General features: G+C 60.9%; 53 protein-coding genes and 1 pseudogene (2 of these 54 running past the window's edge). 29 read left to right on the plus strand and 25 right to left on the minus strand.

Translation table 11 applies throughout. The features are described 5' to 3' along the window. Together J4D99_RS01650 and J4D99_RS01655 are read left to right on the plus strand one after the other, a co-directional pair. A protein-coding gene (locus J4D99_RS01650) for a DUF1501 domain-containing protein (protein ID WP_208129949.1) crosses the window boundary here: on the plus strand, nt 1-138 show its 3' end. The gene continues 1,440 nt to the left of window position 1, outside the view; the window shows 138 of its 1,578 coding nt (coding positions 1,441-1,578); its start codon lies off the left edge, out of view; it ends in the stop codon at nt 136-138. Nucleotides 139-260: 122 nt separating this feature from the next. After that, nucleotides 261-497: a hypothetical protein gene (locus tag J4D99_RS01655; RefSeq protein ID WP_208129950.1), complete on the plus strand. Its 237-nt coding sequence runs from the start codon at nt 261-263 to the stop codon at nt 495-497. Nucleotides 498-579: 82 nt separating this feature from the next. On the opposite strand, the gene J4D99_RS01660 is transcribed toward J4D99_RS01655, so the two are convergent. Continuing rightward, nucleotides 580-1,461 carry a septal ring lytic transglycosylase RlpA family protein gene (locus J4D99_RS01660; protein WP_208129951.1) on the minus strand — a complete coding sequence of 294 codons (882 nt, stop codon included), beginning with the start codon at nt 1,459-1,461 and terminating at the stop codon, nt 580-582. A gap of 430 nt (nt 1,462-1,891) precedes the next feature. Between J4D99_RS01660 and J4D99_RS01665 the strand changes: the two genes are divergently transcribed. Further along, the gene (locus tag J4D99_RS01665; RefSeq protein WP_208129952.1) at nt 1,892-2,806 is read left to right on the plus strand and encodes a DUF72 domain-containing protein; all 915 of its coding nucleotides are present in this window, start codon (nt 1,892-1,894) and stop codon (nt 2,804-2,806) included. Between the two features lie 103 nt (nt 2,807-2,909). On the opposite strand, the gene J4D99_RS01670 is transcribed toward J4D99_RS01665, so the two are convergent. Further along, nucleotides 2,910-3,596, minus strand: a complete 687-nt coding sequence (locus J4D99_RS01670; protein ID WP_208129953.1) for a DUF1345 domain-containing protein — start codon at nt 3,594-3,596, stop codon at nt 2,910-2,912. 95 nt (nt 3,597-3,691) lie between these two features. On the opposite strand from J4D99_RS01670, the gene J4D99_RS01675 reads away from it, so the two are divergent. From J4D99_RS01675 to J4D99_RS01690, 4 genes are all read left to right on the plus strand, one after another. Then, a complete protein-coding gene (locus J4D99_RS01675; protein WP_208129954.1) occupies nt 3,692-5,188 on the plus strand; it encodes a nicotinate phosphoribosyltransferase in 1,497 nt (498 codons plus the stop codon). 55 nt (nt 5,189-5,243) lie between these two features. Beyond that, a complete protein-coding gene (locus J4D99_RS01680) occupies nt 5,244-5,777 on the plus strand; it encodes an Xre family toxin-antitoxin system antitoxin (RefSeq protein WP_236018454.1) in 534 nt (177 codons plus the stop codon). 68 nt (nt 5,778-5,845) lie between these two features. Then, the gene (locus tag J4D99_RS01685) at nt 5,846-6,325 is read left to right on the plus strand and encodes an RES family NAD+ phosphorylase (RefSeq protein ID WP_208129955.1); all 480 of its coding nucleotides are present in this window, start codon (nt 5,846-5,848) and stop codon (nt 6,323-6,325) included. A gap of 96 nt (nt 6,326-6,421) precedes the next feature. Then, nucleotides 6,422-6,925, plus strand: a complete 504-nt coding sequence (locus J4D99_RS01690) for a hypothetical protein (RefSeq protein ID WP_208129956.1) — start codon at nt 6,422-6,424, stop codon at nt 6,923-6,925. Between the two features lie 24 nt (nt 6,926-6,949). Here the strand turns inward: J4D99_RS01690 and J4D99_RS01695 are convergent, their stop codons facing one another. The 11 genes from J4D99_RS01695 to pyrF all read right to left on the minus strand — a co-directional run bounded on the left by J4D99_RS01695 (nt 6,950) and on the right by pyrF (nt 18,879). Beyond that, a complete protein-coding gene (locus J4D99_RS01695) occupies nt 6,950-8,047 on the minus strand; it encodes an AIR synthase-related protein (protein ID WP_208129957.1) in 1,098 nt (365 codons plus the stop codon). 179 nt (nt 8,048-8,226) lie between these two features. After that, a complete protein-coding gene (purF, locus tag J4D99_RS01700) occupies nt 8,227-9,723 on the minus strand; it encodes an amidophosphoribosyltransferase (RefSeq protein ID WP_208129958.1) in 1,497 nt (498 codons plus the stop codon). Between the two features lie 81 nt (nt 9,724-9,804). After that, complete coding sequence (locus J4D99_RS01705; protein ID WP_208129959.1) at nt 9,805-10,041, minus strand: hypothetical protein; 237 nt, start codon at nt 10,039-10,041, stop codon at nt 9,805-9,807. 10 nt (nt 10,042-10,051) lie between these two features. Continuing rightward, nucleotides 10,052-10,642 carry a phosphoribosylglycinamide formyltransferase gene (purN, locus tag J4D99_RS01710; RefSeq protein ID WP_208129960.1) on the minus strand — a complete coding sequence of 197 codons (591 nt, stop codon included), beginning with the start codon at nt 10,640-10,642 and terminating at the stop codon, nt 10,052-10,054. After that, complete coding sequence (purD, locus tag J4D99_RS01715; protein WP_208129961.1) at nt 10,643-11,935, minus strand: phosphoribosylamine--glycine ligase; 1,293 nt, start codon at nt 11,933-11,935, stop codon at nt 10,643-10,645. Between the two features lie 18 nt (nt 11,936-11,953). Beyond that, entirely contained in the window at nt 11,954-12,337 is a 384-nt protein-coding gene (locus J4D99_RS01720) for a nuclear transport factor 2 family protein (RefSeq protein ID WP_208129962.1), read from the minus strand. Between the two features lie 34 nt (nt 12,338-12,371). Beyond that, entirely contained in the window at nt 12,372-13,289 is a 918-nt protein-coding gene (locus J4D99_RS01725; protein ID WP_208129963.1) for a phosphoribosylaminoimidazolesuccinocarboxamide synthase, read from the minus strand. A gap of 10 nt (nt 13,290-13,299) precedes the next feature. Beyond that, on the minus strand, nt 13,300-14,181 hold the full coding sequence (locus J4D99_RS01730) for a phosphoribosylformylglycinamidine synthase subunit PurQ (protein ID WP_208129964.1): 882 nt from the start codon (nt 14,179-14,181) through the stop codon (nt 13,300-13,302). A gap of 21 nt (nt 14,182-14,202) precedes the next feature. After that, the gene (locus tag J4D99_RS01735) at nt 14,203-17,271 is read right to left on the minus strand and encodes a phosphoribosylformylglycinamidine synthase subunit PurL (protein ID WP_309509607.1); all 3,069 of its coding nucleotides are present in this window, start codon (nt 17,269-17,271) and stop codon (nt 14,203-14,205) included. A gap of 101 nt (nt 17,272-17,372) precedes the next feature. Then, the gene (gene pyrE, locus J4D99_RS01740) at nt 17,373-17,996 is read right to left on the minus strand and encodes an orotate phosphoribosyltransferase (protein ID WP_208129965.1); all 624 of its coding nucleotides are present in this window, start codon (nt 17,994-17,996) and stop codon (nt 17,373-17,375) included. 127 nt (nt 17,997-18,123) lie between these two features. Continuing rightward, entirely contained in the window at nt 18,124-18,879 is a 756-nt protein-coding gene (gene pyrF, locus J4D99_RS01745; RefSeq protein WP_208129966.1) for an orotidine-5'-phosphate decarboxylase, read from the minus strand. A 137-nt stretch (nt 18,880-19,016) separates the two neighbouring features. Here pyrF and J4D99_RS01750 point away from each other — a divergent pair, with 137 nt between their 5' ends. After that, entirely contained in the window at nt 19,017-19,325 is a 309-nt protein-coding gene (locus tag J4D99_RS01750; protein ID WP_208129967.1) for a hypothetical protein, read from the plus strand. A gap of 292 nt (nt 19,326-19,617) precedes the next feature. Here the strand turns inward: J4D99_RS01750 and J4D99_RS01755 are convergent, their stop codons facing one another. Continuing rightward, entirely contained in the window at nt 19,618-20,403 is a 786-nt protein-coding gene (locus J4D99_RS01755) for a S1/P1 nuclease (RefSeq protein ID WP_208129968.1), read from the minus strand. Between the two features lie 250 nt (nt 20,404-20,653). Here J4D99_RS01755 and J4D99_RS01760 point away from each other — a divergent pair, with 250 nt between their 5' ends. Continuing rightward, nucleotides 20,654-21,379 carry an NADPH-dependent F420 reductase gene (locus J4D99_RS01760; protein WP_208129969.1) on the plus strand — a complete coding sequence of 242 codons (726 nt, stop codon included), beginning with the start codon at nt 20,654-20,656 and terminating at the stop codon, nt 21,377-21,379. 116 nt (nt 21,380-21,495) lie between these two features. On the opposite strand, the gene J4D99_RS01765 is transcribed toward J4D99_RS01760, so the two are convergent. The 3 genes from J4D99_RS01765 to J4D99_RS01775 all read right to left on the minus strand — a co-directional run bounded on the left by J4D99_RS01765 (nt 21,496) and on the right by J4D99_RS01775 (nt 26,534). After that, nucleotides 21,496-22,911 (minus strand): carbohydrate porin, encoded by a 1,416-nt coding sequence (locus tag J4D99_RS01765; protein WP_208129970.1) that lies wholly within the window; start codon nt 22,909-22,911, stop codon nt 21,496-21,498. Between the two features lie 101 nt (nt 22,912-23,012). Further along, on the minus strand, nt 23,013-24,404 hold the full coding sequence (gene mgtE, locus J4D99_RS01770) for a magnesium transporter (protein ID WP_208129971.1): 1,392 nt from the start codon (nt 24,402-24,404) through the stop codon (nt 23,013-23,015). A gap of 84 nt (nt 24,405-24,488) precedes the next feature. Continuing rightward, complete coding sequence (locus tag J4D99_RS01775; RefSeq protein ID WP_208129972.1) at nt 24,489-26,534, minus strand: M13 family metallopeptidase; 2,046 nt, start codon at nt 26,532-26,534, stop codon at nt 24,489-24,491. Nucleotides 26,535-26,657: 123 nt separating this feature from the next. Here J4D99_RS01775 and J4D99_RS01780 point away from each other — a divergent pair, with 123 nt between their 5' ends. From J4D99_RS01780 to J4D99_RS01790, 3 genes are all read left to right on the plus strand, one after another. Beyond that, the gene (locus tag J4D99_RS01780) at nt 26,658-27,143 is read left to right on the plus strand and encodes a hypothetical protein (protein ID WP_208129973.1); all 486 of its coding nucleotides are present in this window, start codon (nt 26,658-26,660) and stop codon (nt 27,141-27,143) included. A 28-nt stretch (nt 27,144-27,171) separates the two neighbouring features. After that, entirely contained in the window at nt 27,172-27,429 is a 258-nt protein-coding gene (locus J4D99_RS01785) for a hypothetical protein (protein WP_208129974.1), read from the plus strand. Nucleotides 27,430-27,566: 137 nt separating this feature from the next. Then, nucleotides 27,567-28,061 carry a GNAT family N-acetyltransferase gene (locus J4D99_RS01790; RefSeq protein ID WP_208129975.1) on the plus strand — a complete coding sequence of 165 codons (495 nt, stop codon included), beginning with the start codon at nt 27,567-27,569 and terminating at the stop codon, nt 28,059-28,061. 72 nt (nt 28,062-28,133) lie between these two features. On the opposite strand, the gene J4D99_RS01795 is transcribed toward J4D99_RS01790, so the two are convergent. Continuing rightward, nucleotides 28,134-30,233 (minus strand): T9SS type A sorting domain-containing protein, encoded by a 2,100-nt coding sequence (locus J4D99_RS01795; protein WP_208129976.1) that lies wholly within the window; start codon nt 30,231-30,233, stop codon nt 28,134-28,136. Nucleotides 30,234-30,395: 162 nt separating this feature from the next. Here J4D99_RS01795 and J4D99_RS01800 point away from each other — a divergent pair, with 162 nt between their 5' ends. The 4 genes from J4D99_RS01800 (at nt 30,396) to J4D99_RS01815 (ending at nt 32,349) form a co-directional block, all read left to right on the plus strand. Beyond that, entirely contained in the window at nt 30,396-30,794 is a 399-nt protein-coding gene (locus J4D99_RS01800; RefSeq protein WP_208129977.1) for a carboxypeptidase-like regulatory domain-containing protein, read from the plus strand. Between the two features lie 11 nt (nt 30,795-30,805). Then, nucleotides 30,806-31,090, plus strand: a complete 285-nt coding sequence (locus tag J4D99_RS01805; RefSeq protein ID WP_208129978.1) for a hypothetical protein — start codon at nt 30,806-30,808, stop codon at nt 31,088-31,090. 209 nt (nt 31,091-31,299) lie between these two features. Then, complete coding sequence (locus J4D99_RS01810; protein ID WP_208129979.1) at nt 31,300-31,833, plus strand: inorganic diphosphatase; 534 nt, start codon at nt 31,300-31,302, stop codon at nt 31,831-31,833. 12 nt (nt 31,834-31,845) lie between these two features. Continuing rightward, the gene (locus J4D99_RS01815; RefSeq protein ID WP_208129980.1) at nt 31,846-32,349 is read left to right on the plus strand and encodes a DUF421 domain-containing protein; all 504 of its coding nucleotides are present in this window, start codon (nt 31,846-31,848) and stop codon (nt 32,347-32,349) included. 85 nt (nt 32,350-32,434) lie between these two features. On the opposite strand, the gene ettA is transcribed toward J4D99_RS01815, so the two are convergent. Next, nucleotides 32,435-34,102, minus strand: a complete 1,668-nt coding sequence (ettA, locus tag J4D99_RS01820) for an energy-dependent translational throttle protein EttA (protein ID WP_208129981.1) — start codon at nt 34,100-34,102, stop codon at nt 32,435-32,437. A 293-nt stretch (nt 34,103-34,395) separates the two neighbouring features. Between ettA and J4D99_RS01825 the strand changes: the two genes are divergently transcribed. The 3 genes and pseudogenes from J4D99_RS01825 to J4D99_RS01835 all read left to right on the plus strand — a co-directional run. Further along, nucleotides 34,396-35,715 carry a DUF349 domain-containing protein gene (locus J4D99_RS01825; RefSeq protein WP_208129982.1) on the plus strand — a complete coding sequence of 440 codons (1,320 nt, stop codon included), beginning with the start codon at nt 34,396-34,398 and terminating at the stop codon, nt 35,713-35,715. 78 nt (nt 35,716-35,793) lie between these two features. Further along, nucleotides 35,794-36,015: a DUF2795 domain-containing protein gene (locus J4D99_RS01830; RefSeq protein ID WP_068339058.1), complete on the plus strand. Its 222-nt coding sequence runs from the start codon at nt 35,794-35,796 to the stop codon at nt 36,013-36,015. 164 nt (nt 36,016-36,179) lie between these two features. Then, a pseudogene (locus tag J4D99_RS01835) lies at nt 36,180-36,812 on the plus strand (ABC transporter ATP-binding protein); the annotation flags it as partial. 54 nt (nt 36,813-36,866) lie between these two features. On the opposite strand, the gene J4D99_RS01840 reads toward J4D99_RS01835, so the two are convergent. Next, nucleotides 36,867-38,066 carry a lycopene cyclase family protein gene (locus J4D99_RS01840; RefSeq protein ID WP_208129983.1) on the minus strand — a complete coding sequence of 400 codons (1,200 nt, stop codon included), beginning with the start codon at nt 38,064-38,066 and terminating at the stop codon, nt 36,867-36,869. A 135-nt stretch (nt 38,067-38,201) separates the two neighbouring features. On the opposite strand from J4D99_RS01840, the gene J4D99_RS01845 reads away from it, so the two are divergent. The 3 genes from J4D99_RS01845 to J4D99_RS01855 all read left to right on the plus strand — a co-directional run bounded on the left by J4D99_RS01845 (nt 38,202) and on the right by J4D99_RS01855 (nt 42,841). Beyond that, nucleotides 38,202-40,295, plus strand: coding sequence for an OmpA family protein (locus J4D99_RS01845; RefSeq protein ID WP_208129984.1), 2,094 nt, complete (start codon nt 38,202-38,204; stop codon nt 40,293-40,295). 154 nt (nt 40,296-40,449) lie between these two features. Beyond that, complete coding sequence (locus tag J4D99_RS01850) at nt 40,450-41,502, plus strand: PorP/SprF family type IX secretion system membrane protein (RefSeq protein WP_255554907.1); 1,053 nt, start codon at nt 40,450-40,452, stop codon at nt 41,500-41,502. A 67-nt stretch (nt 41,503-41,569) separates the two neighbouring features. Further along, complete coding sequence (locus J4D99_RS01855; RefSeq protein ID WP_208129986.1) at nt 41,570-42,841, plus strand: SUMF1/EgtB/PvdO family nonheme iron enzyme; 1,272 nt, start codon at nt 41,570-41,572, stop codon at nt 42,839-42,841. Nucleotides 42,842-42,951: 110 nt separating this feature from the next. Here J4D99_RS01855 and J4D99_RS01860 read toward each other — a convergent pair whose 3' ends face one another. Continuing rightward, complete coding sequence (locus J4D99_RS01860) at nt 42,952-43,728, minus strand: ComF family protein (RefSeq protein WP_236018456.1); 777 nt, start codon at nt 43,726-43,728, stop codon at nt 42,952-42,954. Nucleotides 43,729-43,746: 18 nt separating this feature from the next. On the opposite strand from J4D99_RS01860, the gene J4D99_RS01865 reads away from it, so the two are divergent. From J4D99_RS01865 to J4D99_RS01875, 3 genes are read left to right on the plus strand one after another with little or no spacing between them, the layout of a single operon-like run. Then, nucleotides 43,747-44,145, plus strand: coding sequence for a carboxymuconolactone decarboxylase family protein (locus J4D99_RS01865; protein ID WP_208129987.1), 399 nt, complete (start codon nt 43,747-43,749; stop codon nt 44,143-44,145). Then, nucleotides 44,135-44,512 (plus strand): hypothetical protein, encoded by a 378-nt coding sequence (locus tag J4D99_RS01870; RefSeq protein WP_208129988.1) that lies wholly within the window; start codon nt 44,135-44,137, stop codon nt 44,510-44,512. Before J4D99_RS01865 ends, J4D99_RS01870 begins: the two co-directional genes overlap by 11 nt. A 16-nt stretch (nt 44,513-44,528) precedes the next feature. Then, nucleotides 44,529-45,302, plus strand: a complete 774-nt coding sequence (locus tag J4D99_RS01875; protein ID WP_208129989.1) for an exodeoxyribonuclease III — start codon at nt 44,529-44,531, stop codon at nt 45,300-45,302. Between the two features lie 87 nt (nt 45,303-45,389). Here J4D99_RS01875 and J4D99_RS01880 read toward each other — a convergent pair whose 3' ends face one another. Continuing rightward, nucleotides 45,390-47,237 (minus strand): T9SS type A sorting domain-containing protein, encoded by a 1,848-nt coding sequence (locus J4D99_RS01880; protein WP_208129990.1) that lies wholly within the window; start codon nt 47,235-47,237, stop codon nt 45,390-45,392. A gap of 627 nt (nt 47,238-47,864) precedes the next feature. Here J4D99_RS01880 and J4D99_RS01885 point away from each other — a divergent pair. Then, a complete protein-coding gene (locus tag J4D99_RS01885) occupies nt 47,865-49,244 on the plus strand; it encodes a sigma-54 interaction domain-containing protein (RefSeq protein ID WP_208129991.1) in 1,380 nt (459 codons plus the stop codon). A 362-nt stretch (nt 49,245-49,606) separates the two neighbouring features. On the opposite strand, the gene J4D99_RS01890 is transcribed toward J4D99_RS01885, so the two are convergent. Then, nucleotides 49,607-49,987, minus strand: a complete 381-nt coding sequence (locus tag J4D99_RS01890) for a T9SS type A sorting domain-containing protein (RefSeq protein WP_208129992.1) — start codon at nt 49,985-49,987, stop codon at nt 49,607-49,609. A 155-nt stretch (nt 49,988-50,142) separates the two neighbouring features. On the opposite strand from J4D99_RS01890, the gene J4D99_RS01895 reads away from it, so the two are divergent. Next, entirely contained in the window at nt 50,143-51,273 is a 1,131-nt protein-coding gene (locus tag J4D99_RS01895; protein ID WP_208129993.1) for an NAD(P)/FAD-dependent oxidoreductase, read from the plus strand. Between the two features lie 160 nt (nt 51,274-51,433). Then, nucleotides 51,434-52,546, plus strand: coding sequence for a type III polyketide synthase (locus tag J4D99_RS01900; RefSeq protein WP_208129994.1), 1,113 nt, complete (start codon nt 51,434-51,436; stop codon nt 52,544-52,546). A gap of 23 nt (nt 52,547-52,569) precedes the next feature. Here the strand turns inward: J4D99_RS01900 and J4D99_RS01905 are convergent, their stop codons facing one another. Further along, on the minus strand, nt 52,570-53,280 hold the full coding sequence (locus tag J4D99_RS01905) for a methyltransferase domain-containing protein (protein ID WP_236018457.1): 711 nt from the start codon (nt 53,278-53,280) through the stop codon (nt 52,570-52,572). Between the two features lie 122 nt (nt 53,281-53,402). Here J4D99_RS01905 and J4D99_RS01910 point away from each other — a divergent pair, with 122 nt between their 5' ends. After that, the gene (locus tag J4D99_RS01910) at nt 53,403-54,305 is read left to right on the plus strand and encodes a virginiamycin B lyase family protein (protein WP_208129995.1); all 903 of its coding nucleotides are present in this window, start codon (nt 53,403-53,405) and stop codon (nt 54,303-54,305) included. 15 nt (nt 54,306-54,320) lie between these two features. On the opposite strand, the gene J4D99_RS01915 is transcribed toward J4D99_RS01910, so the two are convergent. Beyond that, nucleotides 54,321-55,188: the 3' portion of an NAD(P)-dependent oxidoreductase gene (locus J4D99_RS01915; protein WP_208129996.1), read on the minus strand. It continues 347 nt past the right edge of the window; only the last 868 of its 1,215 coding nucleotides appear in the window; its start codon lies off the right edge, out of view; the stop codon is at nt 54,321-54,323.

Raw genomic sequence — 55,188 nt, forward strand, 5'->3', positions numbered from 1 at the left:
CCCGTGGAGGGCCGCCCCCTGGGGCTGGGTACGCAGCGCGTGCCGCTGGCGGTGGGCAGCCTGGCCCCCGGCGCCTATCACTGCGTGGTGCGCGAGGGCAGCCGCAGCAGCTCACTGGTGCTGGTAGTAGCCGAGTAACCCCAAAATTGGCCACCGAAAAGTAAGCTGTGCAGGAACGCGCGCCGGCCTTTTGCGTAGAAGCTCCCCGAGGGCTGGCTCGCTAGCCCCACTTGCCAATTCACCCCCTACCTGCTTTTCCCATGGCTGACCAGCTTCAACAAATCGAAAAAATCCTGCCCGAAGACATCGCCCGCACTTTTGAAGCAGCGGTAAACGTATTCCAAGGTAAATCTGAGCACATGGACGACCTGCTCAAAAACGGCGGCACCCTCCTGCGCAAGGCTTCTAAAAACTTCACACCGACCCAGCTTATCCTGAGCGTAGCGGCCATTGCGGTAGTAGCCATTGTGGTGATTAACCGGGCTTCCGAAGAATAAGCGCCTTACCGCTTAAACACAGAAAAACGCCACCTCATACCCGAGGTGGCGTTTTTCTTATAGCAATTACTTACGAGCAGAGCTACTTGAGTGAAGTGGCAACGGCCAGCACAGGCTTGTCGGGGTCGGCGGCAGCCTGGCCGGTGGGCACCTGGCACACCAGGCCGGCAATGCCCCACAGCTGCAGGTTGCGGCGCACGGTTTCGGCGGCCAGCCAGCTGGCCAGCTGGCCCACCACTACGCGGTTGGCGGCGCGGCCGTCGACCGTCACGGTCAGTACTTCGGCAGGCAGTGCCGGGTCGATAGTGAGGATGCGAGCCTGCATAGCGCGCGCATGCTGGGCGTCGATAAACGTGCCGGCCTGCACTACAAATTGCGGCGCCTTTGCGGCAGTAGCCGGGCTAGCCGGCATAGCAGCCAGGGCTACGCTGACAGCGGGCACCTCGGGCAGCAGATAAGCCGTGAAGGGCGCTTCGGGGTTGGGGTCGCCGGCGCGCAGCGCTGCCAGGTTTTCGGGAGTATCGGCTATGCCTAGCGGCGTGGTGCTGTCTACCACCTCGGCCACTACCGTGGCGGCGCCGGCATCGACGATGCCTAGCGGGCGGGCCGCTACTTCGGCCAGGTCAATAATACGCTCGTGGCGGAACGGGCCGCGGTCAGTGACGCGCACGACTACTGTAGCGCCATTGGTCAGGTTGGTAACGCGCAGACGGGTGCCGAAGGGCAGCGTCTTGTGCGCGCAGGTGTACTCGTGGCGGTTGAAGCGCTCGCCGCTGGTGGTGCGGCGCCCCTGAAAGCGCCGGCCATACCAGGAGGCGCGGCCGCGCAGCAGCGTAGCGTAGCCTTCGCGGGCCATCGGAATAATGGTCGGCAACATCCGTGGAATGTGGATGTGGCGACGTAAATGCTTGTGGTGCAGCTTATGCACCCGGCTGGCACGGGTTGAGCGGGCAGTAGCGGGCATTACCAGCCCTAGTCCCAGCACCAACCCCAAAAGGCAGTAAAGCAGAAAAGCGGTAAGAAAAGAAGTGTGTCGCGTAAGCGGCATGCGCTTTAGTAAATGGTGAACCTGCCGAATGTAAGCCCAGCCTTGCTAAAAACGGTATCTCACTTTTACTAAATCTCTTACCCAGTCAAAATAATTGCACTTTGTTTATAAAACTTGTATTTAACAAGCTCAGCATCTAGCTCATCAATTCGCAATTGTGTTTAGTTAAGGCAGTTTATCGGTAGTTTTTGCACTTTTATTATGCAATGATGAAAATGCGATTATCCGGCGGGTGTAAAATTTTGGCTTAAAGCTTTAGTTTAAGTGCAGAGGCCGTTTGCATCATTGCTAAATTGATTGTACATTCCCGCGCACCAGCGCTAGCCAAAAGCCTTACCTTTGCCGCATGGATTTTGGCCGCCTGCCCGACCTGCGCTACGTTGATTTTCGCCTACCCCCCGACCACCCTGATACTGCTCAGGTACTTAGCCGTGCCCAGCCTGCCTCGCCAGCGCCGCCCCGCCTCTACGTAGGCTGTCCCATCTGGACCAATAAAGAATGGCTAGGCTCCTACTTCCCGCTGGGCGCTAAGGAGGCCGATTTTCTAAAGTATTATGCCCAGCAGTTCAACTCCATTGAGCTGAACACTACGCACTACCGCATTCCGGACGCTCCTACCGTGCGGCGCTGGCGCGAGCTGGTGGGGCCAGGCTTTAAGTTTTGCCCCAAGCTGCCGCGCAGCATCAGCCACGAGCGCGAGCTGTATAATACCGATGCGCTGACGCTGAGCTTCACGCGCGCCGTGCAAGAGCTGGGCGACAACCTGGGCACGTGCTTTTTGCAGCTGCCGCCGCACTTCGGGCCCGAGCTGCTGCCGCGCCTCGAGCGCTTCCTGCTCGACTGGCCCGCCGAAGTGCCCCTAGCCGTGGAGCTGCGCCACCCGCGCTGGTTCTCGGACAAGGAGCTAGCTTCCAGCGTATTTGCCACGCTGGAAGCCCTGAACAAAACGCTTGTCATCACCGATGTGGCTGGCCGGCGCGATGTGCTGGCTCAGCGCCTCACTACGCCCGTAGCCTTCTTGCGCCTCAACGGCCACGGCCTGGTGCAGAGCGACTACCAGCGCGCCGATGCCTGGGCGGCCCGCCTGGCCGAGTGGTACGCGCAAGGCCTGCACACGGCCTATGTCTTTATTCACCAAAAAGATGTGCGCCACGCGCCCCTTTGGGCGCAGCACTTCCTGGCGAGGGTGCAAGAGCTGACGGGCCTAGCTGTGCCGCCGCCGCGGCTTATTCCGCAGCAGGTGCAGGGAAGCTTGTTTTAGTCATTGAGCAGTTAGCAAGCATCCGTTAACAGTACCGTTCTGGAGATGGGTTATCTCACATGGAACAAGACTGTTAACGGATACTTACCAACTGTTAAATGACTTACAGTATGCCGGCTACGCCGTTGATAACCAGCGCTACCAGGGCCGTATTGAAGGCAAACGAAATGAGGCCGTGCAGCAGGGCTAGCCGGCGCTGCGGCCGGCCGCTGATGCTGATGTCGGCGGTCTGGGCCGTCATGCCAACGATGAAGGAAAAGTAGGCAATATCGAGGTAGTTGGGCTCTTTCTCACCGCCCGGAAAGTCGAGGCCGCCCGCGTCGGAGCCATCGGGTTTGGCATCGTAATACTGATGGGCGTATCGGAGGGTAAAGACCGTGTGCACCAGCAGCCACGCCACTAGCACGGCCACGGTACTCAGCGCAATGTGGCGGGCCAGCATAGCCGGCGGCAGGCCGTGGCTGGTGCCCAGCAACAGCACCACGGCTAGCAGGCTGGCGCCCGCTGCTATCAGCACGAAAAAGAAGCTTAGCAGCCGGCTTAAGTCTTCGGAGGCAGCCACGGCCCGAATGCGGTTGGCATCGGCCGTGTACATTCCCAGCCAGATGAGCGAGAGCGCCGTAACCCCGAAGGCATCCCAGCCAATGATGAGCCGCACTAGGAGATGATAGTGGGTGGGGCTGAGTGCCCAGGCCACCCCGCCCACCAGCAGTCCGGCCGCCAGGCGCAGGGTAGCCGGCAAGTGAGCGAGCCGTTGCCACCAAGCCCGCGAAGCAGTAGAATCTTTCACGCCCCCAAGGTAGCACTGCTCCCCGGCGCGCCGCATGAACGCGCAAGCACTACCGCTGGGCCTGTGTTCAGTTTTTCATTGTTTGCTTTGCCGGTATGAACGACGCGCCCCTCTCTGGCCTGTACCAGCCTTCGCTAGCCCTGCTCACCGACCTCTACCAGCTCACCATGGCCTACGGCTACTGGAAGCAAGGCTTGCACGAGCGCGAGGCGGTGTTTCACCTTTACTTCCGCAAGGCGCCCTTCAACGGCGGCTATGCGGTGGCAGCGGGCCTAGCGCTGGCCGTCGACTATCTCGAAACGCTGCATTTTTCGGACGATGACATCGCCTACCTGGCCAGCCTGCAAGGCAGCAAAGGCAGCCAGCTTTTCCCCGATGAGTTTCTGGCTTATCTGCGAGACTTAAAATTTACCTGCGATGTGGATGCCGTGGCCGAGGGCACGGTGGTCTTTGGCAATGAGCCGCTCGTGCGGGTGCAGGGCCCGCTGCTGCAAGCCCAGCTGGTCGAAACGGCCCTGCTCACGCTCGTCAATTTCCAAACCCTCATCGCCACCAAGGCGGCCCGCGTGCGCGACGCCGCCGGCCCCGACGATGCCGTGCTGGAGTTTGGCCTGCGCCGCGCCCAGGGGCCCGATGGCGGCCTAGGGGCCAGCCGGGCGGCCTACCTCGGCGGGGCCGACGCCACCAGCAACGTGCTGGCCGGCCAGCGCTACGGCATTCCGGTGCGCGGCACCCACGCCCACAGCTGGGTCATGACGTTTGAGAGTGAAGTGGAAGCCTTTCGCGCCTACGCCGACGCCTTCCCCGACGACTCAGTATTCCTGGTCGATACCTACGATACCCTCGATGGCGTGCGTCACGCCATCGAAGTAGCCCTGGAAATGCGGAAGAATGGCCACGAGCTGGGCGGCATTCGCCTCGATTCGGGCGACCTGGCCTACCTCTCCAAAGAAGCCCGCAAGCTGCTCGACGCGGCCGGCCTGGAGAACGTGCGCATCGTGGCTAGCAATGACTTAGAGGAAAATCTTATCCAGAACCTCAAGCAGCAGGGCGCCCGCATCGATACCTGGGGCGTGGGCACCCAGCTCGTGACGGCCTACAACCAGGCGGCCCTCGGCGGCGTGTACAAGCTAGCCGCCCTGCGCACCGAAGATGGCCAGGGCTGGGACTTCACCATCAAGCTCTCCGAGCAGCAGGCCAAAACCAGCATCCCCGGCATCTTGCAGGTGCGCCGCTACCTGGGCGAGGCTAGCCAGCCCCGCGCCGACATGATTTACAACGTGGCCGCCGCCCAGCCGCTGCCCGCCGCCCCCACCATCGTAGACCCCGCCGACCTCACCCGCCGCCGCCCCGTGCACCCCGGTGCCTCTTTCCGCGACCTGCTAGCCCCGGTGCTGCGCCAGGGCCGCCTCGTGCAGCCTCTGCCCACCCTAGCCGAAAGCCGCGCCCACGCCCGCCAGGAGGTGGCTAGCCTCGACCCCAGCATCCGCCGCTACCTCAACCCGCATGTGTACCCGGTGGGCCTGGAGCAGGGGCTGCACGAGTTCCGCACGCAGCTGATGCTGGCGAAGCGGCCGGTGCGGCCGGCGTAAACTATCTTCTAGTGGTCAGCGTTGTATTGCCAATTGGCAACTACTTTAGCGCCAATTGACAAAAACTATGCAGCACATTGGCGGAACTTCTGCATCAATAGGCGGCCATGCTGGCTCGCAGCCAGATAATCGCATCGCCGCTACCCCAGCAGTGCGCGAGACGGTCACGTCGATACCTATAGCAACTGCTACCGGCGTGCGCTTTGTGGAACAGGTACGCACCGGGTGGCCGCTGGAGGCTGGGCAACAGCATGTGCGGCAACTAGCGGCCAAGCTGGATATGACGCTGCACGAAATGGCGCTGGTTCTGGCAACGGCTGAGCGGACTTTTGCCCGGCAACTCAGTGCCAAGCCCTCTGAGAAAACGCTGGCCTTTACCAAAGCCCAAGCTGAGCGGTTGTTGCTGTTACAAGCCCTGACTAACCACGGGGTAGAGGTATTTGAAGACCAGGGCAAATTTAACCGCTGGCTGCGCCGGCCGCTGCACTTGCTGCAACAGCAGTCTCCTTTGCAGCTGCTGGATACCGTAACCGGCTTTCGGGTAGTAGACCAATTACTGGGGCGTATAGCGTATGGCGTGTATAGTTAGACAGCTAGCAGCATCTAACAAACGGCTGAAAACGACCACCTACCTTTGAGTCGAACCCACTCTGCTTAATGCCGCAGCACGTTTACCGCATTCAAACGCAACGCTTTGCCGCCTCCGCCCTTAGCGGCGAAGGCGCCCGCTTATACGGCGGCCGCTGGAATCCCGAAGGCGTACCGCTGGTATATACCTCCGCTTCGCCCGAACTAGCGCTACTCGAAGTGCTGGTGCATCTTGATGGCACGCGATTCAGCGACTTACCTCCTTATGTGCTAATTACCATATCCGTGCCCGATGCAGCTATCGAAGTAATAGCCGAAACCGACTTACCACCCAATTGGCAACAGCAACCCGCCCCCACGGAACTAGCCAGCTTTCTGCTGCCTCGCCTGCAACCCGGAAATTCTTACGTCGGCTTCTCCGTGCCCTCTGTGATATTACCCAACTCGCCTAGTCGCAACATACTGCTCAATCCGCAGCACCCATTGATGCCGCAGGTAAAAGTAGTTTCAGTAGCGCCACTAACATTTGATGAGCGGCTACGACCGTAGAATCATTGTACGAGTTCCGCACCCAGCTGATGCTAGAGAAGCGGCCGGTGCGGCCGGCGTAGCCCTATAATCCCTCAGGAAAATTCGACAGAAAGCATGGCGAACATCAAAATAAAAATTGGTGATGTTTTCAAAGCCGTAATTGAAGACAAAGCTAAGTTTTTCCAATATATTGGATTTGATACAACCCAATTAAACAGTGCAGTAATCAAAGTTTTTAAGACTTATTACAGCACAGCAGAAAATCCTAACATAATCACAATTACGGGTGACGCAGTGGATTTCTACGCTCATTGTTTGCTAAGTACTGGGGTCAAAATCAATTGCTGGACCAAAATTGGCAACAGTGCCATCCAGAATTCCGAGACACCCTTATTTAGGGACACTTACGATTATGGCAGAGCTTATTGGGAGGAACCCATTCTGGTTTCTAACAACTGGGTAATCTGGCACATGAATGAAGAGATGCACAGAGTAGGCAAGCTCACAGGTAAAAACCAAACTGCTGATATTGGGATGGTGATGCAGCCAAAAGATATTATGCATAGAATGCAGTATGGAACATACGGGATGCCATTCTACCCAACTTTCGACACATAACAATAGCGACTGACTACCAACAAGCTACGCATACTTCAGCCCCCCCGCCGCGACGCGCAGCGTCACGCCTGCCTCGGCGGTGAGGTAGCCAGCTAGCTGGGCCTGGTAGCCGCTTTGGGCGAGCTGCTGCACGGTGGCTTCGGCGGCTTCGGGGGCTACTACGAGCAGCATGCCGTTGCCCATATTCCAGTAGAGGTAGGCGGTTTCGGGGCTAATGCCGCCGATTTCGCAGAGACGCTGCATGGCGGGCAGGGGCGCGAAGAGGTTGTCGAGCACCGCGCCGAGGCCGTTTTTGAGCACGCGCTTGAAGTTGTCGGCCACGCCGCCGCCCGTGATGTGGGCCGCGCCGCGCAGGGGCAGGCCGGCATCGAGCACCGCCGTGAGGGCGGGCGCATAGATGAGCGAGGGGGCTAGCAGGGCCTCGCCCCAGGTAGCGTACTGGTCGGCGTCGGTGCCGTCGTAGGCTTGGCTGTGCCAGTTATCGCCGAAGAGGCGCTGCAAGGTCTTGCGGGCCAGCGAGTAGCCGTTGGAGCGGAACGAGGGCGAGCGCAGGGCCACCACGGCATCGCCGGCCTGGGCGGTGGCCCCGCTCAGGGGCTGGGCCAAGCTAGGGTGCAGCACGCCGATGGCCGTGGAGCACCAGTTGAAGTTCATGCGGGCGCCGGGGAAGCCGCCGATGCGGTTGCCCAGCTCGGCAATTTCACCGCCGGTGATGGCGATTTTCGAGAACTGGCAGGCGTCGTGCAGGCCGCGCATCATCTCGTCCACCACGTCGTAGTCGAGGGTGTTCACGTCGATGATGTTCGACAGATTGGTGGGCACGAAGCCGGCGGCGATGAGGTCGTCAGCGGTCATGGCCACTAGGTCGTAGCCTAGGGTATCGTACTTGTCGAGGCGCTCGCCCAGCTCGATTTTGGTGCCGATGCCGTCCGAGCTGATGCCCAGGCGCTCCTGGCCGAAGCGGATTTCGTTGCTGAAGCCGCCATCGAGGTCGCGGGCGGGCTCGCCGGGCAGGCCGGCGCGGGTGGCAAACGTCTTTTTCGACCAGTTATAGGCGTTTTTCGAAGCGGCGTTGCCGAGGTCGATGGAGTAGCCGGCGTCGGGGGTTTGGGCGTTGTTCATGCGGAGCTTGCGGGGCGCCTCACCCCCCGGCCCCCTCTCCGAAAAGGAGAGGGGGTGCCAGACGGCGTAGGAGTTATATGTTTTTTAATTCTTGCTGTTAAAAATCGACCGGCTCCCCTCTCCTTTTCGGAGAGGGGGTCGGGGTGAGGCGCCCACGCTAGGGCAGCCTCAAACCTACCTTAGTGCTCGGTCGGCGCGGGCGCCTTGGCACTCACCGACTCGCTCTTCTTCTCGCTCCGGTGGCTCAGGCGCTCCTCCTGCACATGGCGCAGGTAGTGGGTGACGTCGCCAGTCGGGTACTTGCCGGTGAAGCACGCGAAGCACGAGCCGCCGTGGCCACGCTCCTCGGCAAACAGGTCCTGCAAGTCGCTCAAATCCTGATAAATAACTTTATCAGCCTCGATGTAGCGGCAGATTTCCTCCTCCGTATAATTGGCCGCAATCAGCTCGGTGCTCATGGCCATGTCGATGCCGTAGATGCAGGGCGACACCAGCGGCGGCGCGCTCGAAATGAAATACACCTCGCTAGCCCCCGCCTCGCGCAACAAGCGCACGATGCGGCGCGAGGTGGTGCCGCGCACAATGCTATCGTCTACCACGGCTACCTTTTTACCTTCTACGAAGGCGCGGATGGGGTTGAGCTTCTTCTTCACCACGTCTTCGCGACCGGCCTGGGTAGGCACGATGAACGAGCGGCCCATGTGGTTGTTTTTGACCAGCGCCCGGCGGTAAGGAACGCCGATGGCTTCTGCTAGGCCCGAGGCCGAGAAGTAGCCCGAGGAGGGCACGTCAATCACCATATCGGGCTTGAGGCCAGCATCGACCACCTTGCGGGCGATGATTTTGCCGAGGCGCACCCGCTCGCGGGCCACCAGGCGCCCATGAATGGTCGAGTCTTCGCGGGCGAAGTAAATCTGCTCGAACACGCAGAAGGCCTTCGGCAGCTCGTTTTGGTTTTTGTAGTGGACTTTGAAATCGTTGTCGATGAACACAGCCTGGCCGGGGCCAACGTTCTCCACAAACTCAAAATCGAGGTAGTCGAAGCAGGTGCTTTCCGAGGCGAAGGCGTACACCGGGCCATCAGGCGTATCGCGGCGGCCCATCACCAGCGGGCGGATGCCCAGCGGGTCGGTGAAGGCCAGCAGGCCGTGCCCGGCGATGATAGTAACGGTAGCGTAGGCGCCCTTCACCAGTTCCTGGGTCGTTTCCACGGCGTCGAAAATATCAACTACCGAGAGGCGGTCCAGGTCCTTCACGCGCAGCTCTGAGGCGAAGGTGTACATGATGAGTTCCAGGTCATTGGTCGTCTTGGGCAGCACGTGGTACTTCTCGTGCAGCAGCTTGGCCACATCGCGGAAGTTGATAACGTTGCCGTTGTGCACCATGGCTAGCCCGAAGGGGTAGCTCGTAGTGAAGGGCTGCGCCAGGTCCGAGTCGTTGGCGCCCTGGGTGGTGTAGCGCACGTGCCCGATGCCGGTGTTGCCGGTGAGCTTTTTGGTGTGCTTGGGCTTAAATACGTCGTTCACCAGCCCCTGCCCCTTGTGCAGGTGGAAGGCCTCGCCGTCAAACGTTGCAATGCCGGCGGCATCCTGCCCCCGGTGCTGGAGGGCGGTGAGGCCGATAATCATATCGCCCACTACCCGCTCGGGGCCATGAAAACCTACGATGCCACACATAATTTAATTATTAATTGTGAATTATTAGGAAGGATAGACAGAGCGAGGTAACGCGCTGCTAATGAATGGGGGTTCGTCATGCTATGAATGCACCTCATGCAAAACGGCATACAGCACAAACCAGAAGCTAAGGGCGCCAAAGTAGCCTACGTACTTAGTGATTAGATTTTGGCTGACTAAGTGGTAAGCCAAGTAAAATACCAAAATCCCGAAAATTGTAAAAAGAAAGTTTTTCTCTTGATAGAGCATTGCGCCTAAAACTGCTCCGGTAGTCATGAACAGGCCTAGCGTAAGTTGCTTTTTTTCTGATTCGGTCATAGTGAAGTACTCATCCTTCTTTTCTAATCAAATCAGCCAAGGTGTTAGCGTATAAGGTGTGCTCCACGGCCAGGCCCCGCCGCTGCACTTCGGCTAGGGTATCAGCCCCTACCAAATTTACAACCTGCTGGGCCAGAATAGGCCCCGTATCAAGACCTTCGTCAACCAAGTGGACGGTGATTTTAGTTTCGGACAGGCGGTTGTCGAACGCCCATTCGTAGGCGTGCAGCCCCTGGTGCTGGTGCGTATCGGCGGGGTGAATATTGACGATGCGGCCCGCAAACGCCCGCACAAAGGCCGGCGAAAGCACGCGCATGTAGCCCGCTAGCACCACGTAATCAGGCTGATATTCTTTCAACCTATCGACTACCTCCAAGTCGAAGCTCTCCCGCTTACGGCCCTTGGAAGGCAGGCTAGCCGTGGGCAAGCCCAGCGCCGCGGCTGACTCTAGGCCGGGTGCGGCCGGGTCGTTGCTGAACACCACGGCTATCTCGGCCACACCACGCAGGGCACCCGCGCGCACCGCTTCAGCCAGCGCCAGCATGTTAGAGCCGCGGCCGGAGAGCAGAATGGCAAGACGGGCAGGACGTTGGTCAGTCATCTAATAAGCGCTCGTTTCGAGCAGCGGGGCCGGGCGCTGACCAATGTCGGCGCGCACGTATTTATCTTGAAAATAAACTAGTTCAACCTCAGCGTAAGCGAGCTGCACGGCCGTAGGCAAGTCAGGCCCGTGCGACACCAGCACCGCCACCCGGCCGCCGTTGGTCAGCAGTTCGCCGGGCTGCTCGCCCGCCTTCACGCCGCCCACAAATACCTGAGTACCCTCGCCCTGATTGCCGATGCCATGAATGGGAAAGCCCGTCGGAAACTGCGCTGCCGGGTAGCCACCCGACGCCAGCACCAGGCCCACAAACGCGCCGGGGCGTTGCTTCACTATCGTCTGGGCCAAGTCGCCATCGAGCGTAGCCTCTATCAATTCGAGCAAGCTCGTTTCGAGCGCGGGCAGGATAACCTCGGCCTCGGGGTCGCCAAGGCGCACGTTGTATTCGAGCAGCTTGGGCCCGCTAGGGGTCAGCATCACCCCAAAGTAAAGGAAGCCCACAAAATTAAACGGCTCGGCTTGCAGGCCGCGCAACGTGGGGTCAATGATGTCTTTTCGAATGGCCGCCAGCCAGTTATCATCCAGGAATGGTACCGGACAGTACGCGCCCATGCCGCCCGTGTTGGGGCCTTCGTCGTTGGCTAATAGCTGTTTATGGTCCTGGGCGGGGGCTAGCAATCGAATGCGGTTGCCGTCCGTCAGGCCAATGAGGCTGACCTCGGGGCCAGTCAACTTCTCTTCGAGCAGTACCGAAAACCAGCCTTCGTACAGCTCGCGCAATTCGGTGAGAGCGGCCGTAGCCTCAGCTACAGAGCTGCACACATACACACCTTTGCCAGCAGCCAGGCCGTCGTATTTCACTACGACCTCGCCGGCTAGCTCCTCTACCTTCGCCTGGGCATCGGCGAGGCGGTCGCTGCGGTAGCTCCAGGCGCGGGCAGTGGCTACGCCGTGGCGGCGCATGAAGTCCTTGCTCCACACCTTCGAGCTTTCCAGCGTAGCTGCCTGCCGGCGCGGGCCAAACACGCGGATGTCGGTATCGAGAAAATAATCAGCTACCCCAGCGGCTAGCGGGGCCTCGGGGCCTACTACGATTAGCTTGACGTTCTGCTCATTGCAGAAATTCTTGATAGCTGGAAAATCAGTAGCGCTAATGCTAGCCACGCTACCGGGGATGCCGGCGTTGCCGGGCAGCACGTGCACGGTGGCGCCATCCTGGCGGAGCTTGGTAGCCAGGGCGTGCTCGCGGGCGCCGGAGCCGAGGAGGACGAGTTGTTTTGTGTTGCCGCTCACGTTACGAGAGAAAATTCTTTAACTAAAATCCTGAATGAAAGCAATTAACTCGTCGCGAAAAGAGAAGACCGAGCGACCCGAGAATTGCAGCGTAGTTCCTGCCTTTATGCCGTTGGGCAAGTCGGTAGCCGTGATGGCGAAGTAGTCGATGTCGGCCTCGGCCTGCTCGCCCAACCAGCGAAATCCTGTGATACGCTGGGTGCGCTCCGTAAACCACGCCGCGGCCCGGATGGCCTGGCTTTTGAATGCCTCTTTACCATTCAGCCGCACGGTCACGTCGCCATTGGTCGAATGCTCGAATTGTACATCGGAGTGCAGGCAAGCCAACATGCCGGGCACGTCGAAGCCGTTGTACGCCTCGATGTAGCTGTCTACCAACTTTTCAGCTTGCGTCGCATCCATTGTAGCGGGGGTATTTACAGTGCTTTCCGCATTACTACTTCAGTAAGCCGGCCTTTACCAGGTTGCGGGTCAGGCGCTCGGTTACGTCCTCGTTATCACCGGCCGTGGCAAGGGGCTGGCCCACGACGCGCTGGTAGATGTCGAGGTAGCGATTGACGGCCTCCTGCGTTACCTCGGGGGTGAGGGCGCGGGGGTAGGCCCCGTCTTTCTTGTTGGCAATGAGCCACTGGCGGATGTACTCCTTGTCCATCTGCTCGGCGCCCTCGGGGTTTTGCGCGTAGTCGGCGGCGCTCCAGAAGCGCGACGAGTCGGGCGTGTGGATTTCGTCAATCAGAATCAACTTGCCGTTCAGCAAGCCGAATTCATACTTGGTATCCACCAAGATGATGCCCTGCGCGGCCAGCAAATCGGAGCCGACTTTGAATAGCTCCAGCGCCTTTTCGGCCATCTTATCGTACAGTTCCTGGCTTACCCAGCCCTCACTCACGAGGTTGGCGGGGGTGATTTCGCGGTCCGACTCCTCCTTGGTGGTTGGCGTCACGATGGGCGTCGGAAACTGCTGGTGCTTGGTGAGGCCGTCGGGCACGGTCACGCCCGAGAACGTGCGCTGGCCGCTCTGGTAACCGCGCAACATCGAGCCGGTGAGATAGTTGCGCACTACCATCTCCACTTTAATGGGCTGCGCTTCCTTCACCAGCATGGCGTTGGCGTCCACCATGCCCTTCACGTGGTTGGGGATGATGTGGGCCGTTTTCTCAAACCAGAAGTTGGCTAGCCCATTGAGCACCGCGCCCTTGTTGGGGATGGCCGTTTCGAGCACCGAGTCGAAGGCCGAGAGGCGGTCCGACACCACGATGAGGCGGGTGCTGTCGTCGATGCGGAAGCTGTCGCGGACTTTGCCGCGGTGCAACAGCTGGAGCTGGGGAGTAGCGAAATGCGGGAGCGTGTTCATAGCGAATAACTTACGCGTGGGTGGCAGGCGCGCTGGCTTCCTGGGTCCGGCGAATGAGGTGCGTGACAATGTTTTTGAAAATCGCTAGCCCCTCCCCTTCGTCCTTCAGCTCGCCGCGGCGCTTTTTCATGCCCCAATCGGGGTGATTACAGCCGGCCAGGTAGGCCTCAGGGTGCGGCATGAGGCCGAAGATGTGGCCCGTGGGGTCGGTGAGGCCAGCGCAGTTGAGGTCGGCGCCGTTGGGGTTGAGCGGGTAGGTGCCGGTTTCCTGGTCGTCGTGGCCGGCGTAGGTCAGGCAGTTGAGGCCTAGCGCCACAATGCGCTCGCGGGTAGCCGCGTCGGGCACTACGAGGCGGCCTTCGCCGTGGCGCACAGGCACTTCAAACGAAGTCAGCTCGCTCAGGAAGGGCGTGGGCGTTTTCGTTTGCGCATTCACTTTGAGGCGCACCCAACGGTCTTCGTAGCGGCCGCTGGCGTTGTGCGTCAGCGTCACTTCGGGCTGAAAGTCGCCGCCCAGGTTGGGCAGCAGCCCGAGCTTTACCAGCACCTGAAAGCCGTTGCAGATGCCGAGCACAAACTTGCCAGCGGCCACAAACTCGCGGATATCGCTGAGCAGCGTGCGACCGTCGGTGCCTGTTTGGCGGTAGCGCAGCTTGTTAGCCAGCACCACGCCCGAGCCCAGGTCGTCGCCGAACGAGAAGCCGCCGGGGAAGTTCAGCACGTCAAAATCGTGGATGCTCACCCGGCCGTGCAGCACCTCGTTGAGGTGCACAATGGTGGGCGCAGCGCCGGCTAGCCGGTAGGCGGCGGCCATTTCTTCTTCGCAATTGATGCCGAAGCCAGTCAGGATAAGGGCCTTAGGTAATGCTTGGCTTGCTGTGTCGTGTGTCATAATTACGCCTGCTTGCTTCGGTTACTTAACTAGTGCCGCGGGCTCCAGGCCGATGGTTTGGTTTACCGGGCCATTGGTCCAGGCGGCGCGTAGGTCGGTGGTGTTCAGGCTTAGCAGCTCGTGGCCAGCGTGTTGCACACGCAGCTGGCCATCGGCCGTAACACGGCCCAGGCGGCTAGCCCGCTGGCCCAGGATGCTTTCAAAAGCCGTCACGTCTTCCGGCGCGATGCTCACCACGAAGCGCGAGTGCGACTCGCTGAACAGCAGCGCCGTGGGCGAAAGCTCGCCCGCTAGGCTACCCAGGTCGAGGTCAGCGCCCAGGCCGTCGCGGCCGAAGGTGCTTTCGGCTAGGGCCACGGCCAGGCCGCCGTCGCTCAGGTCGTGGCTGCTTTGAATGAGACCCTGGGAATTGGCTTCGCCAACCAGGGTATACAGCTCCTTGGCCTTGGCAAAATCGACTTTGGGCACGTTGGCACCCAGCTCGTTGTAGAGCTGATAGAACTCCGAGCCGCCGAGCTCGTCGTAGGTTTCGCCGAGCAGGTAAATTACGTCGTCGGCCTGCTTGAAGTCGGAAGTAACTACCTGGCGCACGTCTTCGACCTTGGCCGTCATTGAGTAGAGGACCGTCGGCGGCACCGAGATTTTCACCCCGTCAGCCTTGAAGTCGTTCTTCATCGAGTCTTTGCCCGAGGTGAGCGGAATGCAGTAGGCGGCGCAGGCATCGCGCAGGGCCTGGCACATCTGCACCAGCTTGGCTAGCTTCTGCTTGCCATCGGGGTTGATGGCGGGGTCGTACACCGAGTCGGGCACGCAGAAATTGTCGTTTACCGACCAGAAGATGTTGTCGCCCGGCGTGAGGTTGGGCAGCTTGCCGCCCACCGAGATAATCTGCCGTACGGCCTCGTCAAACGAGCCGGCCGACATGTGGTAGGCGTCGAGGTCGCCCATTCGGGGCAGAATGCCGTTGCTCACGGCCACGCCTTCCCAGCTCTCGAAGTTGAAGCGCACCACGGCGGCATCTTGCGGCGCCTGGCCGGTGGCGCCCATAAGGGGCTTCACTACGGTGCGGCCCTTCACCTCGTGGTCGTACTGCCGGATTACCGACTCGCGCGAGCAGATGTTGAGCGAGCCTAGCAGTTTGAGCAGCGTATCTGTGTAATCGTAAAGCGGCGCAATCGCTGGCTCCTTGGCTTCGGGCTTCACGTACTCAGCCAGCAGGGTTTTGCGCGGTACGCCATCGTGCAGGAAGTCCAGCGAAAGGCCGGCGATGGGCTTGTTATCAAACAAGACATCGAGCGAACCTTCGGCGTTGAAGAAGCCGATATCGGTCAGCTCCACTTCCATTTCGCGACCTAGGGCCAGCAACTCGTCCAGCTTGGCAGGCTCCACGGCGAGGGTGAAGCGCTCCTGCGACTCGCTCAGGAAAATCTCCCAGGGTTTGAGGCCGGGGTATTTGAGGGGCACTTTTTCCAACTCCACTACCGCGCCGCCCGAGATGGTGGCTAGCTCGCCGATGCTCGACGAGAGGCCGCCCGCGCCGTTGTCGGTGCTGCACCGGATGAGGCCGCGCCGCGTGGCGAGCAACAAGAAGTCCATCGCCAGCTTTTGGGTGATGGGCGAGCCGATTTGCACGGCCGTGGCGGGCGCGGCTTCATCCAGCTCGATGCTGCTGAACGTCGCGCCGTGGATGCCGTCTTTGCCCACCCGGCCACCGGCCATGATAATGCGGTCGCCGGGCAAAATCACTTTTTCCCAGCTGTCTTTGCCGGCTAGCTGCATCGGCATCACGGCGCCAGTGCCGCAATACACGAGCGGCTTGCCAGCGTAGCGGTCGTCGAAGATGATGGCCCCGTTCACGGTCGGCACGCCCGACTTGTTGCCGCCGTCCTCGATGCCCTTGCGCACGCCCTCAAAAATGCGGCGCGGGTGCAGCTGGCCGGTCAGCAACTCGCCTTCGTAATCGGGGTTACCGAAGCACAACACGTTGGTATTGAACAACAAGCGCGCGCCGCCGATGCCGGTAGCCAACGGGTCGCGATTGTTGCCCAAGATGCCCGTGATGGCCCCACCGTAGGGGTCGATGGCCGAGGGCGAGTTGTGCGTTTCGACCTTCCACACAAACAGCGACTCAGGGTTGATACGCACCGCGCCGGCGTTGTCCGAGAACACCTTGATGAGCCAGTCGTTGCCGTTGGCCCGCAGTTGACGGTCTACCTCGATGGTCGCGCCCTTGATGAAGGTCTTGAATAGCCCATCAATCTCTTCCTCCGCGCCCGTTTCCAGGTTCTTGTACTTGATAACGGCGCTGAATTCCTTGTGCTTGCAGTGCTCCGACCAGGTTTGGGCCAAGATTTCCAGCTCGCAATCGGTGGGGTCGGCGGGGAGGCCCAGCCCTACCCGCTCCTCGCGTAGACTAGCCTGGGCAAAGTGGTCGCGGATGGCCTGCATTTCGGGCAGGTTGAGCGCGTACACGTTGTCTTTGCTCAGTTGCAGCAGCTGCTCATCGCTGAGGCCCGCCAGCACGATGGTTTCGGTACGGGCATCGGCGCCGCCGCCGGGGCGCGGCGTAAAGTCGCGCACGCCATCGGCCACCGCACCTACTTCAAAGCGGTTAATCAGCTTGTTACCCAGCAGTTCTTCGGCTAGCCGGCGCAAGTCGGCAGCAGGCAGCTCATGCTCCACGAAGTACAGGCGCTTCGAGAAAATGTGCTGCGTGCGCGTGTCGATGGGCTCGTTGAGGAAGTCGCTGAGCGCATTCTGGGCCGAAGTACCCTCGTCGTCGGTCACGCCGGGGCCTTTGGCCACCAGGATGTAGCTTTTGAAGCCTTCCGGCGCGGCTACTTGGTCGATGGCGACGCTGTGCAGCACGGGGTCTTGCAAGCAGGCGGCGGCGAAGTCGGCCACCTGGCTTTCGGTGAGGCCGGGGTAGCGCACGGCGTAGAGCGCCGCGCTGCGCACCTGGCCGGTAGCTAGCCCCAGGTGGCGGGCCGCATCGGCGGCCACGCGCTGGCCGTCGCCGTCGTGGCGGCCGGGTTGCAGGGTAAGGAGGATGGAGTGCTGGGTGGTTTCCAAACGGGAAGGACGACCCACGGGCCGCCCGCTTAGGGTAAGCAATCGAGCGGCCGTTTGCCGCTAAGAAATAGCGCGGACTTTCAGTCCGCGACTGATGACTGGCGGACTAAAAGTCCGCGCTACTTGGCGTCCGGCCGACTGCCGGGCTTTACGGCCGGAATCCCGGCCAGACGTTCCGGCACCGCATCGGCCGCGAACACGGCCGCCTGCACCGGCAACAGCGCAAAGTTCGGGAAGGGAAGGTCAGCTTTCCCATTGGTACGGTCAATTAAAGAGGCCACCGCAAGCACTTCGACCCCCATTCCCTTCAATACCCGCGCTACTTCGAGGGTGCTTTTGCCGGTCGTAACTACGTCTTCGGCAATAACTACCCGCTCGCCGGGGCTCAGGGTGAAGCCGCGCCGCAAGGTCATTTCACCGTTGGCATCGCGCTCGGTGAAGAGCGAGGGCACGCCGAGCTGGCGGGCCAGCTCGTAGCTTACTACCACGCCGCCCATCGCGGGGCCTACCACCGTGTCGGGCACCAGGCCGGCCTCGCGCAGGCGCTGGGCCAGCACCGCCATCGCGGGCGCGGCCAGGTCGGGCTTGCGCAGAAAGCGGGCGCACTGCACGTAGGTATCCGAGTGCAGCCCCGACGAGAGCTTGAAATGGCCGTTCAGGAGCGCGCCCTCGGCGCGCAGCTGCGCTTCGAGGATGGCGGCGACTTCGGCGGCGGGGAGGTCGGGGGTGAGGTGCTTATTCATTAGTCAGAAAAACGTCTGTCATGCTGAGCCTACGAAGCATCTCACTCGCTTCGTGGCTGCTATAAAGGTTAGTGCGCCACGCGAGATGCTTCGCAAGCTCAGCATGACAATCGTATACAATCGTGATTTAAGCAGTTACCGAGCGGTGTTCATTAATCTCGTTCATCAGTTCCCGCGCCGCCGCTGCCGAATCATCCGCCTGCCAGATGCTGCGCGAGGCGTTAATCAGCAGCCCGCCGCCATCGGCAAACAGGCCGGCTTTCAGCACGGCCGCCAGGTCGCCGCCCTGCGCACCGATACCGGGCACCAGAAACCACTGTTTGGGGCACAATTGCCGCAGGCGGCCCAGCGCGGCCGCATCGGTAGCGCCGGCCACGAGGCCGATGTTGCCGTGGGTAGCGTCGAGGTCGGCGAGGAGCTGGGCGGTGAAATCACTCACGGGCTGGCCGCTGGCTAGCTGCGCCTCCTGGATGGGCGAGTGGTTGGAGGTCTTGGCCAGGGCAAATACGAACTTGCCGGGCCTAGCGAAGGGCACCACCGCATCGGCGCCCATGTAGGGGTTCACCGTCACGGCATCGGCCCCTAGCACGTCGTAGGCAAACTGCGCGTAGTGCATGGCCGTGTTAGCGATGTCGCCAAACTTGCCATCCAGAATAACCGGGATGCCATCGGGCACGCTCCGTATTACCTGGCGCAGCAGCTGCACCCCGTTGTCGCGGCTTAGGAAGAACGCCAGGTTGGGCTTGAAAGCGGCCGCATAAGGCGCGGTCTCGGCGATGACCTGCGGCAGGCGGCGCGTGATGTCTTCGTCCGAGCCAGTGGGGTCGAGGCCCACGCAAAGCAGCGTATTGGCCTGGGCAACGCGAGTGAGGAGCTTTTGCATAGGGTAGCGCGGGCTTTTAGTCCGCGATGGTTAGGCTTGGTTTGGCTAGGTCACTCGCGGACTGAAAGTCCGCGCTACGAATTGGGCAAAAACAAAAGCGCCCGGCAGAACCGGGCACTTCGCAGTCAAATACTTAGGTGATATTCTCGCATTTTACCCGGTTAGCTTTTTCGCAGGCGCTGGTTACGCTCACGCTAGCACGAGTACCGGCCGGGCACAAAAAAACCGCCTCAAGCGAATGGGGCGGCAATCGAAAAAACGCAGCAGAAACCGCAAAAACCGAATCGCAGGCCGAATGGAAAACAGCGTTAGCCGACCGGTCTTTCCGCAAAACGGCTTGTTTGGCCGTTCCGTGCTTCATCCACTGGTGGTTGATTGCGTTCACGGTGCAAAATTACCGGTTCTTCTTTTGGGCGCAAGGTTATGTTTCGCAAAAAACCTTTTAGCCGTTTTTTCGCAGTTTGCTTTTTCTGCGCTGCGCTAGGCGATTAGGCAGTTTTTACGGGATTAAAAAAATTTTACCACTTCCTGCTTATTTGCCGCAGCGAGTAAGCTTACCGTAACTTTGACTGTTTGTTTCGCAACTATGAAATATAGCTAACCATTCAGCCTGAATGCCTTGCGCACGAAAAAGCCCCACTGCTCCGGTCTGGAGCAGCGGGGCTTTTTTGATGTAGCACGGGCTTCGTCGTCAGCGTCCGACTTGCTGCACACGCGGGCTACAAAGCCCGCGCTACTTTATTTAAATGCCTCGTTGAGCACAGCGGCCAGGCGCACGCCGGCCTGCTGAATGCGCTGCTTCATGATGTCGGCGTGGGCCGGGTAGTAGCGGTAGTCGGGGTTGGGGTTTTTGGCGGCCTCGTCGTAGAGGCCGCTCGCGATGGTGTACGACTCAAACAGCCACTGGCCGGGGTCAGTGGTAGCCTGCCACTGCTTGCGCTGCACGTCGGGCAGGGCGCTGTATTGGTTGCCCATCTCGGTGTAGGTGAGGCCCTGGTAGTCGAGCAGGCCGCTGTCCCAGAGGCTGTGCAGGTTGGTATCCTTGCCCCGGTACGTCATTTTGATGTCGTTGCCGCCCTTGTCTTCGGCGCGGCCGGTGTGCATGGGCTGGTGAATATCGCCCACGATGTGCACTACGAAGATGAGCGCCTCGGCCCGCTGCTCGCGGGTTTTGCTAGGGTCCTTCATCTCCTTGATTTTGGCCAGCAGCACGTTGTAGGCGTTGGGGTTAGCCTGCGTTTTCACGGCTTGCAGGTAGGCGTCGTGGGCCAGGCCTAGCGGCGTGTTTACGTAGTGCCAGGGCGCGGTTTCCTTGAACTCGGGCAGGTAGCGCATCTCGTCGGGCTGGGTGCTCACGAGGGCCAGCGTTTGGGTGCCCAGCAAAGCCACCACCTCACGGCGGGCTTTTTCGGAGAGGTGGTGCTCGGCAATGATGCCGATGGCGCGGTGGCCTTCGACGCCCCACGCCCACAAGCGCAGCGGCAGCGCGGCCAGCAGGGCCAGCGCCAAAACTATTTTCTTCATTGATGCAGAACTAAAAGACCGGCAAGGACTTCCTTGCCGGTCAGGGGGCTGCAAATATAAGGCTAGCCAACGGGCTTGGGCTTGGGCAAAAACGTCGGTCCAGCTAGGGCCGGGCGGCTGGGCAAAAACCTGGAACCCGAGCGCAGTACCCTAGCCACAAACTGCTTAGGTACTAAGACAAACAATTGGCTTATTGGGTAGTCTTAGTACACACGGCGGCCAGCCGCCTCCACTCTTTCGCGCATTCATTATGAACATAGGCATTATTGGCGCTGGCCACATCGGCAGCGCCCTGGCCGTGCGGCTCACCAGCCTTGGCCACTCGGTACTTATCGCCAACTCGCGTGGCCCTGCAACACTGGGCGACGTGGCCCAAAAAACCGGTGCAACGCCCGTAACGGCTAAAGAAGCAGTTCGCGGCGCCGACCTCATCGTGGTGACTATTCCGCTGAAAAACATTCCGGACCTGCCCAAGGACCTTTTCGAGGGCGTACCCGCCGAGGTGCCGGTTATCGACACCAGCAACTACTACCCTATGCTGCGCGACGGCCACATTGTTGAGTTAGAAACCGGCGACCTCACCGAGAGCGAGTGGGTGCAGCAGCACCTGGGCCGCCCGGTAGTGAAGGTGTTCAACAATATTTACAGCGTGCACCTCGAGCAGAAAGGCCAACCCGCTGGCTCGCCCGGCCGCATTGCCCTGCCCGTAGCTGGTGATGAGGCCGCCGCTAAGCAGAAAGTGATGGCCCTGGTAGAAGAGTTGGGCTTCGACGCCGTGGATGATGGCAGCCTTCGCGAGTCGTGGCGGCAGCAGCCCGGCACTCCCGCCTACGGGGCCGACTTTTCGGCCGATAAGCTGCTGGACAACCTGGCTAGCCTGGGCAGCACGCGCACCCCCGAGCAACATGCCCAGTTTCTGGCGAACCACGCTGAGCAGGAAAAACAGATGCAGGCCCAGGGCATCAGGCTAAAGTAAGCAAAACCGGCTGAGCCGGCCTAGCATAGCCACACAATAAGCTCTTGCAAAAGAGCTTATTGTGTGGCTATATTTTTTAAAGCACCGGCCTGAAGCAGCAGTGAGTAAGCTCAGGCTTAGAACTCGACGTGCAGGCGCAGGGCCACCACGTGGATGGGCCCCTTACGGTCGTGGTTGTAGCCGGGGTTCACGGCCAACTGATAATCGGGCGTGATGGCGGCGTGGTACTTGGGGAAGTCGATGCTATAGTAGAGCTCCGTCACGAATTCGGGGGCGTAGTTGAGAGCTCCATCACCGAGCATGAAGCCGTAGCCGCCGGCGGCCAGGTAGTCGCGGTGGCCGGGCGAGAGGCCGTTGACCACGGCAGCCAGGCCGAGGCGGTCGGTGGCGCGGTGCCAGCGGGCGCCGGTGCTCACCAGGCCCAGGCAGGCGCTCTGGTCTACTTCGGTAAAGGCCCAGGTTTCGTTTTTGCCGTCGTTGTAGCTCAGGCGACCAAATACCCCCAGCTCGTGGCCCAACTCCTGCTCCATATTCAGGGCAAAACCCGACTTGCCGTGGCTAGGCCCCCGCACACTGATGATGCTAGGGTGCCCGTTGACGTAGGGCGAACTGACGGCCTGGTAATAGTTGCCCATAGCCGCCACGTTGTGGAAGCCCAGCACGCGCACCGTGCCCTGGTGGCCACGCAGGTGGTAGGTTTTGGTAATTTCCACGCTCTCGCCGTGGGCCTTCGCGTAGTCGTAGTCGAGCAGCGGGCCGTTGGCATAAGTAGGCAGCAGCGTCGAAGCTGCCCGCACCGCAAAGCCGGGCGTGATGTATTCGAGCACGCCGCCCACGGTGTAGCCGCGGGTGTTGGCCGGGTAGTCCCAGGCGCCGGCACTCATCAGGGTCCAGTTCATAAACTGGGTGCGCGGGTCGTGCGAGTAGCTGTTCTGGTCGAAGTAGTCGGCCAGGCACAGCTTGCCGGCCGTGATGCTGAAGTAGCGCACCGGGCGCGGCCCGCCCACCTGGTTGAGGTCGTCCTCATCGTCCACCGTTTCGGGGCCTAGCGCGAATCGCTGCTGCAAGTAGAGGCGCGCCAGGTAGAGCACCGGCTCGGGCGAGCCCACCCGGAAGGTTTCGCCATTGAGGGCGCCGCCCAGGCCCGAGGCGCTGCTGAGGCCGCTGCCACCCGATACTTCGGGGTTGAGGATGACGGTTGCATTTTTCCAGAGCTGGCGGCCCAGGTAGAGCGTAGTGGTGAGCGAAGTAGCGGCGCTTTCGCGGGGCCGCAGGCTGAGACTGTCGGTGTAGGGCGCCGTGAAGTTGGCGTGCCACTGCCGGATAATCGTCTGCTGGAAGTGCAGGCTCCAGCCGTGGTAATCATTAGGCTGGCCCTCATCTACGTGAATGGGCTGCTGGGCCGAAGCTGCTGCCGGCTGCTTGCCCGGCGTGGCCGACGAGGGCGGCGTCACGGCGCCCTGGCCGTAGGCCCGGCCCGCCAGGGCCAGCAGGCTAGCCACGGCAAATGCCCGCCAAGAGTAGAAATTCATCAACCAATCAAAAAAAGGGTGCAGGCAATACGCCCGGCAAAGGTAGGGCCGGGCCAGAAAAGGCTCGATTATTCACCTTATACTCATTTAGCTAACGCCGCTTATAACAGTGTGCCGTGTAAAAACGCGTAGGCCACGGTGAAGTAGATGACCAGCCCCGTCACATCGACGAGCGTGGCCACGAAGGGCGCCGACGACGTGGCCGGGTCGAAACCCACTTTCTTGAGCAGCAGCGGCAGCATGGAGCCCGCCAGCGAGCCCCACAGCACAATACCCACCAGCGCAAAGCCCACCGCCAGGGCCAGCGGCACCCAGTGCGGGCCGTAGTCGCGCAGGTGCAGGCCTTGCCAGAGCGCAATGCGGATGGTGCCCACAATGCCCAGAATCACCCCTAGCGCGAGGCCCGCCAGCAGCTCGCGGCGCATCACCTGCCACCAGCGGCCCACCGTCACTTCGCCCAGGCTCATAGCCCGGATAATGAGCGAGGTAGCCTGCGAGCCGGCATTGCCGCCCGAGCTGATAACCAGCGGCACGAATAGCGCCAGCACCACGGCCTTCTCAATTTCGCCCTCAAAAAAGCCCATGGCGGTGGCCGTAAACATCTCGCCCAGAAAGAGCACCACCAGCCAGCCGGCGCGCTTCTGCACCATTTTGAAGAGCGGAATCTGCAAATACGGCTCGTCGAGCGCTTCGGAGCCGCCAAGCTTTTGCATGTCTTCGGTGTCTTCGCGCTCACGCAGGGCCAGGATGTCGTCGAGGGTGACAATGCCCAGCAGCACGCCGTGGGCGTCGGTAACGGGTAGCGCGATGCGCTGGTGGCGGCGAAAATCGGCTAGGGCCTTTTCCTGGCTTTGCTGGGCGCTGAGGCACACAAAGCGGCGGTCCATAATGTCGCGCACGTGCGCCGTGGGCGGCTGCATCAGGAAGTCGCGGATATGAATATCATCCAGTAAAATACCCTTTTCGTCAACCACATACAGCATCGTCACCGTTTCGGCGCTGGCCCCGTGGCGGCGGATGAAGTCGAAAACGTCCGTCATGCTCCAGTCTTCGCGCAGGGCAATGTAGTCGGGCGTCATCAGCCGGCCCACGCTGTCGTGCGGAAAGCCCAGCAGCTCGAGTGTGATGCGACGCTGCTCGGGGGCTAGCCGCTCGACCTGCGTGCGCACAAACGCGGGCGGCAGGCGCTCGAAGAGGTTGGTGCGGTCGTCGGGGGCCATGTGGTTGAGCATGGCCGTGAGCTGCTCGGGCGCTAGCTGGCCCAGCAATTGGTTTTGGGCGCTCGGCGTGAGGTACTCAAACACCCGCGTGGCCTGCGCCAGCGGCAGCAGCCGAAACACAATGAGCAGCTCGGCCACCGGCTGGTGGTCGATGAGGTGCGCCAGGTCGGGCGCGGCCAGGGTAGGCAGCAGCTGCTTCAGGCCCCGAAAATCGTGGCGCGCCAGCAAGTCGTGCAGCTTATCGGCGGTAGTAGTGGGGGCGATAGAAACCATAAGAGCGGGCAAAACCTCCGTTTTGCCCGCTCTTACGCAGCGACACTTTAAAATGATGTACCTAACAGGTAATCAAGCAATAACTCACCAAATCTTCACCCGCGCCGAATCCGGGATGTAAAGCTTCTGGCCGGGCTTCACGCCAAAGGCATCGTAGAAGGCAGGCACGTCGGCCATCGGGCCGTTCACGCGGTACTGGGCGGGCGAGTGCACATCGGTGAGCAGCTGCGAGGCTAGGGCCTCGTCGCGCACGTGCATCTGCCACCCTAGCGCGTAGCCCAGGAAGTAGCGCTGCACGGGCGTGAGGCCGGCTACTTTCTTGCCCTCCTTGTACTCCTTGGTTTTCTTAAAAGCATCGAGGCCGATGACGATGCCGCCGAGGTCGGCAATGTTTTCGCCGGCCGTGGCCTTGCCGTTGATGTGCATCGAGTCGAGTAGCGTGTAGTGGTTGAACTGCCGCACAATCACGTTGACGCGCTGGTTGAAGCGCTTGCGGTCGTCCTTGCTCCACCACTCGTGCAGGTTGCCGTGGGCGTCGTACTGGCTGCCCTGGTCGTCGAAGCCGTGGGTGAGCTCGTGGCCGATGGTGCTAGCCCCGGCGTAGCCATACACCAGCGCGTCGTCGGCGTCGGCGTCGAGCAGCGTGGGGATGGCGAAGGCGGCGGCGGGCAGCACAATCTCGTTGTTGCTGGGGTTGTAGTAGGCATTATACGTCTGGGGCGTCATGCCCCATTCGGTGCGGTCTACGGGCTTGCCGAGCTTGTTGAGCTGGTAGTTATACTGCCACTGGTTGGCGCGCATCACGTTGGCGGCCAGCGGGCTGCGGTCAATTTTCAGATTAGAATAATCTTTCCACTTGGTGGGGTAGCCCACCTTGGGCATAATGGCCTTGAGCTTCTGCTGGGCCACTACTTTGGTGGGCGCGCTCATCCAGTCCACGTTCTGGATGTGCTGCGAGAACGACGACATCACGTTCTTCACCAAGGTGTCGTAGCGGGCCTTGGCTTCGGGCTTGAAGTACTCTTTCACGAAAAGCTGGCCTAGCGCGTCGCCCAGGGCATCCTCCTCCATGTCGAGCACGCGCTTCCAGCGGGGGCGCATGGCTTTGGCGCCGCGCAGCTGCGTGCCGTAAAACTTAAAGTTCTCATCCACAAACGGCTGGCTGAGCGTGGGCGCGTACTCGCGGGTTAGCTGCCAGGTGAGGTAGGCTTTCCAATCGTCGACCGGCTTGGTTTTCAGGAGCTGGCCCACCGTTTGGTAAAACTCGGGCTGGCCTACAATCACCGTATCGACCGCGGTGGCCCCTAGCTGGCCAAACCACGACTTCCAGCTCACGCCGGGCGTCAGCTTGTCGAGCTGGGCCAGGGTCATTTTGTTGTAATTCTTGTACGGGTCGCGCAGGTCAGCGAGCTTGCGCGACGACTTGGCAAGGGTCGTTTCGAGCGCCATCACCTTGCCAGCGTTGGCGTTGGCCATGGTCGAATCCTGGCCCAGCAGCTTGAAGATGCTGGCCACGTGCCGCACGTAGGCGCGGCGGATATTCTTGGTGCGGGTATCGGTGTTGAAGTAGTAATCGCGGTTGGGCAGGCCCAGGCCGCTTTGGTAGAGGTACAGCGCCATCTTGTCGCTGTTTTTCTCATCCTGGTTCACGCGGGGGCCGATGAGCGCACGCACCCCTAGCTGGATTTCGTGGGCTACCACACCCGGCACGTCGGCCGCCGTTTTGATGGCCGCGATGCGGTCTAGTTCGGGCTTGATGGGCGTGTAGCCCAGCTGGTTGGCCTTTAATGAGTCGATACCCACGGCCCAGAAGTCGCCGATTTTCTGCTGGTTGCTGCCGGCTGCGGCATTGGCCTTGGCGGCTTCTACGCTGGTGGCGCGCAGGCGGCCATACACTTCCTTCTGCACCTCAATGCCGATGCCCGAGTTGCTCTCGGAGGCCGGAATCGGGTGGTTTTTAATCCAGGTGCCGTTGGCGTAGCTGAAAAAGTCGTCGCCCGGCGCCACGGTCGTGTCGAGGGCGGCGCGCAGCAGGTCGGGCTGCTTGCCCGCGCCCGAGGAAGTGGAGGAAGAGTTGCAGGCCGTAGCCAGGGCGGCCAGCAGCGGCAGCGCCAACAGATTTTTATTCATTTGCGAAAAAAGGAAGAGCTTAGCCAGAAGCGCCGCAATAGTAGCGCCGCGCGGGCCACAGTAGCTAACGGTCGGTGCTTTGCGTAGGACGGTTGCACCGCCACTAGCCCCTTCTCCGCGCCCATGACGCTTCCGCACCTGCTTTTGCTCAATTTTGCGCTGGCGGCCTACCTCACGGGCGTTATTTGGGTGGTGCAGCTGGTCACGTATCCGGCGTTCTTGCTGGTGGGCAAAGGGGAGTTTGGCCGCTACCACGCCGCCCACACGCGGGGCATGGGCTGGGTGGTGGGCGCCCCCATGGTGCTGGAGCTGGCCCTGGCCGCCTGGCTGGCCTGGGCGGCCTACCCTAGCTGGGGCGCGGGCCGGGCGCTGGGCCAGCTGGCGCTGGTGGTGGCCGTGTGGCTGGCCACGTTTTTTATTGCCGTGCCCTTTCACAATCGGCTCGAAGCCGGAGGCTACAACTACGTAGCGCTCGACGGCCTGGTGCGCACTAATTGGCTACGCACCCTGGCCTGGACGGCCCGCGCGGTCTGGCTAGGGTGGTGGTTGTGGCAGTTATCCACGTATTCGCTGCCAATCGTTCCCAACATTCGGGCCATCGCGCCGTAACTTGCGGCCTAAAATCTGGCTTACCTGTATGATGATGAAACGCTTCCTGCCCGCGCTGCTAGCCTCAGCGGCCCTCACGCTGACCCTGGCCGCCTGCAGCTCGCCCGACGGCAACCCCACTTCGACCGAAGACGACGTAGCCACTGCCCCGCTGCCGCCCCTGCCGGCGGCCGTAGATACCACGGGCGGCAAAAAAGCCCCCGCGCCCGCTGCCAACAGCGTGATGCGCGAGTTGAGCGCCCCCAATGCTACGGAAGACATCAAAAAGATGCAGCCCCAGATGTAACTCGCAGCTTTACACCGAGTTACCTACTTTCACAGATTCTAGCCCCTACCCGTTGGGAGGGGCTGAAGCCTGCGCTTCGAAGTTGCCTGGCAGCTTGGGGGCGCAGGCTTTTGCGCAGCTAGCCTTTCCTATTTTTTATGACCTCCTCCCCCACCCTGCGGCGCGGCCGCGAAGAAGACTTACCCCGGGTGCTAGCCCTCATCCAGGAGCTGGCCGCCTATGAGCGCGAGCCCGACGCCGTGACCAACACCCTCGAAATGATGCGCCACGACGGCTTTGGGCCCGCGCCGATTTTCGGTTTTTTTGTGCTTGAAAACGGCGACGACCTTATCGGGCTAGCCCTCTTTTATACCGGCTACTCGACCTGGAAGGGCCGCATGCTTTACCTCGAAGACCTGGTCGTGACCGAGGCCGCCCGGCGCGGCGGCTACGGCCGCCGGCTCTTCGACGCCGTGGTGGCCGAGGCGCAGCGCACCGGCGCCCAGCGCATGAAGTGGCAGGTGCTCGACTGGAACGAGCCGGCCATCGCCTTCTACAAAAAGCTGGGCGCCACCGTGGAGGGCGAATGGCTGAACGGCAACCTCAGCGCCGACGACCTGCAGGCCTACCACTTTGCGGAGAGCAGCGAGTAGTAGACAAAACTGCCTGTCGTGGCGAGCCGGCTCGCCACGACAGGCAGTTTTGTCTACGCATTAGCCTACGCCTTACAGCCTGACCAATTTGATACTATTGCTGCCCTGGTCGCTGGTGAGGCGCAGAATGTAGAAGCCCGGCCGCAGGTCGCTTACGTCGAGGGTAAGCACGTTGAGGCCCGCTGGCACGGCAATGCGCTGGCCCCGGTGGTAGCGGCCCAGCTCGTCGTAGAAGCGCAGCACGAGGTCGCCGGCGGCCGCAGCCGGGTAAGCTAGCTGCAGCTGATTGCCGGTGATGGGGTTTGGGAAGGCTTGCGCGCCGGCTACGGCATCGGACAGCAGTGGCAGCGGGGCGGCATAGTCGATGCTGCCATCGGGGCGGCGCAGGCCCAGCCGATAGTAGTGCAGGCCGGTGACCGGGCGCGGGTCGGCCAGGGTATATTGGCCGCTGGCTAGCCCGGCGCTGGCACTAGCTACGGCCTGCCAGCCCCCGCTGGTGGCCGTAGTGTCGAGGCCCGCGCTACGTTCCAGCACAAAACCAGTAAGAAAGCACTCGGCACGGGTGCTAAAGCTAACGGTTGGCACGCCCGCTACCAGGCTGCTCGTCAGCGCCGTGAGCGGCGCCGGCAGCATGGGCGCCCCGCCGCACCCACGGTTGCGGAAGCTGCGGGTGCGCAGCACCAGGCGCCCGCCCGCAATATCCGACGTGGGGCTAAGGGTGCGCAGGTTGGCGCTGGCCACCACGCCGTAGTGCATAATGGCGCCCGGCCGGATGAGGTGCGTGAGCTGCTGGGCGTGCCCCAGCTCGTGCACGGCTACCGACTCAAAATCGTATTGCCCCGGCCCCGCTAGCCCCGGCCCAAACTGAAAAGGCAGGCTGGTAGTGAATTGCTGGTCGATTTCATTGACGTAGAACACCACCTGGCCCTGGGCATTATAACAGCCTTGGTAATAAGACGTAGTGCGCCCCAGCACCCGCGCTGGCAGCGTGCCATCGTCGAAGGCCACCACGTTGTTATTGTCCGAGGCAATGGCGTTGCTCGTGACGCTGGCGCCCAGCTCCCAGTTGACGCCCGTGGCGCAGCGCCACTGCGTGAGGCCGCGCTGCCAGGCCGCGCCCGCCGCTGCATTGGTGCTAAAATTGGGGCTGAAGTGAAAGGTCAGGCCGCCCGTGGCATTGGTAGCAATGTGGTTGGGGCGGTCGGTAAACGTGCCAGCCGTATTATCGACATTACTGAGCGCGTAGACGATAGTGAGCGTAGCGGCCGAGGTAGTTGAGGTACCGTCGTTGGTCGTTACGCCGACGACGCCCGTGCCGGCGGGGTGGCCGTTGCTGGCCAGCGAGGGCACCAGCACCTGAATCTGGGTATCGGTCCAGCTCAGGTAGTCGCGGTCGAGGGCGCGGGTCGTGGAGGTACCTCCGTCATCCGCATTGCGAAAATCGACGCCGCCACTGCCCCGGCTAGCCCCAAAGCCGCTACCCCGAATGGTGAGCACCGCCCCCGTGCCCGCCGTGGTTTGGGTGGGGCTAAAAGCCGTGATGGCCGGCGCCAGAACCCGCTGAGTAGCGTTTGCGGCCGCCGTGAGGCTGGCGACGTGCCGGGCCGCCGCTGCCAGCCGCAGGTTGGCGCGCAGCACCTGCGGCGGCTGGCCGCTGAGCTGCGCCGTTTGCTGGCTAGCCTCGGCCCAGCTGCCATAGGGCCGCGCGGGCTCGGCGGCCGTGCCCTGGGCCAGGTTGTAGGTGATGAGGCCCTGGCTGGAGGCATACGCCGCGTAGCCCGGCGCCACCCCGGCCCAGGGGGCAGGTACCAAAAAGAAAATACCCTGCTGGCCCACCGGCTGCGGGCGCAGGGTATTGGTGAGGTCTTGCCGGGCCAGGCCTACCTGGCCGCCTTCTACCAACAGCGGCAGCGCAGCGGTGTCGGGCAGGGCGCCTTTCAATACCCGAAATACGCGCAGACGCTGCCGCGTAAAAATGCGAGCATGGTGGGCATCCCACTCGCCGCGGGCATCGAGTACTTCGGCTTCTACAATAAGGCTGGCGGCTTTCACGCGCTCAGACGCGCTTAGGGGCAGTAGCAAGCAGGGCAGTTGCTGGGCCGCCACTCGCCCGCTTATACCTGCCAGCAGCAACCCTAGCAGCCAGCCCCGCCATTGAATAGAAAAGTGCATACGCGAATGTACCGCCACCTATCGCAACGTATGGCTTCAGCGCCAGCATCTTCGGCACGTTTTGTGAAAACACCGTGAGCCGTTGGCCTCCATTTGCGTATTACTACTTTCTCCCCACTCTGGTGGCCCGGCCACCCATCGCCAGGGCCAGCTTTCTTTTTTATGCAACGTCTTCTTATTCTTGCCTGCAGCCTCCTGATGGCCCGCATGTGCTCGGCCCAAGCACAAGGAACTCCTTCGGCCGCCCACCCCACTACCGCGGCTCACCCCTGCGGCACGTTTAATGGCCGCGTGATGGCCAGCGACAAGCCCCTGGCCGGCGCCAGCATTTTTGTGAAGGGTACCAGTATTATTCTTATCACCAACGAGGAGGGCTTTTTTACGCTGCCCGCCTCCGTGGTTAATTTTCCGACCCTAGCCGTAAGCGCGGCCGGCTACGCGCCCCAAGATTTCACGTACACCTCTTGCGTGCCCGCGACCCTCGAAATGGAGCTGCTACCGGGCACCCGCATCAAGCAGCACGGCAAGCGCAAGGGCTTTATCATGAAAACGGGCTCGTAGTGCCCCTAGCCATGCCGCCCGCCAATGCTTTCGTGATAAGCCGCAGCTTTCGGCTGCCGGGCCTGGGCTTGCTGGTGCTGCCGGTTTCACCCGTGCCGCCGTGGCTGGCCAGTGCCGACCTGCACACCGCGTGGCCGCTGTGCTTGCAGCGGCCGGGCCAGCCGCCCCTGCCCCTCACGGCCACTGTGGAAGAAATAGCTCCGGCCGATGGACTACCAACCCGCGCCCTCTTGCTTGAGGCCGACCTTGGCGGCTTGCTGCTACCAGGGGCCTGGCTTCTGCCAGAGCCAAATTGATGCTAATTAAGCAGTTGCTTTCCTGCTGGCAGTTGTTCAACGTGTCCCAGTAGCTGTGCTGCGCCCCACTAGCTGCCGGGTAAGGCTCAGCTTGCGGCCGGGCTTGGCGGCTGCAGGCCTCTTACTAAACGCTACCATACGTAACATAGCCATAACATTGCCCCGGCAACTGGCCGTAGAAAGCCCCTATTAGCTGTTTTTCTACGCTCATGGCTTCTCCCCTGCATCAGCTGCCCGCCCGGGCGCCCCACTCGCATACCCGCATTCATGTGGTAGTCGAGACACCCAAAGGCAGCCGCAACAAGGTCGCGTTCGACCCCGAGCTTGGCACCTTCAAGCTCAAAGGCGTGCTGCCTGAGGGCCATAGCTTTCCCTACGATTTTGGGTTTGTGCCCTCGACCAAAGCCGCAGACGGCGACCCGCTTGACGTGCTGCTGCTACTCGATGCACCCGCTTTTCCGGGCTGCCTGGTCGAAGCCCGGGTGCTCGGGGCCCTCGAAATAGAGCAGCACGAAACCGACGGCACCGTGCAGCGCAACGACCGCCTACTGGCCGTGGCGGCTGACTCGCGCGAGCACAAAAGCCTGCACACCCTGGCCGATTTGTCGCCCGATATGCTGCACGAGATTGAGCATTTCTTTCACTCCTACAACGAGGCCAAGGGCGGCGAGGTGAAGGTGCTGCGGCGCGTGGGCCCCGAGCGGGCGCACGAGCTGCTCACGCAGGCGCTCAACCCGGCTTAACGGACAGCAGCTATGGCAGACCTGTTGGACTTCCTTTTTGGCCCGCATGCCGACTCGCATACCATCACGGCGGTGCAAATGACGACCCGGGCCATTATCGTCTTCTTCGCGGCGCTGACGTTGCTGCGGCTATCGGGCCCGCGCACATTTGGCGGCAGCACGGCCTTCGATATGGTGGTTAAGATTATGCTAGGGGCCATTTTGAGCCGGGCGGTGGCGGCAGCGTCGCCCTTTTGGGGCACGCTGCTGGCAGGCCTGGTGTTTGTGCTGCTGCACCGGGGGCTAGCGTGGGCCTCGTATCACTCCGACTGGGTGGGCAAGCTGGTGAAAGGCCAGGTGTACGTGCTGGCCGAAAAAGGCCAACCCAATGCCGAACAGCTGCATAAGCTCAAGCTCAGCGAGAAAGACCTGCGCGAGGGCCTGCACGAAAACGGCAACGTAGCCGAGCTAGCCGACACTGAAGCCGTGTATCTGGAGCGCGACGGCAGTATTTCGGTGGTCAAGAAAAAAGACTAGCTCCTAGCGCTGCACCCAGCAAAAAAGGCCGCTTTCCCGACATAAAAATTCGGGAAAGCGGCCTTCTTCAAGTCAGCAGCTAGTGCTAGCCCAGCTTCTTGTAGCGCACGCGCTTGGGCTCCACGTCGCCGAGGCGCTTGCGCTTGGCTTCCTCGTAGTCGGTGAAGTTGCCTTCAAACCACACCACTTCTGAGTCGCCCTCAAAAGCCAGAATATGGGTGGCTAGCCGGTCGAGGAACCAGCGGTCGTGCGAGATAATAACGGCGCAGCCGGCGAAGTTTTCCAGCGCGTCTTCCAGGGCCCGAATGGCGTTCACGTCCAGGTCGTTGGTGGGCTCGTCGAGCAGCAGCAGGTTGGCGCCCTGCTTCAGGGTCATAGCCAGGTGCACCCGATTTTTCTCACCACCCGACAGCGTACCCACTTTCTTTTCCTGGTCGCCACCCCCAAAGTTGAACTTGCTGACATAAGCCCGCGAGTTTACCGGCCGGCCGGCCAGCAGCATGGTTTCAGTGCCACCCGTGATGGTGTCGAACACCGACTTGCTGCCGTCGAGTGAGTCGTGCTGCTGGTCGATGTAGGCCGTTTGCACCGTGGGACCTACCACGAAGGTGCCCGCGTCGGGCTGCAGCTGGTCGGTTATCATGCGGAAAAGCGTGGTCTTACCCGCGCCGTTGGGCCCGATGATGCCCACAATGCCGCCCTGCGGCAGCGAAAAGCTCAGGTTTTCGAATAGTAGCTTGTCGCCAAAGGCTTTGCGTAGCCCTTCGGCCTCAATCACTTGTGCGCCCAGTCGCGGGCCGTCGGGGATGAACAGCTCCAGCTTCTGCTCCTTGTCCTTGGCTTCTTCGCCGGCTAGCTTCTCGTAGTTGGCCAGGCGCGCCTTGCCCTTGCTCTGGCGGGCTTTGGGCGACATGCGCACCCAGTCAAGCTCGCGCTGTAGGGTCTTGGCGCGCTTGCTCTCGGTGTTTTCTTCCTTAGCCAGTCGGTCGGTTTTTTGCTCCAGCCAGCTGCTGTAGTTGCCTTTCCATGGAATACCCGAGCCGCGGTCGAGCTCCAGAATCCACCCGGCCACGTTGTCGAGGAAATACCGGTCGTGGGTTACGGCGATGACCGTGCCTTTGTACTGCTGCAGGTGCTGCTCCAGCCACAGCACGCTTTCGGCATCGAGGTGGTTGGTAGGCTCGTCAAGCAACAGCACGTCAGGCTCTTGCAGCAGCAGGCGGCACAAGGCCACGCGGCGCTTCTCGCCACCCGAGAGGTTACCAATCACGGCCTCCTGCGGCGGGGTACGCAAGGCATCCATGGCGCGCTCCAGCTTGCTGTCGAGGTTCCAGGCGTCGAGCTGGTCGAGGCGCTCCTGCACGGCGCCCTGGCGCTCGAGCAGCTTGTCGAAGTCGGCGTCTTCGGCGCCAAAGGCTTCGTTGATTTCGTCAAATTCTTTGAGCAGCGCCACCGTTTCGGCCACGCCTTCTTCCACTACCTCGCGCACGGTTTTGCTAGGGTCGAGCTGGGGCTCCTGCTCGAGGTAGCCCACCGAGTAGCCCGGCGACCACACCACCTCGCCCTGAAACTGCTTGTCGACGCCAGCAATAATTTTCAGGAGGCTCGACTTACCCGAGCCGTTGAGGCCGAGCACGCCGATTTTGGCGCCATAAAAAAAAGAGAGATAAATATTTTTGAGAACTTGCTTCTGGGGCGGGTAAATCTTGCTTACCCCGGCCATGCTGAAAATAATGGTCGGCTGGTCGGACATGAGAATACAGAGAAAGAATGGGCGGAAGTCTACAAAGCTACCGCGTAAAAGCAGCTTAAGCGGATACTATCGACCCGAAAAAAGACCAATCAGCTAGCCCGGAAAACAATGATTTTACTCCCTTCCCGTTGGCAAGCCGCCTTTGGCCGGAAACCTAAATGCGCCAATGCCGTCCTGCTAAGCGGGCGCAACCAGTTTTGCGCGTAAACTTGTAATTCATTCCCCTAACACGTTCGGGGCCGACTGCCGCGCTTGCCGACGTTTTTGCCTCACTCTATCTTTCCCATTCCCCAATGGAACTCACCGACCACCCGCTCACGGAAGCTCGCCGCTATGGCTACGTGGAAGACGGGGGCGTGTGGCTGCGCCCAGTTTTGGGCCAGCCAGCCCGCCGCATCGGCCAGGTAAAAGACACCGACGACGATGCGCTGCGCTACTTCGCCCAGCGCTACGAAGCCTTCCGAACTAAAATCGACGAGCTATTACAGCGCCTGCAAGCCGCTGATAATCAAGGGTCTTTCCTAATGAAGCTGCTACACCTGCAGGAGCAGACTAAGCGGCACGATGGCCTCGGCGACTACGAGAGCCTGCATCGCCGCCTCAAGGAGGCCGAAGAGCAGCTTAATGTATCGGTGGCCCGCAACCGCGAAAAGAACCTGGCCACCAAAATCAGCCTCATTGCCCAGGCCGAAGCCCTGCGCGATACCGTGGAGTGGATTTCGGCCAGCGAAACCGTGAAGGACCTGCGTCAGGCCTGGCTCAAAACCGGCCCCGTCGACAAAGCCCTCACCGAAGAGCTGGAAACCCGCTTTCACGGCGCGGTGCAGGAGTTCTTCGACCGCCGCAAAGCGTTCCAAAGCGACCGCAAGGCCATGGCCCGCCGCACCGTGGAGCGCTATCGCGACCTGGTGAACCAAGCCGAAACGCTCAAAAACTCCGACCAGTTTGAGGCTACCTCAAGGCAGCTCAAGCAGTTGCAAACTGCCTGGCGCGAAGTAAACGGCACCTTGCCCAAAAAGCAGGCGGCCGAGCTGTGGACCAAATTTCGGGCGGCCAACAACCACTTTTTCGAGCGCCTCAAAAAGCACATCGAGAGCCAGCGCCCAGTAGAAGTACGCCCCGGCGCGGCCCCCGGCTCGCCCGAGGAAAGCCTGCTGCGCAAGCGCGAGCTGGCCAAGCGCGCCGAGGCCCTCATTGCCCTGCCGCCCAACCAGGGTGTGACGCAGGCCAAGGCCTTGCAAGCCGAGTGGAAGCAAAGCGGAGCCGTGCGTGGACCCGAAAGCGACCAACTGTGGCAGCGCTTTATGCTGGCCTGCGACAAGGTGTTTGAGATGAGTGCCCTGGACTACTACCTGCGCAAGCGCCAAGCCGAAGGGGCGGCCCCGCTAGCCCCCGCCGAGCGCGCCCAGGCAGCTACTACGGCCTTACGCAAGTTTATCGAGAGTGACCGCCAGGAGCTGGCCACGCTCAAGGACAACCTGGGCAAACTAAACAGCTCGGCCGCCAACGACCAGTTTCGGCAGTTGCTGCAAGGAAAAATCCGCACCTTCGAGCGGAAAATTCAAACAAAAACTGAGCTCATTGCCCTTTTTCAACTCCCAATTACCGGTTAACCTTACCGCTGGCGCTTGCGTAGCGGCGGAGCAACTTATATTTAGCAACCTTTTTTCACGTCTTTCTAACTTTAGACCATGTACTGGACTCTCGAACTCGCTTCCTATCTGGAAGATGCGCCCTGGCCCGCCACCAAAGACGAACTAATTGACTTTTCTATCCGCTCAGGCGCCCCGATGGAAGTGGTTGAAAACCTGCAAGGTCTGGAAGATGATGGCCAACCCTACGAGAATATCGAGGAGGTATGGCCCGATTATCCAACCAAGGAGGACTTCATGTTCAACGAGGACGAATATTAGGTCAGTTGCCCGGCAGTAGTGAATAGCTATCAATTGTAAATCAGTCACAATTGCCTTCTACCCACTGCTCACTGGTCATTGAAAACTTAATCGCGGGGTACCCCAACCGGGTGCTGCTCCGCGATTTTTCGTTGCTATTACCTAGTGCGCCCACTTTTGTGGCCGTGCTAGGGCATAATGGCGCCGGCAAGACTACCCTTTTCCGGGTGCTTACGGGGCAGCTGCCCTACCAGGGCTCGGTGCGGCTGGGTGGGCCCGAGGAATTGCGCACCTTGCGCGGCCCGGCGCTGGCACGGCGGCTGGGCTACCTGCCCCAGCGCGGGGCGCTTGATTTTGGCCTGGCCGTGCGCGAGTTGGTAGTGATGGGCCGCTACCGCCACCACGGCCTGTTGAGCACCTACGGCGCTGCCGACTATGCCCTTGCCGACGTGGCCCTGGCGGCCGTAGGCGCCAGCCACCTGGCCAGCCAGGATTTTCGCCAGCTGTCGGGCGGCGAGCAGCAGCTGGTGTGGCTAGCCCAGCTCAGCTTGCAGGAGGCGCCGCTGTACCTGCTCGATGAGCCTACGCAACAGCTCGACGTATATCATCGGCGGCGCGTGTTTGCGCTGCTAAGCAACTGGGTAACAGCTGAAGGGCACACTATTTTGTGCAGCACCCACGACCTGGATAGCCTAGCCGACATGCCGGGCTTTTTGCTGAATTTATCGCGGGCGCAGCCACATTTGGTGGCCATCAGTGCCGAGGCCGTGCGGGCCGAGCGGGAGTTTTTGGAGCAACCAGCAGCACGAACTTCGTAGTTCGCCGCCTCGCACCGCTAGGGTCATTTCAGGTCGCGAACTGCCCGGTTTGCGTTACTGCCGTTGGCCCGGCCGGCCCCGCAACACGTGTCCAATAGAGCGCATAAACGGCCCTGGCGACACCGAATTCATAATGCGCAGGTTGTCGGCCCAGCCGGTTTTTTCGTCCAAGAACCGGAAGATGCGCTGCACCGGGTTGCGCTCGAAAAGCTGGCGAAATAAGTCGCGGGTCGTTTCCCCCTGCCGCTGCATAATGTCGAGCAGCAGCGTATCAAAGAGCCGGAACTGCCATTGGTCGCCCGTGGCATCTGGTGGCGGCTGGCCGGTGGCTGCCAGCGCCGCCACTAGCCGCGCCGACTGCGCCTGAATGCGGCGGAAGGCGTAGCCAGTACTCGGCTTGGCCCGCCCGGCCCGGGTACCTACGTTGATGATATGGGCGCCTACCCTGGCTTGCAGCGGGTGGTCGGTCATCGGAATAGCGCCGACCTCTTCTGCTTCGATGCGGTATTCTGCCTTGGCCAGCCCTAGCGTATTTGCCAAGTATTCGGCAATATAACCTTCGTAGTCAGCCTTTTGCAGCACCAGCGCCGAGAATAGAGTATACTCGACCAGGGCCCGGCGCGCACTGAAAGGCAACACGTACATAAAGCGCGCTTCGTGGTGCTGCTCGCCCCGGAAATCCATAAACTCGACCACTTCGGGGTCGAAGACGTCGCGTGTGGTTTCAATTTCCCAGCCTACAAAGTGCTGGAGCAGGTAGCGGTAGTTGTAGGGCTGCGGCTCGATGACGGGCGGACGGCTGTCGAAGGCGTACTGCGCCGTGAACTCTTGCCCGGCCTCGGTGCGTGCCCGCACCCCACTGAGCGTGTTTTCTAACGCCACTACCTTAGCGCGCACTACGGTAAACTGCGCGGGCAAGCCTGCCAGTGTTTGCTGCACAAATTGGTAAAAATCCAAGCCACGGATAGTTCGGTAGCGGTACTTTTTAAGCTCGGCAACCTGCGCGAAGCCGGGGCTGCGGAAAGCTATTTTGCGCCACTCGCCCGCGGCGAGGCTGTCGAAGGGGGTAGGCTCATCGGCCCAGTAAGACCAGGTGCGGTCGTTCTGGTTTTTGGCCTCAGGCTCAAGCAGGAGCACCCGCTTGCCGGCCAGGCGGGGCTCCTGAGCCAGGTGGTAGGCCAGGCTAAGGCCGGCGGCCCCACCACCCACTAGCAGATAGTCGTAGGCAAGCGCAGAAACCGAAGGCTGAGGCATACCGCAAAGATGCGACGCACAATACGCTTTGCTGATTTAGTGTTAGGTTCGTAGTCGCAAGTCTTTGTGTAGCTTCAAACTAGTATTTATTCAGTATTGCCCAGTGCTTTTTTGCGACTGGCCTATTCTTACGCTATGAACCTAAATTCGGTGCTCTTTTTTCTGCCGGCCACGGCTATTGGCCTGCTGGCTGCCCCGACCGCCCAGGCCCAAACGGTGCTCTGGGCTGCCAAGGTGGAAGGTGTGTCGTCGCAAAAAGCCAAAGGCAAGGAGCCTTTCGCACCCGAAAAGGTGCTGGGCGAGCCCAACGCCCAGCCGCTAGGCCAAATCAGCAACGAGGCCTGGATTCCGGCCAAAGATGGCTCGAATGAGTTTATCGAGGTGCGCTTTGCCAAGTCGCTCATTGCGCAGCAAGTCACGGTAATTGAGAACTTCAATCCCGGCTCGGTTACCAAAATCGAGCTGATTGATATCAAGGGCGAGCACCACGAGGTGTATACCAACAAGAACCCCGGGCCCCTGCCCGAGGCTTACCGTACGCTACAGGTCAAGTTCAAGCCCGAGAAGTACCGCACCATCGGCGTGCGCGTGACCATGAACACGGCCAAGGTAGATGGCGTGAACCAGATTGACGCCATCGGCATTGCCAATGTGGACGTGCAGATGGTGAAGCAGGATTTTAAGAATCCGACCAAGACCGATGTCGAAACCGTGCAGATGGACTCGACGCTGAAGAATCTGGGGCCCAGCGTAAATAGCAAGTACGTAGATACCCACCCGGTGATTTCGCCCGACGGGCGCACCATGTTTTTTGCCCGGCAATTTCACCCCGGCAACCGGGGCGGCACGCGCGACCCGCAAGACATCTGGTACTCGAAGCTGGTAAGCGGCAAAAACCAAAGCTGGAGCCTGGCCAAAAACCTGGGCACCCCGCCCAACGGCCCCGAAGACCCCAATGGGCTAGCCTCGGTATCGGCCAACGGCCAGGTGGCCTTGCTCATCGGCGTGTACGAAGATGGCTTTATGCAGCCCAAAGGCTTCAGCCTGAGCCGGCACACGCCCGGCGGCTGGAGTGTGCCGCAAAAAGTGCCGATTGACAACTTTATCAACAAAGACCCCGAGCACATCGACGGCTTTCTGTCTACCTCGGGCAAGGCGTTGCTGATGGCCGTGGAGCGCCCCGATGGCCAGGGCGGGCAGGATATTTTTGTGAGCTTCCCGAAGCCCGTGCCGGTGGGCGAGCAGCCCGACCCCAAGCGGGTGACGCAGTGGACCAAGCCTGTCAGCCTGGGGCCCAACATCAACACGCCCGGCGCCGACTTTGCGCCATTCCTGGCTTCCGATGAAAAGACGCTCTACTTCGCTTCAGAAGGACACGGCGGCTACGGCAAGAGCGATATCTTTTACTCGAAGCGCCTCGACAGCACCTGGACCAAGTGGAGCGTGCCGCGCAATCTGGGCCCGGTAGTAAACTCGCCCGACTTTGATGCCTACTACACCGTATCGGCGGCCGGCGACAATGCCTACCTCGTGTCGACCCGCAATGGCATCGATGGCTCGAAAGATATTTTTCGCATTGCGCTAGCCCCCGCCTTCAAGCCTGAGGTGGTGACGCTGGTGCAGGGCAAGGTGCTCGATGCCGTGACCAAAAAGCCCATCCGGGCCATTATTCACTACGAAAACCTGGTGACGGGCGAAGAAATCGGCGTAGCCGAGTCGTCGCCGGTAGATGGCTCCTATACCATTGTGCTGCCGGCCGGCGTGCAATATGGCTACCGCGCCGAGGCCGTCGATTACATCGCAGAGAACGCCAGCCTCGACGCCACCTCGGCGGATAAATACTCGGAGAAAAACCAGGACTTGTTCATGGTGCCCTTCAAGGTGGGCCAGAAGGTGAAGCTTAACAACATTTTCTTCCCTCAGAGCAAGTATTATCTGCAGCCCAGCTCTTTCCCCGAGCTGCTGCGCTTGGTGAAGATTTTGCGCGATTACCCGACGGTGGAAATTCTTATTGGTGGCCACACCGACAACCAGGGCGACCCGGCCCTGAACCTGAAGCTGAGCGAAGACCGCGTGGAAGCGGTGAAGAAATACCTGGTAAGCAAAGGCATTGATGCCAAGCGCCTTACCACCAAAGGCTACGGCGGCACCGACCCCATCGCCAGCAACGAACAGGAAGAAACCCGCCGCTTCAACCGCCGGGTAGAGTTCACGATTACCAAGAAGTAATTATCTAGAAATAATAGTCAGCCCCCAATACGTCGGTCATGTTCATCTGGCGTTCGCTTGCGAAGCATCTTGTCAGGTTCGCGCCGTTAGAATTTTTTCTCCAGCGTTTCGTTCTACCTTGACAAGATGCTTCGCAAGCGAATGCCAGATGAGCATGACCGACTTTTTTTCACTGGCTAGGGGCAGGCATCTTACGTTAGGCTCGCTAAGCGTTGTGCTGCTGGCTGCTGGCACGGCACGAGCGCAGGACGTTTACTTCTCGCAGGCCTACGCCAACCGCCAGGCCGACAACCCGGCTTGGATTGGCATCGTGGACGATTACAGTGCCACGCTCAGCTACCGCAATCAGTTTCCGCAACTGGCCGGCGCATTCGAAACCGTGCAGCTAGCCGCCGACTGGCGCCTGCCCAAGCCTGGCCTGCACCACGCGCTAGGCCTGCTCGTGAGCCAGGACCGCGCCGGCACGGTGGGCTACACCCGCTTTGGGGCCACGGCGCAGTATGCCTACCACACCCGCCTCACGCGCACGCTAGCCCTTAGTGGGGGCGCGCAGGTGGGCTATGGCCGCCAGCGGGTAGGTTACAATAACCTCACCTTCGGCGACCAGTACAGCGCCGATGGCAGCTATACCGGCGCCACGGCCGAAAACCTGGGTAGCTTTCTGCCCGTCAACTACCTCACGGTGGGCGTAGGCGCCGTGCTCTATGCCGAGGAGTTTTGGGTGAGCTTGGCGGGCCAGCATCTCAACCGCCCCGACTTGGGCTTTAGCCAGCAGGCGGGGCTGCCGCTCCGTATTTCGGTGAATGGCGGCTACAAGCTGTTTTTGCAGAAGCCCGCCGGCTCGGGCAAGGGCGAGCAGCGCGAAATCAGCCTGACTCCCACGCTGGGATACACCCGCCAGGGCGGCTCGCAGCGCTCGGAGGCGGGGGCCTATTTCCTGCTCGACCCCGTAACGGTGGGCGCCATTTACCGTAATCTGGCTAGCCCCGACCAGGGCACCCAGCACGTGGTAGCCCTGGTGGCCGGCATTGCCTACGGCGACTTGCGCCTCGGCTATGCCTACGACGTGGGGGTGAGTCAATTAGCCAGCGACCTGGGCGGTGCCCATGAAATAACTTTAACCCTGCGCGCGTTTGACAAACTAGAAAGCGCTTTCCGCCGACTGAAAAGACGGAATTATCCAAAAGCCCCTTGTCCCGACTTCTGATTCTTTGTAATATTGCAACCAAATTGCTTGTCATAATCTATTAGCGCCCTCGGCAAATTCCTTTGTTATGAGAATTACCAATTATTTAAGCCTGCTGGCTGCCGGTTCGCTGGCCTTGGCTAGCTGCCACAAGGGGGCCCCCACGGCCACCAACCCGGGCAAAGCCTCGTCGACCACCGGCATCGAATACAATACCGATGAGGGCATGAAGGTGACGGATTTCAAGAAAATCCCGACCGGCCCGGGCCTCGTGTACATCGAAGGTGGCCGCACGGTGCTAGGCTCGCAGGAGGAAGACGTGACCAACAACCACGACAACCTGGAGCGCACGGTGACTATCGCCTCGTTCTTTATGGACGAAGCTGAGGTAGCCAATATTCACTGGCTTGAATACCTGCACTTTATCCGCAAAGATTCGTCGGAAGAGAAATATAAGGCCGCCTTACCCGACACCACGGTGTGGGCCCGCGACCTGTCGTTTAACGACCCCTATGTGACGTATTACCTGCGCTACCCCGGCTTCCGCTACTTCCCGGTAGTGGGCGTAAACTGGCTGCAGGCCGATAGCTACTGCGCTTGGCGCACGGCCAAGGTGAACGAAAACCTGGCTAAGACTGGTGGTAGCAGCAGCAAAGGTGGTGGCCTGTTTCACCGCAAGAAGAAAGGCGACACTGGTACTGGCACTGCGGCTGAAGGTGGCACCAAGACCGCCGGCGCCCTGGCCGATGGCAAAGGTGGTGCTTCTATCGAAAACGGCAACCTGCTGCCCAACTACCGCCTCCCTACCGAAGCGGAGTGGGAATACGCCGCTCAGGCACTCGTAGGTACCCAGGAAGTGGGCAACGAGAACCAGGAGGAGAAGCGTATCTACCCCTGGGATGGCCGCTCGACCCGCAACCCATATGGCAAGAACCAGGGTCAGTTCCTGGCTAACTTCAAGCGTGGCCGCGGCGACTACGCCGGCATTGCTGGCAGCCTGAACGACGGCGCTATGATTACAGAGTACGTATACGCTTATCCGCCAAACGATTATGGCCTGTATAACATGGCTGGCAACGTGAACGAGTGGGTCCAGGACGTGTACCGCCCGCTTTCGTTCCAGGATGTGGAAGACCTGAACCCCTTCCGCCGCAACGGGGTGGGTGACGACGCGAAGAACTACGATACCAAAGGCTACCAGAGCCTTGTAAACGACCACGTGCGCGTGTACAAGGGTGGTTCGTGGCGCGATGTGGCCTACTACCTCTCGCCCGGTACGCGTCGCTTCATGGCTGAGGACTCGGCTACCTCGACCATCGGCTTCCGTTGCGCAATGATTAATGCAGGCACGAACAAGTAACCGCTTGTAATGCTGACTACAAAAGGCCGCCTACCCAGGCGGCCTTTTTAGTTTGCCCCGACAAGCATCGGTCGCTAGCCCGCCAATTTGCGCTCAGCCGCCGTGCAGGCTTATTCTGCGCACGCAATGGTAGCAATGCTTACCGCACGGGCGCCCGCCGCCAGCAGAGCCGCCCCACAGGCTTCGAGCGTAGCGCCGGTAGTGAGCACGTCATCTACCAGCAAGACGTGGCAACCCAGCACGGCCTGCGGCTCGGCTACTTCAAACACCGTCGCTACGTTTTGCCAGCGTGCGGCACGCCCCTTACGGGTTTGGGAAGCGGTGTGCTCGGTACGGCGCAGTACCTGTGCATGGCTAGGGCAGGCCAACGCGGCCGCGAGGCCCGTACTAAAGGCCTCGGCCTGGTTGTAGCCCCGGCGAGCCAGCTTACGGCGGTGCAGCGGCACCGGCACTACGAGGTCGAACTGTGCAGCTAAGTCAGTACTGACCAACTCGGCGCCATAGAGTGCCCCTAGCGCGTGGCCCACCTGGCTCTGGCCTTGATACTTAAGCTGATGTAGCAATTTCTGCACCCGGCCGTGGCGCAAAAAGCGTAGGTAGCTGAGCGTATGCTGCACCGGCAGTCTGCCCCAAAAGCGCCGGGCCAGCGGGTTCTGGTCGGGGGGCAGCAGGTGGTAATCAGTATAGGGCAGCTCGGCGCGGCAACCGGTACACACATACTCCTCGCCCGCCACCAAGGGCGCGCGGCAAGCCAGGCAGGGACGCGGAAAAAACAGGGTTGCCAGGTCGGCCAGCAGCGGGCGCAGCATCATTTCGGTGGTAAAGCGGTTAGGAAGCTGTAAGTTCGTCTTGAGGCAGCAGCTGCCGATAGCTAAGTTAACATTCATACCTTTTAATTTTTCTCTGTGTCTCTCACCACCGATTTCAACGACTACCGCCAGCGCATGAATGAGCGCGTACTATCTTATGATAATAAGGTAATTAAGCGGTTTTTCAACCTCGACACCAATACGTATGCAGCGGGGGCCATCGACGTCAAGACCAAGGAGATGCTCGGGCTAGCCTGCTCGCTGGTACTACGCTGCGACGACTGCGTGAAGTATCACCTGGGCAAGTGCCACGACGAAGGCCTGACCGACGACGAAGTATTCGAAGTCTTTTCGATTGCCAACCTCATCGGAGGCAGCATCGTGATTCCGCACTTCCGCCGGGCCGTGGAGTACTGGGAAGTATTGCGCGCCGAAGCGGCCCTAGCTGGCCCGGCCGGCCACCAGCCAGCTAGCCGCCCGCCCCATGAGCACTAATAGCCAGCCCCTTAGCGGCGAAAGCGAGGCCGAGTTCAACCAGCGCTGGGAAGAGCTACTAGCGGCTATGCAAGAGCGCTTTGGCCGCCGGCCCGACCTCAATGCCCTGCTGCTTCTGATTGGGGTGCAGGAGCTGGGCCAGGGGGTAGCCACTTTTACCAAAGAGCAGAAGCAGGACCTCATGCACATTGCCACTTGCAAGCTATTCAGTCTCAGCGGGCATTATGCGCTCGAGCGGGTCGATGAAGAAGGCTGGCCGCACTACCAGCTGTTGAACCCCGTACCCTTTGCCAACCTTAAGGAGCAGGAGCGCATGCTAAAATGGCACATCCTGGAGTATTTCGACACGCTCGATGAAGAGCAATAAATCAGACATTTAGCGCTTGAAGATTGTTTCGTATAATTTGAATGGGCTGCGCTCGGCGCTCAGCAAAGGGCTGCTCGACTGGGTGGCGGCCACCCAGCCCGATGTGCTATGTGTGCAGGAAATAAAGGCCGGCACAGCCTCGCTCGATGTGAGTGGCCTAGCGGCCCTGGGCTATCGCGCTTACCTGCACCCGGCCCAAAAGCCGGGTTACAGCGGCGTGGCTACCTTCAGCCGAGTGGAGCCTCTGGCAGTGATAACTGGTTGCGGCGAAAGCCGTTATGATGACGAGGGCCGGGTGCTGCGGCTCGACTTTGAGGGCGTATCGGTGCTGAATACGTACATGCCCTCGGGCACGAGCGGGCCGGCGCGCCAAGCCTTTAAAGTGGCGTGGCTGCATTGGTTCAGGAGCTACGTGGCTGACTTAAAGCAAGATGCAGCCGTGCCACCGCTCGTTATCGGTGGCGATTTTAATTGCTGCCAGACCGCCATCGACCTGCACAACCCTAAGGCCAACCAGCAAAGCCCGGGCTACACGCCCGAAGAGCGTCAGTGGTTCCGGGACTTTCTGGCCGATGGCTTTACCGACTCGTTTCGGCACCTGCACCCCGACATGCCGGGTCACTATTCGTGGTGGAGCTACCGGGCGGGCTCGCGGGCCCGCAATGTGGGCTGGCGCCTCGACCATTTGTTGGTTGACCAAGCCTTATTACCCCGCTTGCGCGGGGCAGGCCTCTGGCCCGACGCCGTGCACTCAGACCACTGCCCGGCCTGGGTCGAGCTGGCTAATTGAATCTAAAAAAAGTCCAAAACAAAAACTCCCCCAGACAAGAGCCGTCAGGGGGAGTTTTACATTGTGCGCAACTGGAAAGCCCAAGCATTAGTTAGCTATTTGCAGGCGCTGCGAGCCTATCTGCTGGCCGGCCGCGTTGCGCAGCACTATGTAGTAGATGCCGGCCGACAGCCCGGCTGTGGCTATGCTAGGCGGGGTGGCAGCACCTTCACTGCTCACTACGCGGCTGCTAAGCAGTTGGCCCAGGGCGGCGTATAGCTCGACAGTATAGCCCGCGCTAAAGTCGGCGCTCGTGGCTAGCGTCACGTTTTGAGCTGCCGATGCCGGGTTGGGGTAAAGCACTAGGCCCACTTTGGTGGGGCTAGCGGCCAGCACAGCTACAGCCGATAAGTGGGCTTGGCCATCGGCATCTACCTGCCGCAGGCGGTAATAAAGTGCGCCAGTGTGCGCAGCAGCCTCCCTGTCGGTCAGTGAGTAAGTGCGGGTGATGGTGCTGTTGCCAGCTGCCACTACCTGCCCAACGGCCACGAAGCCGGTGGCCGGGTTGGCAGCGCGCTCTACCACAAAGTGAGCGCTATTGGCTTCACTGGCGGTGGCCCAGCTCAGGATGGCCGCACCCGTGCCAGCCGCGCGGCGCACCCCAAAGCTGATGAGCGTTACGGGCAGCGGCCCGGTTGGCGCCACAATATTTAGTGAGCCATTAGAGCTGTCGGAGAAGGCATAGTACACGCTGGTGTTGGTGGCCGCACTGGCTAGCCCACCAATCTGAATACCTACTTTCGAGAAATTCTTGGTCGTGTTGAAGCTCACCGTTTGGCGCCCGTCGGGCAGCAGGTTGAGCGAAAGAAGCGAAGAGCCATTGGCTGTTTCGAGCACGTTGCCGTTGTCGTCGTACGTAATGAGCGTGACGCGGCTCAGAGCGGTGGCATCGAGCAGGGTGCTGTTGCCGAGCACCATTCCGGCCCGGTTGCCAGCGTTGCCCATACCGTTGAGGTCGAGGCGCAGGGTCGAATAGTTATTTACACCCAGCGGCACATTGATGGTAGCGGCCGAGTTGGGGTCGCCGGCGGCGCTCGCAGGCGATGATACTGAGCAGCCTATGCAAGCCGTGCCGTTGGCGTAGGCCTGGTAATGAGTCGAGGGGTCGGCAAAGCTGGATATGGTTTGCGAGAGCGACGTAGAGGCCACCCCTACCCCGTAGTACAGCCGCAGGTTGTCGAGGGCCGCCACAGCATCGTTGCGCTCAATTGAGACCGCATCGAAGGGCATGGTGGCCTGAAAGTTTACCAGCGACTTATTGTCAGGCAATACGCTCAGGCCCAGCAGCGAAGACCCGGAAGCCGTTTCCTGAAGCACCCCATTTTTATAGGTTTTCAGCACGAGATGGCTTAATACACTTACATCAAGTAGATTATTATCCTGCCCGATAACAAAGGCCGCCTTGTAGGTAGCGGGGGCCGTCCCGTTGAGGCCTACCGTCAGCTGGGCCGGGCAGTTGACAGAAGCCAGGCTACTGAAAGTGGCGTAGTTGGTGGGGTCGCTGTCGACCGTGCGTGAGGCATCGCTGATTTTATCGGTGCAGCCTGCTACGCTATACTGGCCAATGGCCGCGCTGCTTGAGTTAGACGTGAGCCCCGTTATTTGAGTAGCCGTGTTGGCTCCGATGCCGTAAGCGTAATAAATATCAACCGACGCGCCCACGCTTAGCGCCGTGCCAAATTCTATCTCTACTTGGTCGAAAGGGGCCGTCGAAATCAGCTCTAGCTGGGCGGGGGCACCTTTGCCGGCTAGCAGCTGTGCCTGGGCCGCGCTAGCGCCGACTACTAGCACATCTTGGGCTGTATTAGGGGTATTGCCAGTGCTGAGATAGGTGCGGATAGTGATAGTGCCTAGGCCATTTAGGCTGAGCAGCGAACCATTTTGCGAAAGCAGCACCCCGCCGCGGTAGCCCGCCAGCGCTGTACCATTGAGCTGATATCGTGCCTTTACCGTACCCGATAAAGGCAGGTAGGCAGCCGCTGATACTGCTACCGTTCCTGCCGGGGTATTTACGCTAGTTGTTATGCCGGGCGAGCAGCTGGAACCAGCACAAACAGCCGTCTGCGATGAACTAATCGGGGCGCCGGTGGAGTAGTATGCAGCAGCCTGTGCACCCGTGACAATCAAGAGCAGCCCCAGGGTGAGGGCGGTGGCACAGAGAGACTTGGTGGCAACTGCTGCCTCACAAGCGAATTTAACTATTTTAAGAACAGGCATAACACAGGTGAATAAAGTTTTATCATGCCTGTAAGCAGCCAAGTAACCTGCCAATTTTATAAGATGCTGTTTAACAGATAAATTTTATAAAGTATATTTACAAACACTTTCTCAAAAAGGTATTCTTTCTGAGCTAGAAATGGACTTACGGTCTCTTTTAGATAGCTTATGCAGTGAGCAGGCGAATATTTTATATGAATTATCCAAATAACATGAAATTTTTATTTTTAAGCGTTTTATAATTTTACTAATGGAAAGTTGCCCCTGTTTTGACTGCGGCTTTCCTAGCCCTCGCTCTCTTCAGCTATGAAAACGTCTGACTATTATCATATCTGGCTTGTAGGGCCCGATAGCCACTATATCACCAGGCTGTGCCACCGGCTTAGTCTCAACCCTGACCATGTGGTGCGGCGCTTTACTACGATAGCGCTGGCCCTGGCCCAGCGCTCGTCGGTAACAACTATTCCCAATGCGCTCATTCTGGATAGTGATGGCCAGGAGGGCCTGCCCCGACGCCTGGTGCGCAAACTGCGTGAGCGGCTGCCGGCCGCCGTTTTTTTTGTGCTGGCTGATGCGCACGATGCCGAAACCGAAGCCGACATGCTGGCCCAGGGCATCAGCCAGTATGTGGTAAAAGACCTGCAAAGCCCCGAACGCCTGTGGCAGGCCCTAGCCGCAGCCCGGCAACCAGTGGCAGTACCGCCCGCCCCACCGGTGGCCCCCGAGGCACCGGCCGATATGCTGCTAGGCCAGCATGCCAGTATGCAGCAGGTGCGCGAGTTAATAAAAAAAGCAGCCCGCACTTCCATTACGGTATCGGTGAGCGGCGAAACGGGCACGGGCAAAGAGCTGGTAGCGCAGGCTATTCATGCGCAGTCGGGGCGGGCAGGGCAGCCGTTTGTAGCCCTCAATATGGCCGCCATTCCGCGGGAGCTGCTGGAGAGTGAGCTATTTGGGCACGAAAAAGGGGCCTTTACGGGGGCCACCACGCGGCGCATTGGCCGCTTTGAGGAAGCCAACGGCGGCACGTTATTCCTGGACGAGATTGCCGACCTTGAGCTGGTGCTGCAAGCCAAGCTGCTGCGAGTGCTGCAAGAGCGCGCCGTGACGCGGGTGGGCGGCACCCAGCCAGTACTCTTTGATGTGCGACTAATAGTCGCTACCCATCGCAACCTAGCTGCCGAAGTCGAAGCGGGCCGCTTTCGTGAAGACTTGTATTATCGCCTGCTCGGGCTGCCCATCGAGCTGCCGCCGCTGCGCCAGCGCGGGCAAGACATTTTACTGCTGGCCGAAGCCTTTGTGCGTGCCTTCAGCCAGCTCAACAAGCTGCCTGTGCCCGCTTTCAGTGAGGAAGCACGCAAACGATTGTTAAGCTACGCGTTTCCGGGCAATGTGCGGGAACTGAAGGCCGTAGTAGAGCTAGCGGCCGTGCTGGCCGACGGCCCACAGATAGCGGCCTGCGATATTCCGTTTCGCACGGCGCCGGCCCTGCGGGCCACAGAAGCTACGGAAGCCCCTAGCAGCACCACGCCGGTATTTCCATCGCTGCGCGAGCAAACGCTGGCTATTATGCAGGCCAGCCTCACGGCCCTGAATGGCGATGTAGTGGCGGCTGCCAACCGCTTGCGCGTGGGCCGCTCTACGCTTTACCGGCTCATTCAGAGCGGGCACTTGCAGCTGCCTTGATTAACACGGACTAAAATGCCCGAATTTTAGTGTAACCCTGCGCGCGGCGCAGCGGTTAAACTACCTGTGACCCCGGGCTAGCAGCCCGGTTGGTTTTTACATTCACTTGCCTTTTCTTTTACGACTATGTGGTTCCTGTTTTTTGCCCTCATCGCGGCTACGGCGTTTATGGCTATCGATACTGCGCACCGCTTGCGCAACATGGTTAGCCCGGTAGCGGCTCGCTAGGCCTGTTCAAGCACTGGCTAAACAGAAAAAGCAGCCCAGCGGCTGCTTTTTCTGTTTAGCCAGTAGGCTATCCGGCTTATTGGCTGGCAAATGTGGGCAGCCAAACTTTCCGGCCGGGCTTTGCTTCGCCAAGCTCAGCGGATAACAAGCTTGCAGAGCTGGCTGGCGTTGTCGGCTTCCAGCTTTACATAATACAGGCCATTGGCAAAGCGGCTCAGGTCCAGCGTCTTGGTATACCGCTCATTGAGCTCACTTAGCGTTTCGTGGTACAGCACCGTACCAATGACGTTGAGCACGCTCACTTCAACCTTGCGGCCTTCGAGGCCGCTAATGGTAAGGTGCACAATACCGGTGCTGGGATTAGGATATACCACTAATGTCTTATCATCGAGCGTAGGCCGTATCACGGTTTGATACGTGCCTCGGATAGTGGCGCCCTGAGCGGGGGCCAGGCTGCCCGTACACAGGCCGAGGCTGGCTAGCCAGAGTAATCCAAAAAGTAACGGTTGTTTCATAATATAGTCAACCAGAACACAGTAGCCGGGTGGGATGAAAGTTAACGACGAACCGGGTATTTGGTTTCGCAAAAGTACACCTGTTCAGCGGCTACCTATCCGTTTAGTTAGTTAAACTTGAATTTTTACCCGGCTAACCCGTGGCGCTACCTAATATGACTTTTACGAGAGCCCTAGTGCTGGGCGGGGGCCTGGCGGGCCTGGCTGCTGCACTCGACCTGGCTGGGCGCGGGCACCGCGTGGTGGTGGTGGAGCGGCGGCGCTATCCTTTTCACCGGGTATGTGGCGAGTATATAAGCAACGAAGTGCTGCCGTACCTGCGCCGGCTAGGGGCCGACCCGGTGGCGCTGGCGCCGGCCGCCATCGGGCAGTTCCGGCTGTCGTCGCCGGCTGGGCGCCTGCTGGCTAGCCCCCTCGACCTCGGCGGCTTCGGGGTAAGCCGGTACCAGCTCGACGAGTTTTTGTATCGGCGGGCGCTGGCGGCGGGGGTCGAGTTTATGTTTGCCACGGTGGCCAACGTGGTCTTCGAAGCCGCCACCGACCTGCACACGGTGCACCTGGCCGATGGCCGCCAGCTAACGGCGCGCCTCGTGCTAGGCACCTATGGCAAGCGCAGTGCCCTCGACCGGCAGCTCGGGCGGCCGTTTTTTGGGCAGCGCTCGCCCTACCTCGGCGTAAAATACCATCTGCGCCTGCCGGGCTTCGCCCGCGATGTGATTGAGCTGCACAACTTCCGGGATGGCTACGCGGGCATCTCGGCCATTGAAGAAGACAAGCTCTGCTTTTGCTACCTCACCACCCGCGCCAACCTGAAGGCGGGCGGCGGCACCATTGCGGCCCTCGAAGGGGAGGTGCTGGCCCAGAACCCGCGCCTGGCCGATATCCTTGCCCACGCCGAGCGCCTCTATCCGCAGCCGGAAGTAATAAACGAGATTTCGTTTGCGCCCAAGCAGCCCGTAGAGCAGCACTTGCTGATGGTGGGCGACGCAGCGGGCCTCATTACTCCGCTTTGTGGCAACGGCATGGCTATGGCCCTGCACGGCGCCGCGCTGGCCGCGCCGCTGGCGAGCCGCTTTTTGCGCGGCGAGCTGCCCCGCCCGGCCCTGGAGGCGGCCTATGCGCAGGCCTGGCACGGGCAGTTTGGCGCGCGGCTGCGGGTGGGCCGAGCCGTGCAAGGCCTGTTTGGCGGACCAGTGCTGAGTGAGCTGGTAGTAGGCGGCCTGCGCTACTGGCCGGGTGCCGTGCGCGCCCTCATGCGCCGTACACACGGCGCAGCTTTTTCGTAGAACCAACCTGTTGCTAAGCCGTCCGTAAAGCCGCCCAGGATGCCGCCCTGCCGGCCACTTCCTAGCTACGAACCTTTGGCGGGCAGCCTACGCTTTTTGGGCACTGCCCTGCTTATGCGGTGCCCCTGCTGCGTAAACTTGCCCCTCTAACTACTTCCTGATGCCCAGCTACCTGGGTGCCATCGGCACCGCTACTCCGCCTCACCGCCTCGCCCAGCCAGTTATTGCCGATTTTATGGCCGGGGCGCTGGAGCTAGATGCCAGCGGCACACGCAAGCTGCGGGCACTCTACCGGGTGTCGGGCATCGAGCACCGCCACTCGGTGCTGGCCGACTATGGCCGGGCCAATGGCGACTACGAATTTTTCCCGAACACGCCGGGCCTGGAGCCCTTCCCTACCGTGAGCCAGCGCATGGCCGCCTACCGCCGCGAGGCCCTGCCGCTGGCCCTCGCGGCAGTGCACGACACGTTGGGCCAGGCGCCGGGTATGGAAGCCGCCAGCCTCACGCACCTTATCACGGTGAGCTGCACCGGTATGTACGCGCCGGGGCTGGACATTGAATTGGTAACGGCGCTGGGCCTGCCCGCCTCGGTGCGGCGCACCTGCGTCAACTTTATGGGCTGCTACGCCGCGGTGAATGCCTTGCGCCTAGCCGATGGCATCGTGCGGGCTGACCCCGCCGCTAGGGTGCTCATTGTGAGCGTAGAGCTGTGCACCCTGCACTTTCAGAAAAGCCACGACCCCGACCACCTGATCAGTAATGCGCTGTTTGCTGACGGCGCGGCGGCGTGCCTGGTGCTGGGGCAGCCGCTGGCTAGTCCGGCACGTAGCCTGGCGCTGCGGGCCTTCCACTGTGGGCTGGCCCCCGAGGGCGTGCAGGACATGGCCTGGCACATCGGCGACTTTGGCTTCGAGATGACGCTCTCGGGCTACGTGCCGGCGCTCATTGAGCGAGGCATCGGGCAGCTCACGGCCGATTTACTGCAAGACCTGCCGGTGCGGCGCGAAGACATCCGGCACTTTGCCCTGCACCCCGGTGGGCGCAAAATACTGGAAGCCATCGAGCAGGCGCTGGGGCTGAGCAAGGACGACAACCGCTACGCCTACCAGGTGCTGCGCGACTACGGCAATATGTCGTCGGCCACCGTGCTGTTTGTGCTGCGCGAGCTATTGGCCGCCGCTAGCCCCGCCGATAATGGCGCCCCGGCACTAAGCTGCGCTTTCGGGCCCGGCCTCACGATGGAGGCGATGCTGCTGGAAATACAGAGCTGATTCTCAGCAGCAAGTGAGGGCCCTTAGCGCTCAGCATAGATAACCACCTGCCACCGGAAGGCCCAGCACCAGCGCAGGTCATAGTTGCGGATACCCGCCGCGGCCAGCAGCCGCACCCAGTCTTGGCGCGAAAAGGCACGCGCCACCGACAGTGGCGCGTCGTTTTGCACCAGGCGCGAGCCACCGAGCAGCCTGGTGAGGTACTTGATGCTGTAGTAGGCTAGCGGGTGGCGATGCAGGTCGTTGATGATGACGGCTAGCCCGGCCTGGCGGCGCCAGTCTCGCAGCAGGCCTACGAGCTCCTCATCGGTGAAGTGGTGGCAGAAGAGGCTGGCTGTGAGCACGTCATATTCCTGGGCCGCAAACTCGGGCGAAAAAATATCAGCCTGCCGGTAGGTTATTTCAGGATAGTCCCGGCTTTTGGCTGCGGCATACGTCAGCATAAAATCGTTGGCATCGATGCCCTCAGCAGCCAGGGGCACGTTGTGCCGCCGGGCCCAGCGCGCCATGTGGCGCAGCGTATCGCCGCCGCCGCTACCCAGGTCGGCCAGGCGCAGGGGCCAGCTTTTGGGGAAAAGCGGCCGTAGCCGGGCTAGCGCGGCCAGCACCGGCCGGTAGCCGCCCAGCCAGGTATTTATTGTTTCGAGCTCGTCCAGGTTCTGCTGCAGCTCGTCGGAGGCCAAAGTCAGGTCATCCATAAGCTCGGCAGTGGTAGCACGGGAGGTCAACTTCATAGCTACAAAGGTGGCCCCGGCACGGCCTTTTTACGTACTGGCATTAAAGCGGTAAATAATAGTAAATTAGCGAGAGAAACAAGTAACTTTGGCGCTGTTAGCCCGCGTCCCATTTCGTGACTATGAATGCACCTGTATGCCTGAGTAGCCTGCTGGTGGCAGCCTTGCTGGCTGCGGCCCGGCCGGCGGCTGCCCCGCCTACGTCCTTTGGCTACCCCGATGGGGTGGCGGTCGATGCAGCGGGCATGGTGTACGTAGTCGATACCGACAACGCTGCCGTAGAAAAAGTAGCCCCTAGCGGCGAGGCGACGCCTCTGAACGCCGGCACGCTGGCCTACCCAACCGGCGTGGCCGTGAGCAGCACCGGCACCCTATACGTGGCCGACGCGGGCAGCCACAGTATTGTGCAGGTAAGCCCGGGCGGGGAGGTAAGCACCCTGGCCCACAATCGGGAGCTGATATTTCCGGCGGCCGTGGCTGTCGATGGGCAAGGCAATGTATACGTGGCCGACTCGGGTGGCGAGCCGGGCAGCGGCACCGTGCAGAAAATAAGCCCGCACGGAGCCCGCACCACGCTGGCCAAAGGCCTGAACAAGCCGGCGGGCATTGCCGTGAGCGCGCAGGGCGTGGTATATGTATCGGATACCGGCAATAACTCGGTGCGCCAAATCGACCCCGACGGACACGTTACGGTGCTGCCGGCTACTTTCAACCACCCGCGGGGCCTGACCCTCGATGCCACGGGCGCCCTGCTCGTAGCCAATACGTACGACAACAATATCCGTCGGGTGAGCCCTAGCGGGCAGGTGACGCTGCTGGCCGAAGGATTCAACTTCCCGGCCGGCCTGGCGGCGGGCCCGGCGGGCACGGTGTACGTAACCGATACGGGTACCAACTCGGTGCGCAAAATCGGTCCCGATGGCCAGGTGTCGGTGCTGGCGGGCGGGAGCGCCCCAGTGCCCGCCGCGCCGCCCCTAGCCGACAGCTCGGCCAGCACTCACGCCGACACTACCCGGCATCGCTAGCCCCGGCCCTGGGCCTCAAGCCACATAATCGGCCAGGTAAGCGTAGCGTGGGCGCAGCTGCCCGCCGCTGGCAATAGTGGCCCTAGCCAGCACGCCAGCCGCATCGCCCCCTAGCAGGTGCGGAAAAAACTGGTCGAGCAGCTGGCGGCCAAAGTCGCGGCTGGCATTGCGCGGCAGCTCGCAGGGCAGGTTATCGACGGCCATCACCGTAATATTTTCGGGGCGGGTGTAAGGCGCTTCCAGCTCGCCGGTGGCCGGGTTGTAGTCGAAAGCCGGCTCCTCGATGGTGGTGCTACGCTTGGTGAGCGGAATGGAGCCATTCACATCACACGTCACGTCGGCAATGGTATTGAGCTTAAAATCAGGCCGGCGCGTATCGGCTTCTGAAAACAGGCGCGGCGCCGCCGGGTGCCAGTAGGCGCAGGCAATGAGCAGGTCAGTAACGGGCAGGAAATTGTTAAACGTTGACTCGTAGGCCTGGGGCTCCTGGTGAAAATTAGTCGTGTCCCACACCCGGCCATCGCGGCGCCGATTGTAGTCCGAGCTGCGCAGCTGCGCATACACCGGCTCGTTGAAATCGAGGTAGAGGTAATCATACACGCTCACCCGCCGGATGCCCATCAGCCCCAGCACCTCCACGGCGCCCTGCGCCACCCGGCCCGAGCCGGTCACGGCTATCTTAATGGGTGGCAGGCGCTTGACCTTGAAAAACTCTTCCTGCATATCCTCCATATCGACGCATTGCCAGGCGGGCTTGAGTTGAAACAGGCCGTGCTTGCGGCCGTAGCTAAGCAGGCCGTTGTAGGCGCCTACTATGCCCGCCCAGTGCCCGAAGGCCACCACACGCTCGCCGGCCGCATTGGTCAGCAGCTCGTAGTCGATA

Source organism: Hymenobacter sp. BT559 (assembly GCF_017571525.1).
GTDB lineage: Bacteria > Bacteroidota > Bacteroidia > Cytophagales > Hymenobacteraceae > Hymenobacter > Hymenobacter ginsengisoli.

Excerpts from the sequence above, each read along its gene's own strand:
- J4D99_RS01655 (WP_208129950.1), top strand. The coding sequence starts at position 261 with ATGGCTGACCAGCTTCAACAAATCGAAAAAATCCTGCCCGAAGACATC.
- J4D99_RS01660 (WP_208129951.1), bottom strand. The coding sequence starts at position 1,461 with ATGCCCGCTACTGCCCGCTCAACCCGTGCCAGCCGGGTGCATAAGCTG.
- J4D99_RS01665 (WP_208129952.1), top strand. The coding sequence starts at position 1,892 with ATGGATTTTGGCCGCCTGCCCGACCTGCGCTACGTTGATTTTCGCCTA.
- J4D99_RS01675 (WP_208129954.1), top strand. The coding sequence starts at position 3,692 with ATGAACGACGCGCCCCTCTCTGGCCTGTACCAGCCTTCGCTAGCCCTG.
- J4D99_RS01685 (WP_208129955.1), top strand. The coding sequence starts at position 5,846 with ATGCCGCAGCACGTTTACCGCATTCAAACGCAACGCTTTGCCGCCTCC.
- J4D99_RS01690 (WP_208129956.1), top strand. The coding sequence starts at position 6,422 with ATGGCGAACATCAAAATAAAAATTGGTGATGTTTTCAAAGCCGTAATT.
- J4D99_RS01695 (WP_208129957.1), bottom strand. The coding sequence starts at position 8,047 with ATGAACAACGCCCAAACCCCCGACGCCGGCTACTCCATCGACCTCGGC.
- purF (WP_208129958.1), bottom strand. The coding sequence starts at position 9,723 with ATGTGTGGCATCGTAGGTTTTCATGGCCCCGAGCGGGTAGTGGGCGAT.
- J4D99_RS01705 (WP_208129959.1), bottom strand. The coding sequence starts at position 10,041 with ATGACCGAATCAGAAAAAAAGCAACTTACGCTAGGCCTGTTCATGACT.
- purN (WP_208129960.1), bottom strand. The coding sequence starts at position 10,642 with ATGACTGACCAACGTCCTGCCCGTCTTGCCATTCTGCTCTCCGGCCGC.
- J4D99_RS01720 (WP_208129962.1), bottom strand. The coding sequence starts at position 12,337 with ATGGATGCGACGCAAGCTGAAAAGTTGGTAGACAGCTACATCGAGGCG.
- J4D99_RS01725 (WP_208129963.1), bottom strand. The coding sequence starts at position 13,289 with ATGAACACGCTCCCGCATTTCGCTACTCCCCAGCTCCAGCTGTTGCAC.
- J4D99_RS01730 (WP_208129964.1), bottom strand. The coding sequence starts at position 14,181 with ATGACACACGACACAGCAAGCCAAGCATTACCTAAGGCCCTTATCCTG.
- pyrE (WP_208129965.1), bottom strand. The coding sequence starts at position 17,996 with ATGAATAAGCACCTCACCCCCGACCTCCCCGCCGCCGAAGTCGCCGCC.
- pyrF (WP_208129966.1), bottom strand. The coding sequence starts at position 18,879 with ATGCAAAAGCTCCTCACTCGCGTTGCCCAGGCCAATACGCTGCTTTGC.
- J4D99_RS01755 (WP_208129968.1), bottom strand. The coding sequence starts at position 20,403 with ATGAAGAAAATAGTTTTGGCGCTGGCCCTGCTGGCCGCGCTGCCGCTG.
- J4D99_RS01760 (WP_208129969.1), top strand. The coding sequence starts at position 20,654 with ATGAACATAGGCATTATTGGCGCTGGCCACATCGGCAGCGCCCTGGCC.
- J4D99_RS01765 (WP_208129970.1), bottom strand. The coding sequence starts at position 22,911 with ATGAATTTCTACTCTTGGCGGGCATTTGCCGTGGCTAGCCTGCTGGCC.
- mgtE (WP_208129971.1), bottom strand. The coding sequence starts at position 24,404 with ATGGTTTCTATCGCCCCCACTACTACCGCCGATAAGCTGCACGACTTG.
- J4D99_RS01775 (WP_208129972.1), bottom strand. The coding sequence starts at position 26,534 with ATGAATAAAAATCTGTTGGCGCTGCCGCTGCTGGCCGCCCTGGCTACG.
- J4D99_RS01780 (WP_208129973.1), top strand. The coding sequence starts at position 26,658 with ATGACGCTTCCGCACCTGCTTTTGCTCAATTTTGCGCTGGCGGCCTAC.
- J4D99_RS01785 (WP_208129974.1), top strand. The coding sequence starts at position 27,172 with ATGATGATGAAACGCTTCCTGCCCGCGCTGCTAGCCTCAGCGGCCCTC.
- J4D99_RS01790 (WP_208129975.1), top strand. The coding sequence starts at position 27,567 with ATGACCTCCTCCCCCACCCTGCGGCGCGGCCGCGAAGAAGACTTACCC.
- J4D99_RS01795 (WP_208129976.1), bottom strand. The coding sequence starts at position 30,233 with ATGCACTTTTCTATTCAATGGCGGGGCTGGCTGCTAGGGTTGCTGCTG.
- J4D99_RS01800 (WP_208129977.1), top strand. The coding sequence starts at position 30,396 with ATGCAACGTCTTCTTATTCTTGCCTGCAGCCTCCTGATGGCCCGCATG.
- J4D99_RS01805 (WP_208129978.1), top strand. The coding sequence starts at position 30,806 with ATGCCGCCCGCCAATGCTTTCGTGATAAGCCGCAGCTTTCGGCTGCCG.
- J4D99_RS01810 (WP_208129979.1), top strand. The coding sequence starts at position 31,300 with ATGGCTTCTCCCCTGCATCAGCTGCCCGCCCGGGCGCCCCACTCGCAT.
- J4D99_RS01815 (WP_208129980.1), top strand. The coding sequence starts at position 31,846 with ATGGCAGACCTGTTGGACTTCCTTTTTGGCCCGCATGCCGACTCGCAT.
- ettA (WP_208129981.1), bottom strand. The coding sequence starts at position 34,102 with ATGTCCGACCAGCCGACCATTATTTTCAGCATGGCCGGGGTAAGCAAG.
- J4D99_RS01825 (WP_208129982.1), top strand. The coding sequence starts at position 34,396 with ATGGAACTCACCGACCACCCGCTCACGGAAGCTCGCCGCTATGGCTAC.
- J4D99_RS01830 (WP_068339058.1), top strand. The coding sequence starts at position 35,794 with ATGTACTGGACTCTCGAACTCGCTTCCTATCTGGAAGATGCGCCCTGG.
- J4D99_RS01840 (WP_208129983.1), bottom strand. The coding sequence starts at position 38,066 with ATGCCTCAGCCTTCGGTTTCTGCGCTTGCCTACGACTATCTGCTAGTG.
- J4D99_RS01845 (WP_208129984.1), top strand. The coding sequence starts at position 38,202 with ATGAACCTAAATTCGGTGCTCTTTTTTCTGCCGGCCACGGCTATTGGC.
- J4D99_RS01850 (WP_255554907.1), top strand. The coding sequence starts at position 40,450 with ATGACCGACTTTTTTTCACTGGCTAGGGGCAGGCATCTTACGTTAGGC.
- J4D99_RS01855 (WP_208129986.1), top strand. The coding sequence starts at position 41,570 with ATGAGAATTACCAATTATTTAAGCCTGCTGGCTGCCGGTTCGCTGGCC.
- J4D99_RS01860 (WP_236018456.1), bottom strand. The coding sequence starts at position 43,728 with ATGAATGTTAACTTAGCTATCGGCAGCTGCTGCCTCAAGACGAACTTA.
- J4D99_RS01870 (WP_208129988.1), top strand. The coding sequence starts at position 44,135 with ATGAGCACTAATAGCCAGCCCCTTAGCGGCGAAAGCGAGGCCGAGTTC.
- J4D99_RS01885 (WP_208129991.1), top strand. The coding sequence starts at position 47,865 with ATGAAAACGTCTGACTATTATCATATCTGGCTTGTAGGGCCCGATAGC.
- J4D99_RS01890 (WP_208129992.1), bottom strand. The coding sequence starts at position 49,987 with ATGAAACAACCGTTACTTTTTGGATTACTCTGGCTAGCCAGCCTCGGC.
- J4D99_RS01895 (WP_208129993.1), top strand. The coding sequence starts at position 50,143 with ATGACTTTTACGAGAGCCCTAGTGCTGGGCGGGGGCCTGGCGGGCCTG.
- J4D99_RS01900 (WP_208129994.1), top strand. The coding sequence starts at position 51,434 with ATGCCCAGCTACCTGGGTGCCATCGGCACCGCTACTCCGCCTCACCGC.
- J4D99_RS01905 (WP_236018457.1), bottom strand. The coding sequence starts at position 53,280 with ATGAAGTTGACCTCCCGTGCTACCACTGCCGAGCTTATGGATGACCTG.
- J4D99_RS01910 (WP_208129995.1), top strand. The coding sequence starts at position 53,403 with ATGAATGCACCTGTATGCCTGAGTAGCCTGCTGGTGGCAGCCTTGCTG.